The organism is Thalassobacillus hwangdonensis, from assembly GCF_042675915.1.
GTDB classification, from domain to species: domain Bacteria; phylum Bacillota; class Bacilli; order Bacillales; family Halobacillaceae; genus Thalassobacillus_A; species Thalassobacillus_A hwangdonensis.
Genome location: NZ_JBHTKL010000007.1, coordinates 1 through 50,792 on the forward strand (window position 1 = coordinate 1; position 50,792 = coordinate 50,792).

At 44.7% G+C, this 50,792-nt stretch carries 53 protein-coding genes and 2 tRNA genes; 51 read left to right on the top strand and 4 right to left on the bottom strand.

The annotated features are described in order from the left end of the window. Positions 1 to 127: 127 nt before the first annotated feature. Positions 128 to 313, bottom strand: a complete 186-nt coding sequence (locus ACFQ2J_RS18145; RefSeq protein WP_386064032.1) for a hypothetical protein — start codon at positions 311 to 313, stop codon at positions 128 to 130. Between the two features lie 249 nt (positions 314 to 562). Between ACFQ2J_RS18145 and ACFQ2J_RS18150 the strand changes: the two genes are divergently transcribed. The 11 genes from ACFQ2J_RS18150 (at position 563) to rsmI (ending at position 7,976) form a co-directional block, all read left to right on the top strand. Then, complete coding sequence (locus tag ACFQ2J_RS18150) at positions 563 to 745, top strand: sigma factor G inhibitor Gin (protein WP_386064035.1); 183 nt, start codon at positions 563 to 565, stop codon at positions 743 to 745. A gap of 145 nt (positions 746 to 890) precedes the next feature. Beyond that, positions 891 to 2,309, top strand: coding sequence for an aminotransferase class I/II-fold pyridoxal phosphate-dependent enzyme (locus tag ACFQ2J_RS18155; protein WP_386064038.1), 1,419 nt, complete (start codon positions 891 to 893; stop codon positions 2,307 to 2,309). Positions 2,310 to 2,338: 29 nt separating this feature from the next. After that, positions 2,339 to 2,977, top strand: coding sequence for a dTMP kinase (gene tmk / locus ACFQ2J_RS18160; RefSeq protein ID WP_386064040.1), 639 nt, complete (start codon positions 2,339 to 2,341; stop codon positions 2,975 to 2,977). 51 nt (positions 2,978 to 3,028) lie between these two features. Then, positions 3,029 to 3,358: a cyclic-di-AMP receptor gene (locus ACFQ2J_RS18165; protein WP_386064043.1), complete on the top strand. Its 330-nt coding sequence runs from the start codon at positions 3,029 to 3,031 to the stop codon at positions 3,356 to 3,358. 25 nt (positions 3,359 to 3,383) lie between these two features. Continuing rightward, positions 3,384 to 3,824 (top strand): YaaR family protein, encoded by a 441-nt coding sequence (locus ACFQ2J_RS18170; protein ID WP_386064046.1) that lies wholly within the window; start codon positions 3,384 to 3,386, stop codon positions 3,822 to 3,824. Positions 3,825 to 3,836: 12 nt separating this feature from the next. Further along, complete coding sequence (gene holB, locus ACFQ2J_RS18175) at positions 3,837 to 4,823, top strand: DNA polymerase III subunit delta' (protein ID WP_386064049.1); 987 nt, start codon at positions 3,837 to 3,839, stop codon at positions 4,821 to 4,823. A gap of 6 nt (positions 4,824 to 4,829) precedes the next feature. Next, on the top strand, positions 4,830 to 5,657 hold the full coding sequence (locus ACFQ2J_RS18180; protein ID WP_386064052.1) for a PSP1 domain-containing protein: 828 nt from the start codon (positions 4,830 to 4,832) through the stop codon (positions 5,655 to 5,657). Positions 5,658 to 5,672: 15 nt separating this feature from the next. After that, a complete protein-coding gene (gene yabA, locus ACFQ2J_RS18185; protein WP_386064055.1) occupies positions 5,673 to 6,026 on the top strand; it encodes a DNA replication initiation control protein YabA in 354 nt (117 codons plus the stop codon). A gap of 70 nt (positions 6,027 to 6,096) precedes the next feature. Beyond that, positions 6,097 to 6,843, top strand: a complete 747-nt coding sequence (locus tag ACFQ2J_RS18190; protein ID WP_386064058.1) for a tRNA1(Val) (adenine(37)-N6)-methyltransferase — start codon at positions 6,097 to 6,099, stop codon at positions 6,841 to 6,843. Next, entirely contained in the window at positions 6,830 to 7,129 is a 300-nt protein-coding gene (locus ACFQ2J_RS18195) for a GIY-YIG nuclease family protein (RefSeq protein ID WP_386064061.1), read from the top strand. The genes ACFQ2J_RS18190 and ACFQ2J_RS18195 overlap by 14 nt, the downstream gene beginning before the upstream one ends. Continuing rightward, a complete protein-coding gene (gene rsmI, locus ACFQ2J_RS18200) occupies positions 7,101 to 7,976 on the top strand; it encodes a 16S rRNA (cytidine(1402)-2'-O)-methyltransferase (RefSeq protein WP_386064064.1) in 876 nt (291 codons plus the stop codon). Before ACFQ2J_RS18195 ends, rsmI begins: the two co-directional genes overlap by 29 nt. Positions 7,977 to 8,083: 107 nt before the next feature. On the opposite strand, the gene ACFQ2J_RS18205 is transcribed toward rsmI, so the two are convergent. Further along, the gene (locus ACFQ2J_RS18205) at positions 8,084 to 8,359 is read right to left on the bottom strand and encodes an AbrB/MazE/SpoVT family DNA-binding domain-containing protein (protein WP_386064067.1); all 276 of its coding nucleotides are present in this window, start codon (positions 8,357 to 8,359) and stop codon (positions 8,084 to 8,086) included. A gap of 470 nt (positions 8,360 to 8,829) precedes the next feature. Between ACFQ2J_RS18205 and metG the strand changes: the two genes are divergently transcribed. The 25 genes from metG to ACFQ2J_RS18330 all read left to right on the top strand — a co-directional run bounded on the left by metG (position 8,830) and on the right by ACFQ2J_RS18330 (position 33,521). Then, the gene (gene metG, locus ACFQ2J_RS18210) at positions 8,830 to 10,782 is read left to right on the top strand and encodes a methionine--tRNA ligase (protein WP_386064069.1); all 1,953 of its coding nucleotides are present in this window, start codon (positions 8,830 to 8,832) and stop codon (positions 10,780 to 10,782) included. Between the two features lie 74 nt (positions 10,783 to 10,856). After that, a complete protein-coding gene (locus ACFQ2J_RS18215; RefSeq protein ID WP_386064072.1) occupies positions 10,857 to 11,627 on the top strand; it encodes a TatD family hydrolase in 771 nt (256 codons plus the stop codon). 347 nt (positions 11,628 to 11,974) lie between these two features. Beyond that, a complete protein-coding gene (locus ACFQ2J_RS18220; protein WP_386064075.1) occupies positions 11,975 to 13,210 on the top strand; it encodes a ubiquitin-like domain-containing protein in 1,236 nt (411 codons plus the stop codon). A gap of 114 nt (positions 13,211 to 13,324) precedes the next feature. Beyond that, a complete protein-coding gene (rnmV, locus tag ACFQ2J_RS18225; RefSeq protein ID WP_386064078.1) occupies positions 13,325 to 13,882 on the top strand; it encodes a ribonuclease M5 in 558 nt (185 codons plus the stop codon). Then, entirely contained in the window at positions 13,875 to 14,750 is an 876-nt protein-coding gene (rsmA, locus tag ACFQ2J_RS18230; protein ID WP_386064081.1) for a 16S rRNA (adenine(1518)-N(6)/adenine(1519)-N(6))-dimethyltransferase RsmA, read from the top strand. The genes rnmV and rsmA overlap by 8 nt, the downstream gene beginning before the upstream one ends. Before the next feature lie 464 nt (positions 14,751 to 15,214). Further along, positions 15,215 to 16,117 carry a sporulation peptidase YabG gene (gene yabG, locus ACFQ2J_RS18235; RefSeq protein WP_386064084.1) on the top strand — a complete coding sequence of 301 codons (903 nt, stop codon included), beginning with the start codon at positions 15,215 to 15,217 and terminating at the stop codon, positions 16,115 to 16,117. A gap of 231 nt (positions 16,118 to 16,348) precedes the next feature. Then, entirely contained in the window at positions 16,349 to 16,612 is a 264-nt protein-coding gene (veg, locus tag ACFQ2J_RS18240) for a biofilm formation stimulator Veg (protein ID WP_386064087.1), read from the top strand. A gap of 156 nt (positions 16,613 to 16,768) precedes the next feature. Continuing rightward, entirely contained in the window at positions 16,769 to 16,948 is a 180-nt protein-coding gene (locus tag ACFQ2J_RS18245) for a small, acid-soluble spore protein, alpha/beta type (protein ID WP_386064173.1), read from the top strand. A 73-nt stretch (positions 16,949 to 17,021) separates the two neighbouring features. Continuing rightward, on the top strand, positions 17,022 to 17,891 hold the full coding sequence (gene ispE / locus ACFQ2J_RS18250) for a 4-(cytidine 5'-diphospho)-2-C-methyl-D-erythritol kinase (protein WP_386064090.1): 870 nt from the start codon (positions 17,022 to 17,024) through the stop codon (positions 17,889 to 17,891). Between the two features lie 55 nt (positions 17,892 to 17,946). Next, positions 17,947 to 18,771: a pur operon repressor gene (gene purR / locus ACFQ2J_RS18255; RefSeq protein ID WP_386064093.1), complete on the top strand. Its 825-nt coding sequence runs from the start codon at positions 17,947 to 17,949 to the stop codon at positions 18,769 to 18,771. Positions 18,772 to 18,946: 175 nt separating this feature from the next. Then, positions 18,947 to 19,237, top strand: a complete 291-nt coding sequence (gene spoVG / locus ACFQ2J_RS18260) for a septation regulator SpoVG (protein ID WP_386064096.1) — start codon at positions 18,947 to 18,949, stop codon at positions 19,235 to 19,237. Positions 19,238 to 19,518: 281 nt separating this feature from the next. After that, on the top strand, positions 19,519 to 20,898 hold the full coding sequence (gene glmU, locus ACFQ2J_RS18265; protein WP_386064099.1) for a bifunctional UDP-N-acetylglucosamine diphosphorylase/glucosamine-1-phosphate N-acetyltransferase GlmU: 1,380 nt from the start codon (positions 19,519 to 19,521) through the stop codon (positions 20,896 to 20,898). Positions 20,899 to 20,914: 16 nt separating this feature from the next. Then, a complete protein-coding gene (locus ACFQ2J_RS18270) occupies positions 20,915 to 21,868 on the top strand; it encodes a ribose-phosphate diphosphokinase (protein ID WP_386064102.1) in 954 nt (317 codons plus the stop codon). 88 nt (positions 21,869 to 21,956) lie between these two features. Beyond that, entirely contained in the window at positions 21,957 to 22,610 is a 654-nt protein-coding gene (locus tag ACFQ2J_RS18275; RefSeq protein ID WP_386064105.1) for a 50S ribosomal protein L25/general stress protein Ctc, read from the top strand. A 207-nt stretch (positions 22,611 to 22,817) separates the two neighbouring features. After that, positions 22,818 to 23,381 carry an aminoacyl-tRNA hydrolase gene (gene pth / locus ACFQ2J_RS18280; RefSeq protein WP_386064107.1) on the top strand — a complete coding sequence of 188 codons (564 nt, stop codon included), beginning with the start codon at positions 22,818 to 22,820 and terminating at the stop codon, positions 23,379 to 23,381. 111 nt (positions 23,382 to 23,492) lie between these two features. Then, on the top strand, positions 23,493 to 23,723 hold the full coding sequence (locus ACFQ2J_RS18285; RefSeq protein WP_386064110.1) for an anti-sigma-F factor Fin: 231 nt from the start codon (positions 23,493 to 23,495) through the stop codon (positions 23,721 to 23,723). Between the two features lie 65 nt (positions 23,724 to 23,788). Then, on the top strand, positions 23,789 to 27,331 hold the full coding sequence (gene mfd, locus ACFQ2J_RS18290) for a transcription-repair coupling factor (RefSeq protein WP_386064113.1): 3,543 nt from the start codon (positions 23,789 to 23,791) through the stop codon (positions 27,329 to 27,331). A 171-nt stretch (positions 27,332 to 27,502) separates the two neighbouring features. Next, positions 27,503 to 28,039, top strand: a complete 537-nt coding sequence (gene spoVT / locus ACFQ2J_RS18295) for a stage V sporulation protein T (RefSeq protein WP_386064115.1) — start codon at positions 27,503 to 27,505, stop codon at positions 28,037 to 28,039. A gap of 151 nt (positions 28,040 to 28,190) precedes the next feature. After that, positions 28,191 to 29,786 carry a putative polysaccharide biosynthesis protein gene (locus ACFQ2J_RS18300; protein WP_386064118.1) on the top strand — a complete coding sequence of 532 codons (1,596 nt, stop codon included), beginning with the start codon at positions 28,191 to 28,193 and terminating at the stop codon, positions 29,784 to 29,786. Then, positions 29,783 to 31,249, top strand: a complete 1,467-nt coding sequence (locus ACFQ2J_RS18305) for a bifunctional methyltransferase/pyrophosphohydrolase YabN (RefSeq protein ID WP_386064120.1) — start codon at positions 29,783 to 29,785, stop codon at positions 31,247 to 31,249. Before ACFQ2J_RS18300 ends, ACFQ2J_RS18305 begins: the two co-directional genes overlap by 4 nt. A 2-nt stretch (positions 31,250 to 31,251) precedes the next feature. Continuing rightward, complete coding sequence (locus ACFQ2J_RS18310; RefSeq protein WP_386064123.1) at positions 31,252 to 31,515, top strand: RNA-binding S4 domain-containing protein; 264 nt, start codon at positions 31,252 to 31,254, stop codon at positions 31,513 to 31,515. A gap of 266 nt (positions 31,516 to 31,781) precedes the next feature. After that, a complete protein-coding gene (gene yabP / locus ACFQ2J_RS18315) occupies positions 31,782 to 32,078 on the top strand; it encodes a sporulation protein YabP (protein ID WP_386064126.1) in 297 nt (98 codons plus the stop codon). Continuing rightward, complete coding sequence (gene yabQ / locus ACFQ2J_RS18320; protein ID WP_386064129.1) at positions 32,075 to 32,665, top strand: spore cortex biosynthesis protein YabQ; 591 nt, start codon at positions 32,075 to 32,077, stop codon at positions 32,663 to 32,665. Before yabP ends, yabQ begins: the two co-directional genes overlap by 4 nt. 11 nt (positions 32,666 to 32,676) lie before the next feature. Beyond that, positions 32,677 to 33,051, top strand: coding sequence for an FtsB family cell division protein (locus ACFQ2J_RS18325; RefSeq protein ID WP_386064131.1), 375 nt, complete (start codon positions 32,677 to 32,679; stop codon positions 33,049 to 33,051). Positions 33,052 to 33,125: 74 nt separating this feature from the next. Then, entirely contained in the window at positions 33,126 to 33,521 is a 396-nt protein-coding gene (locus ACFQ2J_RS18330) for a S1 domain-containing RNA-binding protein (protein WP_386064134.1), read from the top strand. 207 nt (positions 33,522 to 33,728) lie between these two features. Here ACFQ2J_RS18330 and ACFQ2J_RS18335 read toward each other — a convergent pair. Then, positions 33,729 to 33,800 (bottom strand) — tRNA-Glu (locus tag ACFQ2J_RS18335). 32 nt (positions 33,801 to 33,832) lie between these two features. Beyond that, positions 33,833 to 33,909, bottom strand: a tRNA-Met gene (locus ACFQ2J_RS18340). Between the two features lie 302 nt (positions 33,910 to 34,211). Here ACFQ2J_RS18340 and spoIIE point away from each other — a divergent pair. From spoIIE to lysS, 15 genes are all read left to right on the top strand, one after another. Next, positions 34,212 to 36,659: a stage II sporulation protein E gene (gene spoIIE / locus ACFQ2J_RS18345; protein ID WP_386064137.1), complete on the top strand. Its 2,448-nt coding sequence runs from the start codon at positions 34,212 to 34,214 to the stop codon at positions 36,657 to 36,659. A 76-nt stretch (positions 36,660 to 36,735) separates the two neighbouring features. Next, on the top strand, positions 36,736 to 37,473 hold the full coding sequence (locus ACFQ2J_RS18350) for a vWA domain-containing protein (protein ID WP_386064140.1): 738 nt from the start codon (positions 36,736 to 36,738) through the stop codon (positions 37,471 to 37,473). Further along, entirely contained in the window at positions 37,439 to 38,401 is a 963-nt protein-coding gene (locus ACFQ2J_RS18355; protein ID WP_386064142.1) for a protein kinase domain-containing protein, read from the top strand. The genes ACFQ2J_RS18350 and ACFQ2J_RS18355 overlap by 35 nt, the downstream gene beginning before the upstream one ends. Positions 38,402 to 38,487: 86 nt before the next feature. Further along, positions 38,488 to 39,882 carry a tRNA lysidine(34) synthetase TilS gene (gene tilS, locus ACFQ2J_RS18360; RefSeq protein ID WP_386064145.1) on the top strand — a complete coding sequence of 465 codons (1,395 nt, stop codon included), beginning with the start codon at positions 38,488 to 38,490 and terminating at the stop codon, positions 39,880 to 39,882. Between the two features lie 12 nt (positions 39,883 to 39,894). Beyond that, the gene (gene hpt / locus ACFQ2J_RS18365; protein WP_386064148.1) at positions 39,895 to 40,434 is read left to right on the top strand and encodes a hypoxanthine phosphoribosyltransferase; all 540 of its coding nucleotides are present in this window, start codon (positions 39,895 to 39,897) and stop codon (positions 40,432 to 40,434) included. 118 nt (positions 40,435 to 40,552) lie between these two features. After that, complete coding sequence (gene ftsH / locus ACFQ2J_RS18370) at positions 40,553 to 42,595, top strand: ATP-dependent zinc metalloprotease FtsH (RefSeq protein ID WP_386064151.1); 2,043 nt, start codon at positions 40,553 to 40,555, stop codon at positions 42,593 to 42,595. Between the two features lie 526 nt (positions 42,596 to 43,121). Further along, positions 43,122 to 43,913 (top strand): type III pantothenate kinase, encoded by a 792-nt coding sequence (locus ACFQ2J_RS18375; protein ID WP_386064154.1) that lies wholly within the window; start codon positions 43,122 to 43,124, stop codon positions 43,911 to 43,913. A gap of 6 nt (positions 43,914 to 43,919) precedes the next feature. After that, positions 43,920 to 44,804, top strand: a complete 885-nt coding sequence (hslO, locus tag ACFQ2J_RS18380; RefSeq protein WP_386064155.1) for an Hsp33 family molecular chaperone HslO — start codon at positions 43,920 to 43,922, stop codon at positions 44,802 to 44,804. Between the two features lie 17 nt (positions 44,805 to 44,821). Continuing rightward, the gene (locus ACFQ2J_RS18385) at positions 44,822 to 45,745 is read left to right on the top strand and encodes a peptidyl-prolyl cis-trans isomerase (RefSeq protein WP_386064157.1); all 924 of its coding nucleotides are present in this window, start codon (positions 44,822 to 44,824) and stop codon (positions 45,743 to 45,745) included. A gap of 132 nt (positions 45,746 to 45,877) precedes the next feature. Further along, positions 45,878 to 46,804 carry a cysteine synthase A gene (cysK, locus tag ACFQ2J_RS18390; RefSeq protein WP_386064159.1) on the top strand — a complete coding sequence of 309 codons (927 nt, stop codon included), beginning with the start codon at positions 45,878 to 45,880 and terminating at the stop codon, positions 46,802 to 46,804. A gap of 174 nt (positions 46,805 to 46,978) precedes the next feature. Further along, positions 46,979 to 47,743, top strand: coding sequence for a dihydropteroate synthase (gene folP, locus ACFQ2J_RS18395; RefSeq protein ID WP_386064175.1), 765 nt, complete (start codon positions 46,979 to 46,981; stop codon positions 47,741 to 47,743). 2 nt (positions 47,744 to 47,745) lie between these two features. Then, positions 47,746 to 48,108 (top strand): dihydroneopterin aldolase, encoded by a 363-nt coding sequence (folB, locus tag ACFQ2J_RS18400; RefSeq protein WP_386064161.1) that lies wholly within the window; start codon positions 47,746 to 47,748, stop codon positions 48,106 to 48,108. After that, on the top strand, positions 48,109 to 48,627 hold the full coding sequence (folK, locus tag ACFQ2J_RS18405; protein ID WP_386064164.1) for a 2-amino-4-hydroxy-6-hydroxymethyldihydropteridine diphosphokinase: 519 nt from the start codon (positions 48,109 to 48,111) through the stop codon (positions 48,625 to 48,627). It abuts the gene before it with no gap. After that, positions 48,591 to 48,824 carry a helix-turn-helix domain-containing protein gene (locus ACFQ2J_RS18410; protein ID WP_386064167.1) on the top strand — a complete coding sequence of 78 codons (234 nt, stop codon included), beginning with the start codon at positions 48,591 to 48,593 and terminating at the stop codon, positions 48,822 to 48,824. The genes folK and ACFQ2J_RS18410 overlap by 37 nt, the downstream gene beginning before the upstream one ends. A gap of 212 nt (positions 48,825 to 49,036) precedes the next feature. Next, positions 49,037 to 50,521, top strand: coding sequence for a lysine--tRNA ligase (lysS, locus tag ACFQ2J_RS18415; RefSeq protein WP_386064170.1), 1,485 nt, complete (start codon positions 49,037 to 49,039; stop codon positions 50,519 to 50,521). The last annotated feature ends 271 nt before the right edge of the window (positions 50,522 to 50,792 follow it).

Sequence of the window (50,792 nt, forward strand, 5' to 3'; positions counted from 1 at the left end):
ATGGTAGTCGGGTTTACCCCCGTGAGAGTAGGACACCGCTAGGCACAGATGAAACCCAGAAGCATTGCGCTTCTGGGTTTTTTTATCGTATGTAATATCTTTATCCGAGAATGAAAAGGATACATAATCATCTTTTCCGAGTGGAAACTCTCTTGTCATGAGCATATAAAACAAGTATAAAGGCAATACCCCAGATTACCGCTCTTAAGAGGAAGAATCTAAACTCATAAGGAAGTAAGCCGCCAATGAAGATCAGCATCAGACCAATTGCAAAAAACTTTTTATGTGATAAAGCTTTTATACGTTTCATCATGAGAATCGCCCCTTAATAGTTGTACAAGAAATTCTTTAAATGTAACAATGCGTGCTCTTCCAACTATGTTATCTTTCATTCCACTTTATACTATTTCATTCTTATGTTGAATAAATTTTTTTCCAAGCAACAGAAAGATCATCCGCTTCCTAGCATGAAAGGGAGTAGTATTTCCAGGCTATGATTTTATGAAAAAACATGTATAAGTTTAATAGATTTGGACATGCTATACCTATGGAGGTGAGGAACATGAAGAAAAAAAGCCGATGTGGGGTATGTAACGAAGTGAAAGATGACGGCATCCACATCTATCAACTGTATATCTGTGAGTCGTGTGAGAAAGAGATGCTTACGACTGACCCTGGAGATGCGAGATATCAATTTTTCATCGAAAAGCTGAAAACGATCAGCAAATCGGTGATTCATTCATAGATTGGAGACCTCGTCGAGTACAGGGTCTCTTTTTTATTTCTTTAAGAAAGTTTGGTCAATTGGTAGAGTGTCCGCTTCTTTCATTGCTAGTATGGGAGCTTTTCGATAAGATGAAATAGATTTCATGAAGAACGGAGATTTGAACATGGACCAAAATCAGACGCCATTATACGATGCATTACATACATTCAAAGAAAGAAAGCTGGATTCTTTTCATGTGCCTGGTCACAAGCATGGCCGGGTATTCCCACAAAAAGCGCAGAAGGATTTCCAATCCATTTTGCAATTGGACGTTACAGAAATTACGGGCATGGATGATCTGCATGCACCGGAAGGGATCATTGAGCGAAGTGAGGCACTCGCTTCGGCTTATTTTGGCAGTAATCGTACACATTTTCTGATCAATGGTACGACTGCTGGTAATCTTGCGATGATTCTTGCGGTCTGTTCCCCGGGTGACAGGGTACTGGTCCAACGAAACAGTCATAAATCCATCATGCATGGGCTTGAACTTGCCGGGGCTAAGCCCGTGTTTTTGGCACCAAAGTTTGAAGCCGACACGGGACGCTACAGTGGCATCGATGCTGTCGTTGTCGAGAGAGCACTCAACAGCTACCCGGATGTAAAAGCAGTGATTCTTACCCACCCGGATTACTTTGGAAGAGCATTTGACTTAACAAAAATAGTGAAGACCGCTCATTCAAAGGATGTACCTGTGCTTGTGGATGAGGCACATGGGGTTCATTTCCATCTTGGTTCGCCATTTCCAGCACCAGCATTGGAACAAGGTGCTGATGTCGTCGTACAGTCTGCCCATAAAATGGCACCTGCAATGACGATGGCTTCACTCTTACATATCCGCTCTGACTTAGTTGATCAGGAAAATCTGCAGCATTTTCTTCAGGTCGTGCAGTCCAGTAGTCCTTCGTACCCATTAATGGCCAGTTTGGATTTAGCGCGTCATTTCTTAGCAACCTTGTCGAAAGAAAAAATGCAAAGCGTCATGGAGCGTATAGTAGATATCAGGGAATGTTTGACAGTAAGCAAATTTTGGAAGGTAAATCCTATAACACCCAATGATGACCCTTTGAAAATCACCCTTGAGGCAAAGGAAGGGAAGACGGGATTCCAGCTCGCTGGTGCGCTGGAATCTGCGGGAATTTATCCTGAGCTGGCAACTACTAAGCAAGTGCTGCTTATTTTAGGGCTGGGGGATGTCATCGATGTGAAAAAGCTTGTTCAACAAGTAAAGCATGCAAATGATCAATTAAAAATATCCCCGATGCATGATACAATTAATGATAGTGTAACGTTTCCGGAATTGCAGGAATTGAAGTTGTCTTATATGGAGATGAAAGAGAAACAGGCTACGTTTGTTGAGTGGGACGAGGCGGTCGGCAGTGTTGCTGCGAAGGCTGTCGTTCCGTATCCACCGGGAATCCCGTTGATCTTGAAAGGGGAGGAAATCACCCCGTTCCATATTGAGCATGTCAAAGCATTACTACACCAGGGAGCGACGTTTCAAAATAATCGTATTCATAAAGGTATTTCAACTTTTCTATAGATGGCTACGTACATAAAGGAGAATGAGTTGTGAAAGGGTTATTCATTACATTCGAAGGCGGGGAAGGTGCTGGGAAGACATCGGTTCTTGCAGCACTCACCGAACGATTAAAGGAGGAAGGGTATGATGTCCTTCCTACAAGAGAGCCGGGCGGAATTGAAATTGCAGAAAAGATTCGTGAAATCATTCTGGATCGGAAACATACCGCTATGGACGGAAGAACTGAGGCACTATTGTATGCGGCTGCAAGAAGACAGCATTTAGTGGAGAAGGTGCTGCCGGCACTCGAAGCAGGAAAAATCGTACTATGCGATCGCTTCGTTGACAGCAGTCTCGCCTATCAAGGACATGCTCGAGGATTGGGGATGGAAGAAGTCCTTCAGATCAACGAGTTTGCAATCGAACAATGCATGCCGGATATGACATTGTTTTTTGATATCAAACCGGAACGAGGCTTGCAGCGAATTGCCTCAAATGATGCAAGAGAAAAAAATCGCCTGGATGTTGAAAAGTTGGATTTCCATCAAAAGGTGTATGAAGCATATCAGAAGCTGATTGTTCGTTACCCGGAACGGTTCCATGTAATCGATGCGGATCAATCGTTTGAAGCTGTTCAGGAAGAAGCAATGAAGCAGCTTTCTTCTTTTCTTATCGACAGAAATAAGTGATCCGGAATAATTTGGTATAATGAAAAAAAGACATACAGGAGGTATGGTCTTATGAAGATGATTGTTGCAGTAGTTCAGGATAAGGACAGCAACCGATTGACAGATGCTTTATCGGATAACAATTTCAAGACTACCAAGCTTGCGACAACTGGTGGGTTTCTCAAAGAAGGCAACACAACCTTCATGATCGGGTGTGAAGATCAGTATGTAGATGAAGCACTGGAGATCATTAAGAAAAATTGCAGCCAGCGGGAGCAGATGGTTGCTCCGATATCCCCGATGGGCGGAAATGCGGATTCTTATATCCCGAAACCTGTCAAAGTGGAAGTCGGTGGCGCTACTGTATTCGTGCTGCCGGTAGAATCATTTTTCCAATTCTAGTCCGTAACATAAAGGAGCATAAGTCATGAAGATCACACAGGATGTACGATCACAATTGGATGCTTCGCAGAAACAGAGTCCTGCCTTTACTAAAGGCAGGAAAGATTTCGATGCGCTCGTCCACTCCCAGAGTGAAAAGCTGCAGAAAGATCAGCTCAATCGTCTTGTGAAAGATATCAATGCGCAGGGGGACCGCCTTGCCAAATCAAGATCGTTTCAGGATTTGGCGAAATATAAGCGTCTGATCAAAGGGTTTCTCGAGGAGTCTGTTCAATACGGAATGAACTTGAAGCATTCCCACAGTTGGAATATGAATGGGCAGAACAGAAAGCTGACGATTGTGGAAAGTGTCGATGACAAGCTGAACGAACTGACGGAAACAGTGATGGATCAGGAAAAGAAATCGATCGATATTCTTGGGGTTATCGGAGAAATCAAAGGATTATTGATAAACTTATATACTTAAGGATGAAAGCCAGTGAATACATGGACGGATATGCAGGAGATCCAGCCATTGGTCAGCCAGATGCTGATCAACAGTTTGAAAAAAGACCGCATCTCCCATGCCTATCTTTTTCAAGGGGCGAAAGGGACGGGGAAAAGGGAGATCAGCAAGCACTTCGCAAAGAGTATCTTTTGTCCCAATCGAGAGGAAGCCGCACCTTGTCTGGAGTGCAGGGAATGCAGAAGGATCGATTCCGGAAATCATCCGGATGTGCATTGGGTGGAGCCGGATGGAGCGTCGATCAAAAAAGATCAGATTCTTCACCTTCAGAAAGAATTCACTTATACCGGAATGGAGTCGAACCGTAAAATCTATATCATTGACGATGCGGATAAAATGACAGTGAACGCATCCAATCGTCTATTGAAATTCCTTGAGGAACCTAGTAAACAGACGACTGCGATGCTGTTGACAGAAAACGGCCAATCCATGCTGGATACCATTCGCTCCCGCTGCCAATTGATGGCATTCCAGCCCTTGAACCCGGTCCATGTGGAGCGGAAATTGATAGCGGAAGGGTTGAGTGAGTCCAGCGCACGACTGTTTGCAAACATGACCAATAATCTTACGGAAGCTCTCGAAATGAGCGAGGATGATTGGTTTGCTAATGCACGAAAATTAGTGATACAATTAATTGAAGTGCTACAAAATAATCCAAGTGAAGCGCTTTTATTTATCAACCATAAGTGGATGCCTCATTTTAAAGAAAGAGTACAGCTCCAACAAGGGTTGGATCTACTGATTTTCTGGTTCAAGGACCTGATCAACTTCCATTTGGACAGGCAGGAAGCGCTCGTTTTCATTCAAGAAAAAGAGAGAATGGAGCAAGCGGCGATGAAATGGTCCCGTCAGAAAGCAGTAAAGCAGCTGTCTTTCCTACTTGAGGCGAAGCGTAAGATAAATCAGAATGTCCATCCTACTTTAGTGATGGAACAGCTCACACTTCATTTACAGGGGTGATCATGTTTGATTGAAGTGATCGGTGTCCGTTTTAAAAAAGCGGGTAAAATATATTACTTCGATCCCGGTCAATGGAACATGACGACAGACGACTATGTCATCGTCGAAACTGTCCGCGGGATCGAATTCGGTAAAGTCGTCATTGCGAACAAGCAAGTGGATGAAGAGGATATCGTACTTCCTCTGAAAAAAGTCATTCGAATCGCTGACGAAAAAGATAAGTTGAGTGTTGCAGAGAATAAAGATAATGCGGAAAAGGCATACCATATATGCGAAACGAAAATTGCCGAACATAAGCTGGATATGAAACTTGTGGAAGTTGAATATACATTCGATCGGAATAAAGTGATTTTTTACTTTACGGCTGATGGGCGTGTCGACTTCCGTAATCTCGTTAAGGATTTGGCATCTGTGTTCAAGACAAGGATTGAACTGAGGCAGATCGGCGTAAGGGATGAAGCGAAAATGCTTGGAGGCATCGGTCCTTGTGGAAGAATGCTGTGCTGCTCTACGTTCCTTGGTGATTTTGAACCAGTTTCCATCAAGATGGCCAAGGATCAGGATCTATCTCTGAACCCTGCCAAAATTTCCGGGTTATGCGGTCGCTTGATGTGCTGCTTGAAGTATGAGAATGACAACTATGAGTCTGCCAAACGTGAACTTCCTGATCTCGGTCAGCGGATTGTCACTACGATGGGGAAAGGGAAAGTTGTCGGTCTTAATATGCTAGAACGACTTGTTCAGATTGAATTCCCTGAGCAGGAGCGTACGCTAGAATATACGCTTCAGGATTTGATCGATGAAGGTGTCGTTTCAGCCCAAGCCACAGAATGATGGGGTGCAAGCAACGTGAACAAGAAAGATATTTTTGACCAAGTTTCACATTTGGAATCTCAGATTGGTGAGCTGTATCAGCAGCTTGGCGATCTGAAGAAGCACCTTGCCCACTTGTTGGAAGAGAACCAGCACCTGACGCTTGAGAATCATCATCTCAGAAAGCGGTTGGACCATGAAACATCGATGGAGAAAGCATCAGGGGATGAACGAGCTGGGAAAGGTGATGCACGGGAGCCGGCTGTCGGAGAAGGATATGATAACCTGGCAAGACTGTATGAAGAAGGATTTCATATCTGCAACCTGCATTTTGGCAGCCCACGAAAAGAAGACTGTCTTTTTTGCCTGTCTTTTCTTAACAAAAAGTAAACCTTCCAAAGCCTTTCCTCTACGGGAGAGGCTTTCTTTTTATAGTTGATCGAAAAAGGATGAGATGTAAATGATTGAATTGAAAGATGATGAGCGGATCGACGACTTGCTTGCCAAAGAGAACATGCGGATCATCCAGAGCCCGACAGCATTCGCTTTCTCCCTGGATGCGGTCATGCTCGCTCATTTTACTTATGTACCGATTAAACGGGGTAACATCCTCGATTTGTGTACCGGTAATGGTGTGATACCGTTACTGCTATCTACACGATCCCATGCATCCATCAGCGGGGTTGAAATCCAGCAGCGACTGTACGATATGGCGGAAAGGAATGTGGAGCTGAATGGACTGGAAAATCAGCTGCGAATGGTCCACGGCGATCTACGGGACATGCCGAAGCAACTTGGCAACGGCGCATTCGACTTAGTTACCTGCAACCCTCCATACTTTCCTACCCCCCAGAAACAAGAACAGAATATCAATGAACATGTAGCAATCGCACGTCACGAAATCTTTGGCAACTTGGAAGAAATCATTTTTGCCTGTAGTCGGCTCACCCGCTCCGGTGGAAAGATTTCGATGGTGCATCGTCCTGGAAGAATGGCGGACATCATCTATTTATTCCGGAAGTATCAAATCGAGCCGAAACGCATCCGGCTTGTGCACCCGAAAGAAGGCAAAGAAGCAAACATTCTTTTGATCGAAGGGACGCGTGATGGGAGAGCGGATCTGAAAGTGCTCCCTCCGTTATATACGTTCACTGCTGATAATGAGTATACGGATGAAATGCGGGAGATTTTATATGGTCGTGGATAAACAGCATTGTGTGTATATGCTGCGCTGTGGGGATGATAGCTTATATACGGGTTATACCAATGATCTAAGTAACCGACTGAAAAAACATCAGGAAGGTAAAGGGGCAAAGTACACCAGGGGCAGAGGGCCTGTCGTGCTCGAATGTTTCGAGGTATATGATACGAAGCAGGACGCAATGAAAAGGGAGTATGAAATCAAAACGTGGTCGCGGGGGAAAAAGGAACTGTGGATCGCGGAACAGAAAGCAGGGATGCAAGATGAAGATACAGAAAAGCTACGCAGGTGATACCGACTATGGCACCCTTTATATTGTTCCGACGCCGATCGGTAATCTTGAGGATATGACGTTCCGTGCGGTTCGTTTGCTGAAAGAAGCGGATGTGATTGCTGCGGAAGACACAAGGAATACGAAAAAGCTTCTCAACCATTTTGACATCCAAAACGAGCTCATCAGTTACCATGAACATAATAAGCAGGCACGGGAAGACGCATTGCTCAATCGGTTGGAAAAAGGAGAAAGTATTGCCGTCGTTAGCGATGCCGGTATGCCCGGTGTGTCTGATCCTGGTTTTGAGCTGGTAAAAGCTGCGGTCGGAAGAGATATTCCGGTGGTAGTACTGCCTGGTGCGAATGCAGCCCTGTGTGCATTGGTTGGTTCGGGATTGCAGACAGATACGTTCCACTTCCATGGATTTCTGCCTAGAAAGAAAAAGGAACGCGAAGCAGAACTGGTGGAATTGAAGAAAATCCGTTCCACGATCATCTTCTATGAATCTCCTCATCGCTTGAAGGAAATGCTGAAGGCTCTTCATGAAGTGTTCGGGGATAGATCCGTAGCGTTGTCACGTGAGTTGACGAAAAAGTATGAGGAATTCATTCGCGGCAGCATGACTGAAGTGAGAGAGTGGGCAGAAGAACAGGAAATCAGGGGGGAATTCTGTGTCATCGTTGAAGGTACGGAAGAAGATCAAGTTGATGATGTCCTATGGTGGAGTGCGCTTTCTGTAATCGATCACGTTACGCATTATATTGAATCGGAAGATATGTCCAGTAAAGATGCCATCAAAGCGGTAGCAACAGAACGTAAATTACCGAAAAGAGAAGTCTATCAGGCGTATCACATCAATGATTGATGTTTTGAAAACAAAAAGAAACACTGACTACCAGTCGTTAGTCAGTGTTTCATTCGTATTGGAGTGGCGTTTTATCTATTTATGCTCCAATTTGTTAAACCGCTCAATTATTTAATACTGCTTTGGATTTCTTTCATTAGAAGCTCTGCGCCTTCTTTGCTTAGAACCAGCTTGCCATTAGCCAGTGACAAATTGTCGTCAGATACTTCCCCAGTTACTTGACAAGTCATGTTAGGCTTGTACTTCTTAAGTACGATGCGGTCGTCATCCACGTAGATTTCCAGAGCATCCTTTTCGTTGATCCCCAATGTACGGCGCAATTCGATCGGAATTACGACACGGCCAAGCTCATCGACCTTTCTTACAATACCAGTTGATTTCATTTTTGTTTCTCCCCTCAAAAAAAAGTTAATCGCCAGATTTCGACATCTGTCACCTTATATAATACCAACGATTCCCAATCCTGTCAATTCATATGGATTTACAGAACATTAGGAACATTGTACCAGCCTGGGTATATTAGGTGTTGATATATAAGTATTTCAAGCGATTTTCCCACAAAAAGGAAAAAGGGTTGCAAGCGAATTGGTAAGAATTACATATCCGAATTATTTACATGTAAGTTTTTGGCTTGCAGTCAAATTCTTCGACATTCTTCGACTCCTTTATGGGGGTCATTTGTAAAATGATTTCAAACTCTGTAAATTTTTTGCCAAACCTGCACGGGTTTTCGTATATTTTCATGTTAGGATTGGAAATCATCTATATATATCGATACAATAGGAAGATACAGAAAAGTAGTCTTCACTGGAAGATGAAAGCCTTTGTCACATAGTAAGAGGAGGGAATTTCAATGCCGAAAGATAAAAATACATTCTATATAACTACACCGATTTATTACCCGAGTGGTAATTTGCATATTGGGCATGCGTACACGACTGTTGCAGGGGATGCAATGGCGCGATATAAACGCCTACGGGGATTCGATGTCATGTATTTGACTGGTACTGATGAACATGGTCAGAAAATCCAGCGCAAAGCAAAAGAACAGGACGTCACTCCACAGGAATATGTCGATAATATTGTAAGTGGAATCGAGGATCTATGGAAGAAGCTTGATATTTCTTATGATGACTTCATCCGTACGACTCAGGATCGCCATAAGACCGTCGTGAAAAAGATCTTTTCCTACCTGATGGAAAAGGGAGATATTTATCTTGATCAGTACGAAGGCTGGTATTGTACTCCGTGTGAGTCATTCTTCACGGAACGTCAGCTTGACGATGGGAAGTGCCCGGACTGTGGTGGCCCTGTTGAAAAGGTGAAAGAAGAATCCTATTTCTTCAAAATGAGCAAGTATGTCGATCAGCTGCTTGCGTTTTATGAAAGCAACCCTGAGTTCATCCAGCCGGAAAGTCGTAAAAATGAAATGATCAATAACTTCATCAAGCCGGGACTGGAAGATTTGGCTGTTTCCAGGACCACCTTCGACTGGGGTGTACAAGTACCTGGTAACGCTGAACACGTCATTTACGTATGGATTGACGCATTGAGCAACTATATTACTGCATTAGGCTTCGACAGTGATAATGATGAACGCTATCAGAAATTCTGGCCTGCCGATGTACAGCTTGTTGGGAAGGAAATCGTGCGTTTCCATACGATCTATTGGCCGATCATGCTGATGGCATTGGATCTTCCTTTGCCGAAGAAAGTCTTCGCACACGGATGGATTCTTATGAAAGACGGAAAAATGTCCAAATCGAAAGGGAACGTCGTCGATCCTGTCCAGTTGATTGACCGCTACGGACTGGACGCACTGCGTTATTATCTTCTACGTGAAGTACCGTTCGGTTCGGATGGGGTCTTTACACCTGAAGGCTTTGTCGAGCGTACCAATTATGATCTTGCCAACGATCTCGGAAATCTGTTGAACCGTACGGTAGCGATGATTTCCAAGTATTTCGATGGAAAGATCCCTGCCTTACAGCAAGGTGAAGATACATTCGATGAACAATTGGAAACGATGATGAAAGATACGAAAGGAAAAGTGGAAGATGCACTTGAGAACATGGAGTTCTCCGTTGCCCTTTCAACTTTATGGCAGTTCGTGAGCCGTACGAACAAATATATTGATGAAACCCAGCCTTGGGTACTTGCGAAAGATGAAAGCAAACAGGAGCGCCTCGGGAATGTGATGGCCCATCTGGCAGAATCTCTGCGTCAGATCGCCATCATGCTTCAGCCGTTCCTGACAAGGACCCCTGGTGAAATCTTCAACCAATTAGGTTTGGAAGATGATGCTTTACAATCCTGGGACAGCCTGGATAATATCGGTGCGATCGAAGCTGGAACAACGGTCAAGAAAGGCGACCCGATCTTCCCTCGTCTCGATGGAGATGTAGAAGTGCAGGCAATCAAAGAAATGATGAAAAAACCTGCTCCAGAAAAGAAAGAGCAACCGAAAAAAGAAGAAACGCAGGAAGTAACCATTGATGACTTCATGAAATTGGACTTCCGAGTGGCCGAAGTAGTGAAAGCAGAGCCTATGAAAAAAGCGGACAAGCTGCTTCTGATCCAACTGGACCTCGGTTATGAAAAACGTCAGGTTGTTTCAGGTATCGCTGAACATTACAAGCCTGAGGAACTTGTTGGCAAAAAGGTCATCTGTGTGACGAACCTTAAGCCTGTCAAACTACGTGGTGAGCTTTCTCAAGGCATGATTCTCGCAGGTGAAGATGAAAGTGGGAAACTTGCATTGGCATCTGTTGATCAGACACTTGATAACGGATCCCGAGTTAAATAAATCAGAAAAAGGGAAAGCTAATTTCAGCTTTTCCTTTTTCATGGAATCATTTTTAAATAAAGGTGGGACGCATTATGTTATTTGATACACACGTACACCTCAATGCGAGGCAGTTCAACGAAGACCGTGAAGAAGTCATCCGTCGGGCGAAAGAAACAGGGGTCGAGTATATGGTTGTCGTAGGGTTCGATCGGGAGACGATTCCTCTTGCAATCGAAATCGCTGAATCCCATAAAAACATTTATGCTGCGGTGGGGTGGCATCCAGTAGACGCAATCGATATGGAAGAATCAGACCTGGCATGGCTGGAAGAGTTATCCGCACATCCGAAAGTTGTTGCCTTAGGTGAGATGGGACTCGATTATCATTGGGATAAGTCACCAAAGGACGTTCAAAAGGAAGTATTCCGGAAACAAATTGCATTGGCAAAAAAGGTGAACATGCCGATCATTATTCATAATAGAGAAGCGACCAATGATATCGTAACAATATTGAAGGAAGAAAATGCTGCAGAGGTTGGTGGAATCATGCACTGTTACAGCGGTCCTGCTGACATCGCAAAGCAGTGTGTAGACATGAATTTCATGATTTCTCTCGGTGGGCCAGTAACATTCAAAAACGCCAAGGAACCGAAGGAAGTAGCAGCTGCAATCGACCTGGAGCATTTGCTGATCGAAACGGACTGCCCGTTTCTTGCGCCCCATCCGAATCGTGGCAAGCGGAATGAGCCGGCATACGTGAAACTTGTCGCTGAACAAATTGCAGAGCTCAAAGGGCTGTCCTATGAAGAAGTCACTGCAAAAACAACCGAAAATGCATTGAAATTTTTCGGAATTCGTAACTGAATTGTAATATTTGTATCATTTTCCAACCGCCTTCTTAAAAAAGGCGGTTTTTTTCTATTTTTATTGAACAAAACGATTTCATAACATAGGCCCAATTCCCCCGAAACTCATGGGGGTTTCTGTCACTTACTTGTCGTAATCGCATACATTAGGTATATATACCTATTATTTTAATTAAATGTATGAGAATTGTAACATGTCTGTTATTTTCTTTTGGACATTATCTGTGTATATTGGAAGAAGTTGACCGAGGCGTCTGGATTCCGTTTCCAAATCAGGGAATCGTTTGACACCCTTGATCACGATCTATATAATACAACGGTATTGTCTAAGGAGGGCCAGATGGTATGAATTTTTTATCAAAACTAGTACCAACATCCAAAAAGAAGTTGGCACTAACGATCATTAGTACCACTGTATTGATTGCCTTACTGAGTGTGATGACGTTTGAAGCTACGAAAGCTGAAGTCATGGTTAAAGCCAATGGTGAGACGACAACGTTGAGAACACATCAAGATACTGTTGGAGATGTACTTGCAAATTTGAATATAGATGTATCCGAACATGATGAATTATCACATAATCAATCTACTGAACTATCAAGTGGGATGGAAATTACATATCTCGCAGCAAAACCGGTGAATGTAGTGATCGATGATGAAACACATACGTATTATACAACGGTTGATACGGTAGGTGAACTTTTGGAGGAGAATGAAATCACGGTAAATGACCGTGATAAGCTGTCTGCTTCCAATGACGCACCTATTGAATCCGACATGACAGTGGAAATCAATAAAGCTTTCCAAGTCACAGTGGATGATGGTGGGAAAGAAAAGAAAGTATGGACGACATCCGGTACTGTCGAAGATCTTCTGAAAGCGGAGAAAATCGAACTGAGCAAGCTGGATGAATTGAAGCCAGCCAAGGCTGATGAACTTTCTGCTGATACACCGATCGTAATTACGCGCGTTGAAAAAGTGACGGACATCGTCGAGGAGAGTATCGACTACTCCGTTGTGAAAAAGAATGACAGTTCCCTGCTGAAAGGAAAAGAGAAAGTCGTTTCTGAAGGGGAAGAAGGTTTACTGACAAAAGAGTATGAAGTCACCTTGAAAAATGGAAAAGAAACCGATCGTAAATTGGTAAAAGAAGAAACGGTAAAAGAAAGCAAACAGCGGATTGTGGCTGTCGGTACGAAAAACCCGGCTCCACCGAAGCCGAAAACCGTTGCTACAACAAAAGCTTCGACGACAAGTTCAAGCAGTCCGTCACGTGGCAGCTCAAGCAGTTCCCAAACGCTTTACATGAGTGCTACTGCTTACACAGCAAGCTGTTCCGGGTGTTCTGGTATTACTAGTACTGGAATCAATCTGAATGCGAATCCGAATGCTAAAGTCATTGCTGTCGATCCGAACGTCATTCCTTTAGGTACGCGTGTTCACGTAGAAGGCTACGGCTATGCGGTAGCTGGCGACACAGGTGGTGCCATCAAAGGTAACAAAATCGACTTATTCTATCCTTCGAAAAGTAAGGCGCTAGGATTTGGGCGCAGAACCGTAAAAGTGACCATCTTGAAATAAAACGAATGGCAGAGGGGATTTCTCCTCTGCTTTTTTCTATGGTTACGTTTCACTGCCTGATTTATGGTATGCTGTTTTTATCAAATTCCATGGAAGTGATGGAGGACCTGAGACGTGAGAATCAAAGAAGTGATTGTGGTGGAAGGTAAAGATGATACTGCGAAGATCCACCAGGCGGTCAATGCAGATACTATTGAGACGAATGGTTCGGCTATAAATGCAGAGATTATTGAACGAATCAGACATGCGCAGCAGAAACGAGGCGTCATCATCTTTACGGATCCTGATTATCCGGGAGAACGAATCCGTCATATCGTTTCAAATGCTGTGGAAGGGTGTAAACACGCTTTCCTTCCAAAAGAGCAGGCGAGGGCGAAGCTGGATAAAGGGATTGGAATCGAGCATGCCACCCTTTCTGACATCCAGCAAGCGTTAGCCAATGTGTATGAACTTGACAAGGGTATAAAGAGTGATATAGAAAAGCAGGACTTGATTGACTTAGGTCTGTTGGGCGGTCCGGACTCGAGCAGGAAAAGAGAGTGGCTTGGGAAGCAGCTCAATATCGGAAAGACGAATGGGAAGCAACTGTTAAAACGACTCCACATGTTCCAAATCTCTTATAAAGAGCTGATGACGGCCATGGAGAGGTTACAGGAGGAAAATGATGAGTAAAGCAAAAGCGATAGCTACACCGACGCGTACGAAGGAAATACTTCAGAAATACGGGTTTTCATTCAAAAAGAGTTTAGGACAGAACTTTTTGATTGATGTGAATATATTGGAAAACATTGTACAGCACGCAGGAATTGATGACCAGTCCGGAGCGATTGAGATCGGTCCTGGTATCGGAGCATTGACAGAGCAGCTCGCCCGTCATGCCGATAGAGTGGTGGCTTTTGAAATTGACCAGCGGCTCGTCCCGATTCTTGATGATACGTTGGCTGCTTATGATAATGTGTCTGTCGTCAATCAGGATATCCTGAAAGCAGATGTCAGGAACGTCATTGAACAACACTTTGAGCATGGTCAGAGCCTGAAAGTGGTTGCCAACCTTCCATACTACATTACAACTCCAATACTGATGAAGCTGCTGATGGAGCGGTTGCCAGTTGAAAACATCACTGTAATGATTCAAAAAGAAGTGGCGGATCGGATGGCAGCTGAACCGAACACGAAAAGCTATGGTTCATTGTCGATTGCTGTCCAGTATTATACAGAGGCGAAGGTCGTGATGAACGTTCCTAAGACCGTTTTCATGCCACAGCCGAATGTCGATTCCTCCGTGCTCCAATTGAAGCTTAGAGATGAACCACCGGTCATCGTGGAGGACGAGGAGTTTTTCTTCGAAGTGGTACAGGCTACATTCGGACAGCGTAGAAAGACGTTGATGAACAACTTATCCCGTCATTTAAAAGGAAAGATAGACAAAGCTGAACTGCGGGCAAAGCTTGAAGCGGCAGGAATCGATCCTGGACGCAGAGGTGAATCTCTGTCGATGGAAGAGTTTGCTGCTTTGGCAAATGCTATATATGAAGCGTGAAGCTTTAAAAAAGTTATGTTGTACAATAAGACTCGAACAATTCCATGGAATTGTTGGAGTCTTTCTTTTGTTTAGCAATAGACGCTTCGTCAACATACTTCGCTTTCCGCGGGCACGGCCTCAGCCTCCTCGGAAAGCAAAAACCGCTTCCCTGTGGGGTCTTCGGACTCGTGCTGTTCCCGCTGGAGTCTACGTATGTTGACTGCGCTTCTTCTTTATCTATAAGTTTCGGCTCAGTCCAGTTCATACGGCACTACCCGGTCGCTTCCACACTTATTATCATCCAGCTGCAAGGGCTAAACGCTCGAGACATAAGCAGAACGCCACCGGGAGGTAAAACCGCCTCCCTGTGGCGTTCTGCTTATGCTTGTCGGGGGTGAACAAGGCACCTCCGCTTTTCTTTAGCACATCCTTCTTTTTTTTTCATAGGCTATGTTAGTGAGATGAGTGAGGTGGGTGCGTTTATGATTGTTAAAGGGGATTTGGTGACAAGGGCTTCTTATGGTCATGATCTTCTGTTTCGCGTGCAGTCGGTTACGGGGCAGCGGTCGCTACTCTTCGGAGAAGATTATCGGATCGAAGCGGATGCTCCATTGGAAGATCTGAAAAAAGTGACGACGGATGAATACCGGCGGCACAAACGGACGATCAAAAACCAGGAAGACTATTCTTACCGTCTCTTCAGACAGGATTATCAACTATTGAAAGAAAAACGTGATTATAAGTCGACCGATGGTTTTACCAATTCGAATAACTATTTTCAAATCCCTCCTCGGGTGCTGCATTTGGATGGTGACCAGCTCTTCCTGAAAAAGTGCGTATCCTTATATCAGCAGCTGGGGATTCAAGTGCATGGTACGTACATGAATGAAAAGGAAATGCCCCATCAGATCGGTCCATTATTAAAGAAAATTCAGCCTGAAGTGATTGTCATAACAGGGCATGATTCTTTTTCAAAAAACAAGGGTTCCATAAGGGATCTCCGCGCATATCGACATTCTAAATTTTTTGTCGATGCGGTTCGCGAAATACGTAATAATGTCCAGCATCTGGATCAACTAGTGGTATTCGCTGGAGCCTGTCAATCGCACTTTGAATCGTTGATTCGTGCTGGTGCGAACTATGCGAGTTCTCCAACAAGAATCAATATCCACGCATTGGACCCTGTGTATATTGTGGCCAGGATCGCATATACATCGTTTATGGAGAAGGTCGAAGTGAATGAAGTATTGAGGAATACACTGACAGGGGAGAATGGAATCGGAGGAGTAGAAACGAGAGGCTTGCTGCGGATCGGGATGCCATTTCATGAGCATGAGGAAGAGGAAGCGACAGAGGAAGAAGGTATCTCATATGGGGATGAATGAACCCGGATGAGATACCTTCTTCATCGTTCCTGCTCAACGTTATGAGTCCTTTGTCGTGTTTTCGCTGTAAAAAACATACATAAAATTTCCTGTTTTCGAGATAATAAGAAATAATTAAGAAATAACCGATTATTTCATTGACATTAATTTTGTCATATTGATATAATATAATATTTTGTTTGACAAAAATTCGGGCGTGTGGTAAAATTAAAAACAGTGAGGTGGAGTGTAGTGGCTAAAACGTTATTCGAGATCAAACAATCCCTTGAAGAGCAAATTGGCAAGCGTTTGACACTGACTGCAAATGGAGGTCGCCGTAAGACGATTCAGCGTTCAGGCATTCTGGCCGAAACGTATCCATCAGTCTTTATTGTAGAGCTTGACCAAGAAGAAAATGCGTTTGAGCGTGTATCATACAGCTATGCAGATGTACTTACAGAGACAGTTGAACTGAACTTCGAAGAAATGAACAAGATGGTACTAGGTGAGCAGTAAACTTCGGTTTACTGCTTTTTTTTATCAGAAGATATCATAGGTGGGTGTTCCAGTATCATGTAACCCTGACATTATTGTGTCAGGATGAGCGCCTGTGTATGCACCCATACTAAGCATGTCGTAGCTAAGTGATTTCGAAAGGAGCTGCACATGAGTATGAGCAGACGCAGAGGGATCATGTCCGACCAATTGAAAGAAGAAATTGCGAAAGAGCTTGGAATTTACGACACTGTCCAGAATGAAGGCTGGGGCGGGATCAAGTCCAGAGATGCTGGAAACATGGTGAAAATGGCCGTCCAGATGGCACAGCGACAGATGGAAAGGGACCACTCCTGACGGGGGTGCTCCCTTTTTTAGTTGGAGTTGTGGTACAATGCTTTCTATGAACAAGTTAAAGTAGGTGACTGGTATGAAATTGATGGAGAAGGCCCCTGCCAAAATCAACCTCTCCCTGGACGTGCTACATAAACGGGATGATGGGTTCCATGAAGTGGAAATGGTGATGACGACGGTAGACCTTGCAGATCGGATTGAGCTGGAATACCTGGATGAGGACCGAATCATCATCGAGTCTGAAAACAGGTTTGTCCCGAATGACGAACGGAACCTTGCATTTCGCGCAGCAAAATTGTTGAAGGATAAGTACGGGGTTTCAGCCGGGGTAAGGATTTTCATTGAAAAGAATATTCCCGTAGCTGCAGGACTGGCTGGAGGGAGCAGTGATGCAGCTGCTGTCCTGCGTGGTCTTAACCGCTTATGGGAGCTTGATATTGATACGTCTGAATTAGCGCTGCTCGGCTCGGAAATCGGTTCTGATGTTACCTTCTGTGTGCTGGGTGGCACGGGACTTGCAAAAGGCAGAGGAGAAAAGGTAACAGAATTACCTGCGCCCCCACCTTGTTGGGTGGTCCTGGCCAAGCCTTCGATCGGAGTATCCACAGCAACGGTTTATCAAAAACTGGATTTGGAAACGGCAGAGCATCCTCAAACCTCGGCCATGATCGATGCGCTTGAAAAAGGTGATTTTGACCAAGTCTGTCAGTCGGTCGGTAATGTACTGGAGTATGTCACGACAAGGCTTCACCCTCAAGTCAATCAAATCAAAGATCAAATGAGTCAGGCTGGAGCGGATGCCGTACTGATGAGTGGCAGTGGTCCGACTGTCTTCGCCCTCGCGCAGCAGGAAACGCGTGCGCAGCGGATATACAATAGCCTCAAAGGCTTTTGTGAAGAGGTTTATATCGTAAGAATGTTAGGAAATCGTCCAGACACTTGCTAAAAACCGTACAAATAACGTATAATTAATGAAAATATTCGGTTTTAGAGGTGTAATAATGAAGCGAAGTGAACGTTTAGTAGCGATGACGAACTACTTGCTCGATCATCCGCAAGAATTGGTGTCCCTCCCTCACTTTTCAAAAACGTATGATGCTGCCAAATCATCGATCAGTGAAGATCTTGGTATCATCAATCAGATGTTTCAACAGGAAGGTATCGGTTATTTACAGACAGTCTCCGGTGCTGCTGGTGGAGTGAAGTACATCCCGAAAGCATCGACTTCCTATAGCCAACTGTTCGTACAAGGACTATGTGAACGGCTGGAAGATCCGGAACGCTTATTGCCTGGCGGCTACCTGTTCATGAGTGATCTGCTCGGTGAGCCCGGAACTGTGAAAGATATTGGTCGCTTGTTCGCATCTGCCTTTACAGATAAAGAAGTCGATGTTGTGATGACGGTTGCAACGAAAGGCATTCCGCTTGCCTATGCGGTGGCGAATTATTTGAATGTACCAGTCGTCATTGCTCGCAGAGATCCAAAGGTAACGGAAGGTTCTACGGTTAGTATCAACTATGTTTCCGGTTCGACACGGAAGATCCAGACGATGGTACTTACTAAGCGCAGTCTCACAGAGGGTGCCAATGTACTGATCATTGATGATTTCATGAAAGCCGGTGGGACAATCAACGGTATGCGTAATCTGTTGACGGAGTTCAATGCGAATGTCGCAGGGATCGGTGTGCTGGCCGAAGCGGAAGATGAAGAGGAGGACAGGGTGGTTAATGATTACCTCTCCCTCGTCCAAATCATGAACGTGGATGATAGAAGCAGACAGATTGTCGTGAAACCCGGAAATCTTTTGAATGAGCTGACATCTTAATATTTTTAGGAATGAAAAGCAGAAAGCCTGTTCTGATGCAGAATGGCTTTCTGCTTTTGTTTATGGATTTGTTAAAATTTTTCAGATTTAAAAAAATTTTTGAAAAAATGAAGGAATTTTTACTGTTTTGTGGAATTATGTGTAATAAGTTCCTAGGACAAAGGTGGTGAAATTAATGGAAGTGACTGACGTAAGACTGCGACGCGTTAATACCGAAGGAAGAATGCGAGCAATTGCTTCTATTACTCTGGATCAAGAATTTGTGGTCCATGATATCCGCGTTATTGATGGTAACAATGGTCTTTTCGTAGCGATGCCAAGCAAACGGACTCCGGATGGAGAATTCCGTGATATCGCGCACCCGATCAATTCGAACACTCGTGGGAAAATTCAGGATGCAGTTCTTGAAGAATACCATCGTGTTGGAGAGACTGAGGTTGAATACGAAGAAGCCGGAGCATCATAATAGGATAGAGAGACATCAGGGGGTCTAACTTCAAAGAGGTTAGGCTTCTTTTTTATGGAAGTTTGCTGGTTACATTTACATAGTAGCATAAAGGCTCACCCCCAATCTCGAGATACGGAAGGGTGGGCTTTTTCGTATAGCGGGAAAATGCGTAAATCTTCTGGATTTCAGATCAGGTGAAATTAATAATCGGTTCCATTAAGACTATGGTGGGGTATTGTTGAAATGGGCGGAATTTTAAGATATGATTTTTAATGGATAATCAGGATGGAGGTTACTTCATGACAAATCGATTTGCAGTAGTGCTTGCCGCAGGTCAAGGCACACGGATGAAGTCAAAGCTTTACAAAGTTTTGCATCCCGTATGTGGAAAACCTATGGTTCAGCATGTTGTAGACCAATTGAATAAACTTGATTTAGAAGAATTGATTACTGTTGTAGGTTTTGGAGCGGAAAAAGTCCAGGACCAGTTAGGTGAAGACAGTCATTATGTCGTTCAGGAAGAGCAGCTGGGTACTGGGCATGCAGTACTGCAGGCGAAAGATATATTAGCACATAAAGAAGGAACAACAGTCGTGGTATGTGGAGACACTCCATTGTTGACTGGTGAAACGCTGCAGCAATTGCTCGATCACCATGATCGTAAGGGAGCTAAGGCTACTATCCTTACTGCCCACGCAGAGGATCCTTCAGGCTACGGACGTGTGGTTCGCAGCTCAGATGGACAAGTGGAGCGGATCGTCGAGCATAAAGATGCAGACGAGCAGGAGCGCGCAATAAAAGAAATCAATACAGGAACGTATTGCTTTGATAATGCATCGTTGTTCGCTGCTTTGGAGAATGTGTCGAATGACAATGTACAGGGTGAATATTACTTGCCGGATGTTATCGAAATTCTGAAAGCAGGCAATGAAACAATCGATGCTTATCAGACAGACACCTTTTCGGAGACATTGGGCGTCAATGATCGTGTAGCGCTTGCTCAGGCAGAAACTTTGATGAAGAAGCGCACGAATGAGCAGCATATGCGAAACGGCGTTTCTCTTATCGACCCGGAAAACACTTACATCAGTCCAGACGCTAAAATCGGTCAGGATGTCGTGATCAAGCCTGGGTGTGTGATCGAAGGGCAAACCGTTATCGAAAATGATGCCATCATTGGTCCTCATACGACGTTGACCAATTGTGAAGTTGGCGAAGCTGCTGTCATCCGACAGAGTGTCGCTTCAGATAGTAAAATCGGCAAACGTGTTCAAATCGGACCATTTGCACATATCCGTCCGAATTCTGATTTGGGTGATGAAGTGAAGATCGGCAATTTCGTAGAAGTGAAGAAAGCGACTTTCGGTGATGGAAGTAAAGCTTCTCACTTAAGTTATATCGGCGATGCTGAAGTAGGAACAGGTGTAAATATCGGCTGCGGCACGATCACCGTCAACTATGATGGACAGAATAAACACCTTACTACGATTGAAGATGATGCATTCATCGGATGCAACTCGAATCTGATTGCTCCTGTAAAAGTCGGTAAGGGTGCATACGTTGCTGCAGGCTCCACAATCAATGAGGATGTACCTGCTGAGGCGTTATCGATCGCAAGGTCCCGTCAAACGAACAAAGAAGGCTATGCTTCAAAAATAAAAAACATTAAAAAAGACTAATTGGAGGGTATTCCAAATGGCAAATGGATACAAAGATCCATCCTTGAAAGTTTTCTCACTCAATTCGAACCCTGTACTAGCAAAAGAAATCGCAGATAACATTGGTACAGAATTAGGGCAATGTACGGTTTCCAGGTTCAGCGATGGCGAAATTCAAATCAACATCGAAGAAAGTATCCGTGGCTGTGATGTGTATGTCGTTCAGTCCACGTGTGCTCCAGTCAACCAGCACATCATGGAACTTCTGATCATGATCGATGCTTTGAAACGCGCTTCTGCTCGTACCATCAATATCGTCATGCCTTATTACGGGTATGCACGCCAGGATAGAAAAGCAAGAGCGCGTGAGCCGATCACTGCTAAATTGCTTGCTAACCTGCTACAGACAGCTGGAGCGAGCCGTGTTCTGATGCTTGACTTGCATGCTCCGCAGATCCAAGGATTCTTTGACATCCCGATCGACCACTTAGTCGGAGTACCACTACTATCCGATTACTTTGAAGAGAAGCAGTTCGAAGATGTGGTTATCGTATCGCCGGACCACGGAGGCGTAACAAGGGCGAGAAAAATGGCCGATCGACTGAAAGCTCCGATTGCGATCATCGATAAACGTCGTCCGCGTCCAAATGTGGCTGAAGTAATGAACATCGTTGGTAATATTGAAGGGAAAACTGCGATTTTGATCGATGACATCATTGATACCGCTGGAACGATCACGCTTGCTGCAAATGCACTCGTCGAGAATGGTGCCAAGGAAGTGTATGCATGTTGTACGCATCCGGTACTTTCCGGTCCAGCCATCGATCGTATCGATAATTCCAAAATCAAGGAACTTGTCGTAACGAATACCATTCCACTCAGCGAAGATAAGAAGAGTGGGAAGATCACTGAGCTTTCTGTTGCTCCGTTGATCAGTGAAGCGATCATCCGCGTGCACGAACGCCAGTCGATCAGCATCCTGTTTGATTGATTCGTATAAGGAATTCAGGTTTAACACTCAGTAGGATAGGGAAACATTTAATATTAGATGGTTTTAATTTCTATGGAGGGTGATTAACTTGGCAATTAAACTTAAAGCAAATCAAAGAACAGATCTCAAACAATCGACTACCAGAGAACTGCGTCAACACGGTTCCGTGCCAGCAGTTGTGTACGGGAAAGAAAAAGAACCGGTGACGGTTTCAGTCAACAGTATCGAACTTCTTAAAACAGTTCGTGACGAAGGGAAAAACGCAATCATTTCCCTTAATATAGAAGGAAAGTCTTCGGTAGATGTCATGCTGCATGAATACCAGGTCGATCCATTGAAGGACGAGCTTGTACACGCTGATTTCTACATCGTGAACATGTCTGAAGAAATGGACGTAGAAGTTCCTGTAAGGCTGGAAGGAGAAGCAGTCGGCGTGAAAGATGGCGGTGTGCTTCAGCAGCCACTTTATGAACTGGCGATTCGTGCGAAGCCGAATGACATTCCGGAAGAAATTACAGTCGATGTAAGCGAATTGTCGATTGGTGACAGCGTGATGGTAAGTGATCTGAAAGAAGCGAAGAACTACGAAATTACTGAAGATCACAACACTACCATCGCATCTGTGACTCCACCGGAAGAAATGCCGGAGGAACCAGAAACTGAAGATGAAGATGCTGAGCCTGAAGTCATTAATGAAAAAGATGACGATGGTGAAGGTGATCAGGAAGAAGATAAAGAATAAAAGAGTGATTCGAGGGGCGTGACTAAACAGTTACGCCCCTTTTATACGTGTCTGCGATGGGGTTTGCTCGACCTTTTCTTCCTCGGGAATTTCGAACAGGCATAAGAGGCTTTCAGTTTTAGCAAAGAGATTACGCTTTGGTTCCAGACAAATCATTTTGCTATAATAGGTGTTATCAGAAATCGATCGAAAAGGAAGTTGAACAGAATGAAATGTATCGTTGGTTTAGGTAACCCGGGAAAGAAATATGAAAAAACAAGGCACAACGTTGGTTTTATGGTAATTGATGAGCTGGCGGACGCCAATAATTGGAATGTGACGCAGGAAAAATTCAAGAGTCTATATACGGTCGAGCATGTCCAAGGTGAAAAGGTGCTGCTGGTCAAACCGCAAACATACATGAATCTGTCCGGAGAAGCGATCCGGGCATTCGCTGATTATTATGATATTGACCTGGAAGATATTCTTGTCATCTATGATGATCTGGATTTACCTCCAGGAAAAATCAGACTGAGACAAAAGGGTGGGCACGGTGGCCATAATGGCATCCGTAACACGATCGACCAATTCGGTTCGAAAGACTTCAAGCGTCTACGCGTAGGAATTGGCAGGCCACAAGGCCGAATGGCAGTTGTCGACTATGTTCTGGGCACTTTCAATGAAGAAGAAAAGCCGGACGTCGAAGACAGCATCCAACAGGCTGTCAAAGCATGTGAAGCTTGGATGGATCAGCCTTTTCTTGAAGTAATGAACGTTTACAATCAGTCATGAGCTTTTATGCAATGCATCAGTATTGGTATGAAAGCATAAAAATGAGGTATTCGTATATTTGAAAACGGTGACGGTCAAACTAATCACAACGTTCAATTAGGAGGTTGTGTGATGGCTATCATCTATGTTTGTCGTCATTGTAGCAGGACGGTCGGTGAACTCGACCAGCGAACGGTTGATGAGACCATGCTTGGACTGGATCGATTGACAGAGCAGGAACGGATGGAAATGATCGATTTGAAACAGAATGGGGACTTGGAAGTGCAGACGATTTGTGACGATTGTCAGAATGCATATAACCTGAACCCCCAGTATCATGAAACAGACTTTTTAATTCAATAACATCATACACCCTTTGATGAAAGGCGATCCACGCTGGGGGAGTAGAGGTTGTGGAGGAATCGTTTATGCAAGGTATCAAGGATTATCTAAGCCCACAGGATGATATCCATTCCATACTGAAGGGCTTTTCTTCAGGTATGAAAGAACAGATGGTAGCTGGCCTATCAGGCTCTGCGCGGAGCCTTCTGGTTTCCATTTTGAATGAATCATTGGAGCGCCCTGTGTTGTTGGTGACGCACCAATTAGTTCAGGCACAGCAATTGTATGAGGATATGCAGGAGTTGACCGCGGAAGATAACGTCCATCTTTATCCGGTCAATGAGTTGATTGCTTCAGAAATCGCAATCGCCAGTCCGGAATTGAAAAGCCAGCGTATTGAGGCGTTAAGCAGATGGCTGAACCAATCCAATGGAATTCTGATTGCTCCGGTAGCAGCATTGAAGCGGATTCTGCCTCCGAAATCATATTGGCAGGATAATGTATTGGAATTCAAAGTAGGGGAAGACGTCGACCTTGATAACTATCTGCTTCGCCTCGTCGACATGGGATATGAGCGTGCGGGAATGGTTGCGACTCCGGGAGAATTCAGTGTGCGGGGCGGAATCATCGATATCTACCCGCTTACAGCTTCCTACCCTTATCGCATCGAGTTGTTTGATACCGAAGTGGATTCAATCCGAACATTCGATTCTGAATCTCAACGTTCGCAGGATAAATTGGACAGTGCTACAATCGAGCCTGCAACGGAACTGTTGTTGACAAGCGAAGATTATGTCAGAGCCTCTCAGCGTCTAGGAGAGGCCTTAAGCCATTCTCTGAAGAAGCTGAATCAAAATGCGGCGAAAGAGACATTAAGAGAAACAATCGAACACGACATTGATCTGCTGGACCAGCAGACGCGCTTTCAGGAAATGTATAAGTACGTGTCATACTACTATGATCAACCAGAAACACTTCTTGATTACCTTTCAAAAGATGGACTGGTCATCATGGACGAAGTGAGTCGGATCCAGGAGACAGCGAACAACCTCGATAAGGAAGAAGCGGAGTGGTACGGGAGTCTGCTTGAAACAAATAAGATGGTCAGGGACATGTCCATCTCCTATGATTGGCATGAGGTTTGGGGGCGTATGGAACAGCAACGTCTCTATTTGTCTGTGTTTTTACGCCACATTCCGAATACCAATCCTGAAAATGTCGTCAATATCTCCTGTCGTCAGATGCAGCAGTTCCATGGTCAGATGAATCTTTTGAAAAACGAAATGGAACGCTGGAATAAACAAAAGTTTTCAGTCGTGATCTTTGCACCGAGTGAGCGAAGAGCAGACAAGATTCAATCGGTGCTTGATGATTATGACATGGAAGCTGTAGTGCAAAAGGAGGAATTGAGCCTCCCTGTCAGTAAACCGGTAATCACAATCGGAAATCCTCGATCAGGATTCGAGATGCCGATGCATAAACTTGTGGTACTTACTGAAAACGAACTGTTCAAAAAGCGTACGAGCAAACCGAAGCGGAAGCAGAAGATTTCAAATGCAGAACGGATCAAGAATTATCAGGAATTGAAGGTCGGCGACTATGTCGTCCATGCGAATCACGGAATCGGTAAATACTTAGGTGTAGAGACGCTGGAAATGAATGGAGTCCACAAAGACTTCATGGTGGTCAAATATTCCGGTAACGACAAGTTGTTCGTACCCATTGATCAGATTGACCTCATTCAGAAATACGTAGGTTCAGAGGGGAAAGAACCGAAAGTATATAAACTTGGCGGAAGTGAATGGACGAAAGTGAAGCGGAAAGTCCAGTCTTCTGTTGAGGACATCGCGGACGATCTGATCAAGCTTTATGCTGAACGAGAAGCCTCAAGAGGCCATGCCTTCTCCGAAGACTCGGAGATGCAGCGGGAATTCGAAGCTTCGTTCCCATATCAGGAAACCGATGATCAGATCCGCTGTATCGAAGAAATCAAAGAAGATATGGAAAAAATACGGCCGATGGATCGGCTTCTTTGCGGTGATGTCGGTTACGGTAAGACAGAAGTGGCTATCCGGGCTGCGTTCAAAGCCGTATCAGAAGGGAAACAGGTCGCGATTCTTGTTCCGACGACAATACTTGCACAACAGCATTTTGAGACGATGCGGGAGCGATTCCAGGATTTTGCGATCAACATCGGGTTGATGAGCAGGTTCCGTACTAAGAAGCAGCAGCAGGAAACGACGGACCAGCTCCGTAAAGGACTCGTGGATATTGTGGTCGGAACGCACCGGATTCTTTCCAAGGATATCAAATTCAAGGACTTAGGACTGTTGATTGTCGATGAAGAGCAGCGCTTCGGTGTCAAGCATAAAGAGAAAATCAAACAGATGAAGGCGAATGTGGATGTACTGACATTGACCGCCACTCCGATTCCACGGACATTGCATATGTCGATGCTTGGTGTCCGTGATTTATCGGTCATTGAAACACCTCCAGAGAACCGCTTCCCAATCCAGACTTATGTACTGGAATACAACCCTGTCTTCATGAGAGAGGCGATCGAGCGGGAAATGGCAAGAGGGGGACAAGTCTTTTTCCTCTTCAACCGTGTAGAGAATATCGAGCGGATGGCAGAAGAAATTTCCGCACTCGTTCCTGAAGCTAGGGTGACGTTTGCGCATGGCCAGATGAACGAAACTCAGCTGGAGAATGTCATGTTCTCTTTCCTGGAAGGGGAATTCGATGTACTCGTCAGTACGACGATCATCGAAACCGGAGTAGATATTCCAAACGTCAATACTCTGATTGTGTATGATGCTGATAAAATGGGCCTTAGCCAGCTTTATCAGCTGCGTGGACGTGTAGGGCGCTCCAACCGCGTTGCATACGCTTATTTCACCTATCAAAAAGATAAGGTGCTGACGGAAGTTGCGGAGAAAAGACTGCAGGCAATCAAAGAATTCACCGAACTTGGATCAGGTTTCAAAATTGCGATGAGAGACCTTTCCATCCGCGGTGCTGGAAATCTGCTGGGCGCTCAGCAGCATGGCTTCATCGATTCGGTCGGGTTCGATATGTACTCTCAAATGCTCAAAGATGCAATCGAAGCAAGAAAGCAAGGCAAAGAGCCTGAAGCGATCCAGCCATTCCAAGTGGAGTTGGACCTGGATATCGATGCATACCTACCGGAATCTTATATTTCCGATGAAAAACAAAAGATCGATATGTATAAGCAGTTCCAGGCAATCGAGACGATGGAGGACATCCATGATTTAAGGGACGAGTTGATCGACCGATTCGGTGATTATCCCGAGGAGGTCGAGAATCTGTTCATGGTTGCGTCATTGAAATTCCATGCCAAGAAATCAAGGATCGAGTCGATTTCTGAACATAAAAAGAAAAAGTCGATCGAGCTGATCATGACAGCAGATGAAAGTCAGCAGATCGATGGAGCGAAGCTGTTTGAATTCGCCAACCGTTATGGAAGGATGATCAAGCTGGGAACAGAAGACCAGAAGCTGAAAGTGACCTTCCAGCTGGATAAAAAATCACATGTGAGAAGATACCACCTCGTGGAAGAATTCATTCAGCACCTTCCGGATATGAAAAGGAGTGCGGATTCAGCATAAAAATTAACAATTACTGCATGATGCAGGGAATAAAGTAACTTTTTTCGACAAAATCCAATCTGCGGATGAATAGGTTCATTTTGTTGATTCATACTAAGGTCATCACCAAACTGTTGAGCTAAACAGGCGAAACACTAAGGTCAATCATCACTGAAAGTGAGGCATCTTAGCATGAAAGCAACAGGAATAGTACGACGTATCGATGATTTAGGCAGGGTGGTCATTCCAAAAGAGATTCGCCGGACACTACGTATTCGTGAAGGAGATCCATTGGAAATTTTTGTGGATCGTGAAGGCGAGGTCATCTTAAAAAAATATTCTCCGATCAGCGAGCTTGGAGATTTTGCGAAAGAGTATGCCGATGCTTTATTCGACTCACTCGGTCAACCTGTCATGATTTGTGATAGGGATGAGTTTATTGCAGTAGCCGGGGGAACGAAAAAGAACTACATGAACAAAAATATCGGCCAGAAAATTGAACAAGCAATGGATGATCGATCTGCGCGAGTGGAGAAGAATGGTGGCGAAGTAGAGCTTGTAGAAGGAAACCCCGAAACGGTGTCCTCTTACCTCATCACCCCGATCATTGCACAAGGAGATCCAATTGGCTGCGTCGTCATGTACACGAAAGACGGGCCGGCACTTGGAGATGTTGAAGTCAAGTCTTTGGAGACAGCTGCAAGTTTCCTTGCACGCCAAATGGAATAGAAATAATCATTCATTACTATGAAAGCCGTGGGACAATGTCTTACGGCTTTTTCTTGTTCAGAAGTATCTTTTCAGAAGTTCACTGGTTGTTCGTTCCAGTAAGCCGTTAGTGATATAATGGTGGGTAATGAATGAAGGAAAGGCGAGCCTTATGAATGATTCAACCTCATCGAAACAACTATTCCAAGGAGCACTGATTCTTACCATCGCAGGCCTGCTCAGTAAAGTTCTTAGTGCTGGATATCGTGTACCCCTGCAGAATATCACAGGTGACCTTGGATTTTATATTTATCAGCAAGTGTATCCATTGCTTGGCATAATCATGGTGCTTTCACTTTACGGTTTTCCCGTTGCTGTTTCAAAAATTGTCGCAGAATATAATAATGATTCCAGGGATTTGTGTTGGCGGACGTTTTATATCCCTGTCGTATCTGTATTGCTTGTAGTATGTGTCGTTCTGTTTCTCTTGGTTTACATAGGAGCGGGGTCCATCGCCGGATGGATGGGGGATGAAGCCATTGAAGTCGGAATTCAATCGGCAGCGGTTGCTTTTCTACTGGTGCCTTTCACCTCATTGCTACGAGGTGTCTTCCAAGGGATGAACGATATGAGACCGACCGCTGTATCGCAGATCATTGAACAGTTGGTTCGCGTCGCCATCATAATCGCTGTAGCATTTATAGCCGTCGATCGTCAGGATATGTATCTGATCGGCCCTGGAGCGGCATTCGGAGCGGTGTTTGGCGGCCTGGCAGCTTTTGCTTATCTGGCTTTACTTTTCCATAAACGAAAACCATGGAATGATCAAACGGTCGAAGCGGCTTTAAGTATTGCGCAATATATCAAGACTGTATTCGTATATGGACTATTCATTTGCCTGAATTATATGTTATTGCTTCTTCTGCAATTAGCCGATGCGTTTACCTTAGTCCCTGGACTGGTGGATCACGGTTTGGAGCTCGAAGAGGCGAAAGTGACCAAAGGAATATTCGATCGGGGCCATCCATTGATTCAATTAGGAACGGTACTTGGGTCGTCGCTTGCTCTGGCGCTCATCCCAACGATTACGAAAAATCGAATGATGACTAAGCCGGATGCGTTTCGCTTTCATATCAGAACAGCGATAAAGTTGAGCCTAGGCATTTCGATCGGAGCAACTGTCGGATTAATATTACTCTTCCCTTATGTAAATGAGTTGCTGTTCCAGGATCAGGCCGGGACAAATGCATTGCGAATACTGATGCTGGTCATTCTTTTCAGTTCGTTGGCAATTACCGCCTCTTCCATTTTGCAAGGAATGGACTATATCTTCCATACTGCCTTGTTTGTGCTGGTTGGTGTAGGCATCAAATGGACAGGGAACTGGCTGCTTATTCCATATGCCGGAATACATGGTGCAGCACTCGCATCCGTCATTAGTGTCGGTGTCGTTCTGGTACTGAATCGCTGGTTGATCCGAAAGCGTGTCGTAAAAGGGATCCTGCCATGGCAGCTGTTCCTGAAAGTAGGCCTTGCTTTAACTGGAATGGGGCTTTTCGTACTGAGTGCCATATTCGTCGAGCAAACGTGGTTGGATATTGCTACACGAGTTCAGCTTGCTGCATATACACTGATGGTCTCAGGGCTCGGCGGTCTTATTTACTTGATCCTTTTGATTAAACTCCGCTGCTTTGGTAAAAAGGAGTTAGAACAATTCCCTTATGGAGAATATTTGATTACATTGTTGCCAAGGAGGACGAAACCGTGAATGCCATCCAAATCATCGGACTCGGCGCTGGAGATATGGATCAGCTGCCGTTAGGAATATATAGGAAATTGACGGGCAATAAAGCAAACGTCTATGTACGAACCGAAGATCATCCGGTCATCGAAGAATTGAAAAAAGAAGGTGTCACATTTACAGCTTTTGATGAAGTGTATGAAGCGCATGATCACTTTGAAGCTGTCTATGAAGATATAACAGCGAGGTTGATGGAAGCTGCGGCTGAAGGGGATATCCTCTATGCCGTGCCCGGTCATCCGATGCTAGCGGAACGTACCGTGCAACTGTTATTGCAAAAGGAAAAGGAAGGAAGCATATCTGTTCGTGTACTCGGTGGCAAGAGTTATCTCGACGATCTTTACACCGCACTTAAAATTGACCCAATCGAAGGGATGCAGTTCATCGACGGAACAGCCTTTGACCGGAATATGCTTCACTATACGAATCATATCATCTTCTGCCAGGTCTATGATGAAATGATCGCGTCAGATGTAAAGCTGCAATTGCTCGAGGATTTGCCGCCGGAGTATCCGGTCACAGTGGTTACTGCAGCAGGAAGTTCGGATGAAACGTTGACGACTGTACCATTGGAAGAGCTTGATCGTACAGTCGAACTCAATAATCTCACAAGTGTGTACATTCCGCCGGTCGAAAAAGAGGTGCTGAATCATCAGTTCTTCCGTCTGAGAGAAGTGATCAAGGCGTTGCGTGGACCTGATGGGTGCCCATGGGATAGAAAGCAGACACATGAGTCACTCCGTAAATATTTGATCGAAGAAGCATACGAGGTCATCGATGCGATCAATCGACAGGATGATGATGATCTTGCTGAAGAACTCGGTGATGTACTGTTGCAGGTCATGCTTCACAGTCAGATCGGAGAGGACGAAGGTTACTTTACAGTCGATGACGTCATCCGATCGATCACCGATAAAATGATCCGCAGACATCCGCACGTGTTTCAGGATGTCGATGTCGAATCGGCAGACGAGGTCGTGACGAATTGGGATGAGATCAAGAAGCAGGAGAAAGGGGAATCCCCTGAATCCCTGCTCGATGATATCCCGACAAGCTTCCCGGCATTGCTGCAGGCAGAAGAAATCCAGCGGAAAGCTGCAAAAGTCGGTTTCGACTGGAAAGAACCTGCACCGATTTGGGAGAAAGTGAAAGAAGAATGGCAGGAGTTCAATGAAGCCTTTCAGGAAGATGATCCTGCTAAAATGGAAAATGAACTTGGGGACCTGCTTTTTGCTATTGTAAACTTGGCACGCTATTATAAAATAAATGCAGAAACCGCGTTGAACGGTACGAATGAAAAATTTCGCACACGATTCAAGTATATCGAAGCAAGTGTCAAGCAAACAGGGAATACGTTGGAGAATTGCACGCTTGAAGAGCTCGACAGTTACTGGAATGAAGCTAAGAAACAATATAAAGGGGAGATATGACGATGCGCTTGGACAAATTTTTGAAAATATCCCGCTTGATCAAACGACGTACCTTAGCAAAAGAGGTTGCCGATCAAGGTCGGATCAACGTCAATGGTAATGAGGCGAAAGCTGCAACAAATCTGCAGGTCGGGGATGAATTGACGATTCAATTCGGACAGAAAATCCTGACGATCGAAGTGAAGGACTTAAGGGAAAATGTAAAGAAAGACGAAGCCACTACACTTTACTCCATCGTAAAAGAGGAGCAAGTGCAGCGGTCATAAAGAGGAGCCACCTTGCTGGGCGGGGTGGCTTTTTTACGTTCTGAGGTGCATGTCGCGACTGTACGAGTCCTTTGCGCACTTAATGTTATCCGGCTCCAAGGACTAGCCGCTCGTGACATAAGCATTCTCCTCATACCGTCAAAGATCAGACGGGATGAAGGAGCCTGCTTATGCATGTCGCGGCTGAACGAGTCCTTTGCGCACTTAATGTTCTATTTCTTTTTCTTTTTTCATAGGTTGTACTAAGTGAAGAGGAGGTAATTAGAATGGAGCATTATGAAAAAGATTTGCGTGCTGGCAATGCGGAACATCACGTAAAGATGAACAATAGACGGAACCTTGAAATATCTGGAGTGAAAGAGGTCGACAGCTTCGATAACGAAGAATTCCTTTTGCAGACATCGATGGGTTACCTCGTAATAAGGGGTCAGAATCTCCAAATGAAGAATCTGGATGTCGGACAAGGACTGGTTTCCATCAAGGGGAAAATCTACGAGCTGACTTATCTGGATGAGCAGCATGCGGAGAAAGCTAAAGGATTCTTTAGCAAGCTGTTCAAATGACGCTGACAACGCAATTCCTGACAATGCTTACGATGATAGGCGGAGGTATTTATCTCGGAGCAGCTGTAGATACAATGAAACGATTTGAAAAAAACTATCGCAAACACGTGCTGATGAACTATGTCATTGTCATCAGCTTTTGGCTTTTGCAGGTTCTGATTCTTTTTTATCTTTTATATCAGACAAACTATGGGGAATTGCGCCTGTATGTCTTTTTGGCAGTGCTTTGCGGGTTTGCGGCGTATAAAGGGCTCTTCCAGCAAAGTTACCGGAAGCTGCTCGAGCGGTTGATCCGTATTTCACTGTGGATTTCTACAATGATCAAAAAATGCTTCAGAACCTTCGTATTCAAGCCGATAATAGGATTGTGGAAGCTGCTGCAATCCATTGTAATATGGGTTTTAACAGTCTTGCTTGCGGGTATTCTACTGTTGTTACGTATTGTATGGTGGCCATTTCGCCTCATACTTGGACTTATTTGGAGACTCGTCCCACAAAATATTAAAAATTACTTATTCGCTGGAGCAGGATTTTACGATAAAATAAAGAATATAATAAAAAAATGGTGGAAAAAATTCCAGAAATAGGAGGCAAATAAATGGCAGATAAACGCGTAACCAGGCTGGATTCTACATATATGCAGCAATATGACGTTCACCAAGCGCGACAACGCAGAAAAAAGAAGCGCCTGTTTCGACGTCTGGCTTTATTTGCTTTAGTCATCACGATTGTATCAGCATGGATGATCAACTACCACTTTGATCAGAAGGCACTGTATGCCGAAAAGCAGGAAAAGCTGGAAGCCCTCGAAGAGGAAAAGCTTTCATTGGAGAATCAGGAGAAAACATTAAACGAAGAGATTCAGCTCCTCAATAATGAAGAATATGTGTTGCAAATAGCCAGAACGAACTATTTTTTCTCAAAAGAAGGCGAAATCATCTTCAAACTGCCGGATGATGACCCATCTTATTGACACACTTTTCATTCCTTCTATATAATAGTAAGGAATGATATTTATCGAATTTTTTAAGGAGGAGCATTTTTTTTATGTCAATCGAAGTAGGCAGCAAGCTGCAGGGTAAGGTAACTGGTATCACTAATTTTGGAGCGTTCGTGGAACTTCCGGGTGGGCAGACAGGTCTAGTCCATATTAGTGAGGTTGCCGATAACTACGTAAAAGATATTAATGATCACTTGAGCGAAGGCGATCAAGTAGAGGTAAAGGTCATTAATGTCGGCAAAGACGGTAAAATCGGCCTTTCCATTAAGAAAGCGAAAGAAAATTACGGCCGCCGTAATCAAAAGCCTCAACAAACTCGCAAACCGAGCGAATCATTTGAGCAGAAAATGAATCGTTTCCTTAAGGATAGTGAAGATCGTCTTTCATCCTTGAAGAAACACACCGAATCCAAACGTGGGGGACGGGGTGCTAAACGAGGCTAACTAGCTGCCTATGTAGAGTATAAAAAATGTTGTTATAGATACAAGCAGGTTCACCAGTAAACTGGGAACCTGCTTTTTTGATTATATGAGAAATATACGAAGGGTAGAATATATGAGGCGTAAATAGGGTGGCGAGTTTGATATTTTAGATAAAAAAAGCAGCATCCGCATGGGATGCTGCTTTTTTAGGACAAAGAATGTGTTGGATGACCCGTACGGGATTCGAACCCGTGTTACCGCCGTGAAAGGGCGGTGTCTTAACCGCTTGACCAACGGGCCTAAGTCTATCTTTATGTAAGAAAGAATAAAAATGGTAGCGGCGGAGGGGATCGAACCCCCGACCTCACGGGTATGAACCGTACGCTCTCGCCAGCTGAGCTACACCGCCATATTTCTCTCAAAGTCACAAAAAATATATTACAACATGATAGAGAAAGTGTCAACACTTTAATAAGTTTTAAGACTTATCTGTCAATTTTTGAAGAAGCCCAAAGCATAGGCTGTCAAAGGTATATCCCTCAACTCTCTATTTCTGAAGGTACAATTCTTGTATAAAAAAGCATGCAAATTTGTAGAAGATACCTTTGGAAGTCGGAAATGAGTCGAACTTTTTGTCACGGCTCTCCTCTTGTTTTGACAAATTAAATGATAGAGTTGTGATTTAATAGAGCGACAAGGAGGAGGTAGAACATGTGGGGGACGATGACGAAGAAAGGATTACACACGCTTGAATTAGAAAAAGGACGTTGGGTTCGGATTAAAAAGAAAGTGGATGCACGGGTCAGACACTTGTTTATCGACAAAGGATGGCTGTTGATGATCATTGCTTTACTTCTTGGTAGAGCAGTTATACTATCTTCCATCTCACCATTCGTTATCGCTTTGGTTGCTTCGGTCTGGTGGCTGCGCCGGGATCGGGTACCTGCTGTGGCTCTATTTGCGGTGATTGGGGCTGCGACGATGGGATGGGTGCAGGCGGTATTTGTATTCGGAGCGGTGATGGCCTTTTTATTACTTGGATTCATAGTACATACATGGGAACGCCATCAGCAGATCCTTCCGCTCCTGGCAATGGTCGCCTGTATGATCCCGCGTGCCATCGGTTTGACAATTATTGATGGGTGGGAACCCTACGAGGGTATCCTGATGGGAGTGGAAGGAATATTGAGTGCTTTGCTCGTCTTGATTTTCATGCAAAGTGTGCCGCTGATATCGCCTAAGCGGTACAAGTCTTCATTGAAGAATGAAGAAGTGGTATGCATGATCATCCTGCTTGCATCGGTATTGACGGGTACGATCGGCTGGCAGATCCAGGGTATTTCAATAGAGCAGATCTTTTCGAGGTACCTTGTACTATTCCTGGCCTATATAGGTGGGGCGGCGATCGGGTCTACCGTCGGTGTCGTTACCGGGCTGATCTTAAGTCTGGCAAATGTCGCGAATCTATACCAAATGAGTCTGCTGGCCTTCTCCGGATTGCTCGGTGGTTTGTTGAAGGAAGGGAAAAAGATCGGAGTCAGCCTCGGTCTGGTCATAGGGACGCTGCTCATTGGCATTTATGGAGGGACAGTCGCCTCATTGACTCCATCCCTGCTCGAAACAGGCGTGGCGATTTTCATTTTTCTTACGACGCCGGAAGGATGGATCCGCAAACTATCCCGTTATATTCCGGGGACGCAGGAGCATTCGAATGAACAAGAACAATACCTCCAGAAGGTCCGTGATGTCACTGCAGTGCGTGTTGAAAAGTTTTCAGATGTGTTCAAGGCATTATCCAAAAGCTTCACTCATTTCGAAAATCAGCTCGACCAGCCGGATGATCAAAAGGAAATGGATCACTTTCTTAGCCATGTAACCGAAAAGACGTGTCAGACATGCTTTAAAAAAGAGCGATGCTGGGCGAAACAATTCGATGAAACTTATGCATTGATGACAGATCTGAAGGACGATATTGAAACCACGAACGAGCCTTCCAGGCAAACTCGGAAAAATATCGATCAGTACTGTGTGAAGTCTCAGAAATTGGTGGATACCATGAAATACGAGATGTCTTTTTATCATGCCAATCAGCTGCTGAAACGGCAGGTGCTGGAGAGCAGACGGTTTGTTGCTGACCAGTTGAGGGGTGTGTCTGAGGTAATGGGGGATTTTGCGAGAGAGATCGTTAAAGAACGGGAGAATCATGAACAACAGGAGCAGGAAATTACGGAAGCACTGCAGACGTTGGGCCTGGAAATGGAGTCCCTCGATATCTATACTTTGGAGTCGGGAAAAATCGATATCGATATGGTGCTCTATTTGAACAACTACCACGGGGAAGGGCCGAAGCTGATTGCGCCGTTATTATCTGATATCCTGCAGGAAACCATCGTCGTCACTACAGAAGAAATTGCGCCTTTTCCACATGGAATGTGTCATCTGTCTTTTCAGTCCGCAAAAAAATATTACATTGAAAGCGGTGTCGCCCATGCGGCCAAGGACGGCGGGTTCATATCCGGTGACAGTTATACGACCATCGAGCTTGGGTCAGGCAAGTTCGCGCTTGCGATCAGTGACGGAATGGGCAATGGCCTACGAGCCCATGAAGAAAGTGTGGAAACGTTACGACTGCTTCAGCAGATTTTAGAATCAGGGATCCAGGAGCAGGTGGCGATTAAATCGATCAATTCGATTCTATCACTGCGCACACAGGACGAAATCTTCTCCACATTGGATCTGGCTGTGGTGGACCTGCATCATGCAACTGCTAAATTCATAAAGATCGGCAGTACACCGAGCTATATTAAGCGTGGCAATCAGATGCTTAAAATCGAATCCAGCAACCTGCCGATGGGGATCATCCAGGATGTGGATGTCGATATTGTCAGCGAGCAGTTGAAGGCAGGCGATCTGCTGATCATGATGAGTGACGGGATCCTGGAAGGTCCGAAGCACGTGGAAAATATAGAAATGTGGCTGAAACGTAAAATAAGGGAGCTGGAGACTAGTGACCCACAGGCGGTTGCTGATTTGATATTGGAAGAGGTCATCCGTACAAGATCCGGTTCCATCAATGATGACATGACCGTGCTTGTAGCAAGGCTAGATCACAATCTGCCTAAGTGGTCGGCAATTCCGCATGTAAAAAAGGAAGCATGAACATTAACTCTTGTTGAAGGGGTATAATCCTTTTCCTAATCGGCGAAGATGTTGATAAGAATAGGAGGAGGATCCAATGAAACAAGGAACCTTAAAGCAAATTCTATTATTGACGGATGGATGTTCGAATCAGGGAGAAGACCCGGTAGCGGTAGCGGCGTTGGCCCACAATCAAGGGATTACCGTGAATGTCATCGGCGTCCTGGATGATGATCAAAGTGAACAGCCGGAAGGATTGGAAGAAGTTGAAGCGATTGCTCTGTCTGGTGGAGGCGTCAGCCAAATCGTCTACCAGCAGGCATTGTCTCAGACCGTCCAGATGGTCACGAAGCAAGCAATGACACAGACACTTCAAGGAGTGGTGAATCAGGAGCTGAAACAAATTCTCGGCCCTAAGAAGACACTGGAAGAGCTTCCGCCTGATCAACGGGGAGAAATTATGGAAGTCGTAGAAGAACTCGGTGAAACCAGTAAGCTTGAAGTACTTGTGCTTGTAGACACAAGTGCCAGTATGACCCCTAAATTGGAAACGGTGAAGGATGCCTTGTTCGATCTCAGTCTAAGTCTTAACGCAAGGTCAGGAAGCAATAAGTTCAGCATCTACGCTTTCCCACACAAGAAAAAGCCGATTCATAAACTGATGGATTGGTCACCTGACCTTGAAGGCATTTCCAAGATCTTTCCGAAGCTTGCGAGCGGAGGAATTACTCCAACGGGGCCTGCATTGAAAGAAGCGATTTACCAGTTCAGTAAAAAAAGCTTGTTCAGGAGCAAGAGCCATGCAGATGAACCATACGAAGAAACAGGCGATTAATCTCCAACCGGGAACGCTCATTACCGGTAAATGGACGAAAAAAAGTTACCGGGTTCTGAACAAATTAGGTGAAGGCGCTTGTGGTGTCGTCTACTTATGTGAATATGAAAGTAAGAGAGTAGCTCTGAAAATCAGCCAGGACAGCTCCCGGATCACGACTGAAGTGAATGTATTGAAAACGTTCCAGAAGGTCCAAGGAAAACGCCTTGGGCCTTCTTTGATGGGTGTAGATGACTGGATCAGACCGAATGGTACAAGATTACACTTTTATGTAATGGAATATATTAAGGGCTATACGCTTAGCACGTTCCTGAGAGGGAAAGGGAAGGAATGGGTCGGAATTCTGATTCTGCAGATGCTGACGGATCTACATGATCTCCATCAGGCAGGTTGGGTGTTTGGTGATTTGAAGACGGATAATCTGCTCGTCAGCTACCCACCGGCAAGGATAAGGTGGATTGATGTAGGAGGTACAACCCAAAATGGAAGGGCTATTAAAGAATATACAGAATTCTATGACCGTGGATACTGGCAGATGGGTTCAAGAAAAGCAGAACCTTCCTATGACCTTTTCGCTGTGACGATGATCATGCTTGAAATCGGCCGCTCGGGTCGTTTTGAAAGAGGCACGAAGCCGCAGCAGACTTTACTGAAACAATTATCGCTCTCTCCTATATTGAAACCTTACGAGAAGACGATACGTAACGTATGGGAAGGGAGCATCCAGTCGAGTGCTGCCATGAAAAACGAGATTTCAGTTGTTTTGACTGCCCGGCAGAACGATACCCCTCAGCAACCAACCAGGAGAGCACGTCAACGGAGTAGTGGCGATCAAAAACAAGCAGGTGGTCATGCGGCGATGGAAATGGGATTCATTTCAGTGGTCGTCTGCTTCTTTTATTTCATCTATATCTGGATTGGGATGTAAGTCTCCTGTCTTTGCAGGGATTCGAATCTTAATGGTACGATGAGGGTGTACGTTACCGATTACAAACCATTGGAGTGAAGCCAAAGATGAAAGCTACCGTCGATTCTTTTATCGAATCCCAGCAATTTCTGCAGGAAAATTGCACTGTCCTTGTTGCTGTTTCAGGCGGGGCAGATTCAATGGCGCTACTCCATTACTTGAAAGAGTTGAAGAAAGAAAAGAATTTAACGTTGATTGCTTTATCCGTAGACCACGGATTGAGAGGGAATGAATCGTTAGAAGATCTGCAATTCGTACAATCGACCTGCCAAGAGTGGGGTATTGAATTTTCAGGGACGAGCGTCGATGTTACTTCCTATAAGAAAAAACACGGATGTGGTACCCAGCAAGCTGCTAGATCGTTGCGCTATGATTTTTTTGAACAACAGATGTCCCTATATGAAGCGGATGTGCTGGCACTTGCCCATCATGGTGACGATCAGGCGGAAACGCTGATCATGCGATTGATGAGGGTAACCAACCCAGCTGCATTCCAAGGCATTCCGTTAGAACGAGTCTTTGGAAAAGGGAGAATCATTAGGCCGCTGCTTTGTGTCGAGAAGCAGGCGATACTGGAATACTGCAAAATTAATCAGGTGCCATTTCGTGACGACCCATCCAATGCAGATCCTGTATATACGCGGAATTACATTCGACTGAACATTTTGCCCTTATTTAAGGAACAGAACCCGAAATTTCATCGTCATGCTCAGCTGCTGAGTCAGCGTGCAACAGAAGATGAAGCATTTTTGCACACACAAGCAAATTCCATGGTAGAAAATGTTGTGAAAAAGGGTATCGGTGGTAGAGAGGTTTCTTTTGAAATTAATGAGTTTTCAGGCTATCCAATAGCTTTACAAAGAAGAGCCTTTCATCTAATATTAAACTATCTTTATCGTAAGGCACCTAATGATCTTTCTTATATACATGAAGAGCAATTTTTCGACATTTTGAACCGGGAAATGGCGAATGCAAGATTGGATTTTCCAGAAGGGCTCCGTTTATACCGCTCCTATGGTACAGTGACGTTCAGGTTCGGACAAGCTGGGGAGCCATACACCTTCGAACTGTCACCTGGGGAAAGCATCACCCTCCCTGATGGCGGGGAAATCTCACTTTCCACCTCTTCCGATAATCAGAAGAGTGAAAGTGCGCATGCATTTGCTTGTGATATTGCTCACGTATCCTTGCCTTTGATCATCCGCACCCGTCAACCCGGGGACCGGATGAGCTGCAAAGGAATGGAGGGTTCCAAGAAAATCAAAGATATTTTCATCGACCAGAAGGTGCCTGCTGATAAGCGGGACACATGGCCGATTGTTACTGATCATACTGGTAGGATCCTGTGGTTGGTCGGCTTGAAAAAGAGTGAGGGGAAGCCCTCTGAAGTAGGTACAGGAGAATGGCTGCATGTACATTACAAAAACAACGAAACCCTGTAGGAGGAGCAAACTATGCATAACGAAATTGAGAAAATCTTGATTTCACAGGAAGAAATTCAAGAAAAATGCCAAGAGATAGGAGCGCAGCTTACAGAAGAGTACGATGGCCGATTCCCGTTGGTGATCGGGGTGCTGAAAGGTGCGATGCCTTTCATGGGGGATTTACTTAAGCGTGTAGAAACGCACCTGGAAATGGACTTCATGGATGTATCCAGCTATAACGGGGGTATGAAATCCACGGGTGAGGTTAAAATTGTAAAGGACCTGGACACGCAGGTCGAAGGCAGAGACCTTCTGATCATTGAAGACATCATTGACAGTGGTTTGACGTTGAGCTATCTTGTCGATCTATTCAAATACCGCAAAGCGAAATCGATCAGAATCGTTACACTGCTTGATAAGCCTACTGGTAGAAGTGCGAATATCAAAGCAGACATCATCGGCTTTGAAGTACCTGATGAATTCGTTGTCGGTTATGGTTTGGACTACGAAGAGAAATATCGTAACCTTCCTTATATCGGTGTATTGAAACCGGAAGTGTATGGCGGCTGATCGAGCCCATGAATGAATCACAGAATTGTCACATATGGTATAAGGGTAATTAGTTGTATTGGTACTTTTTAGATGATACTATTTTATTTAGTTTTTGTTGCTTGGGAGGAGGAAGGCGATGAACCGGATATTTCGTAACACAATATTTTATTTACTTATCTTCCTCGTAGTTATCGGCGTTGTCGGTCTATTCAGAGGATCAGGTGAACCTAGTACAACCTTGACAGTAAATGAATTTTACGAAAAATTGAATAATGGTGAAATCCATGAAATGCAAATGCAGCCTGTGAATGGGGTCATTGGCATTACTGGTAAACTGGGAAGTGAAGACGGAGAGACTTTCTCAACAAAAGTTACCAATAATGATGAAGTCGTCTCAAATATAGAAGAAACAGCGAGAGAACAGAGCATCTTGAATGTCGAAGAGGAAGAACAGCCAAGTGCTTGGGTTTCCTTCCTGACCACGATGATTCCGTTCATCATCATCTTCATATTGTTCTTCTTCTTGCTCAACCAGGCTCAGGGCGGCGGTAGCCGTGTCATGAACTTCGGTAAGAGTAAGGCGAAGCAATATACAGAAGAAAAGAAGAAAGTACGTTTCAAAGATGTCGCTGGTGCGGATGAAGAGAAGCAGGAGCTTGTGGAGGTCGTCGACTTCCTGAAAGATCCACGTAAATTCTCTGCAGTTGGTGCGCGTATTCCGAAAGGTGTCCTGCTTGTAGGGCCACCGGGTACAGGTAAAACATTGCTTGCACGTGCAGTAGCCGGAGAAGCTGGTGTTCCATTCTTCTCAATCAGTGGTTCCGACTTTGTTGAAATGTTCGTCGGTGTCGGTGCATCCCGTGTACGTGACTTATTTGAAAACGCAAAGAAAAACGCTCCGTGTATCATTTTCATTGATGAGATCGATGCCGTAGGTCGTCAACGTGGTGCAGGTCTTGGTGGTGGACACGATGAGCGTGAGCAGACATTGAACCAGTTGCTTGTCGAAATGGATGGATTCGGTGTGAACGAAGGAATCATCATCATCGCGGCAACCAACCGTCCGGATATTCTTGACCCTGCCTTGTTACGTCCTGGTCGTTTTGACCGTCAGATTACGGTCGATCGTCCTGATGTCAAAGGCCGTCAGGAAGTATTGGCTGTTCATGCCAAGAACAAGCCATTAAGTGACGATGTCGACTTGAAAACGATCGCTCTCCGTACTCCTGGCTTCTCAGGTGCGGATTTGGAAAACTTACTGAACGAAGCTGCCCTTGTAGCGGCACGTGCAGATAAGAAGAAAGTGGATATGGACGATGTCGATGAGGCGATTGACCGAGTGATTGCCGGGCCTGCTAAGAAGAGCAGAGTCATCTCAGATAAAGAGCGTAACATCGTTGCCTACCACGAAAGTGGACACACAATCATCGGTATGGTGCTTGATGAAGCAGACATGGTCCACAAAGTTACCATCGTCCCTCGCGGACAGGCAGGTGGCTATGCGGTCATGCTTCCGAAAGAAGACCGTTACTTCATGACCAAACCGGAATTGTTTGATAAGATTACAGGATTGCTTGGTGGACGTGTAGCTGAAGAGGTCATCTTTGGCGAAGTCAGCACAGGTGCTCACAATGACTTCCAACGTGCTACAAGCATTGCGCGTAAGATGGTTACCGAATATGGTATGAGTGATAAGCTTGGACCATTGCAATTCGGTTCCAACCAGAGCGGCCAGGTGTTCCTTGGACGTGACATCCAGAATGAACAGAATTACAGCGATCAGATCGCTTATGATATTGATAAAGAAGTTCAGAACTTCATCAATTTCTGCTATGAGCGGGCTAAAACGATTCTTACAGAGAATCGCGATAAACTCGAGCTGGTAGCGAAAACATTGCTGGAAGTAGAAACATTGGATGCGACACAGATCAAATCCTTGTTTGAAAAAGGACGCATGCCGACTGACGAAGAGTTGGAAAAGCTTGCGAATGAAAATGCTAAATCACGCAAAGAAGAGATGAAGAAAATTGACGGCGGGTCTGAAGATCCTTCTGATGTCCGGGTGAATATCCAGTCAAAAGAAGAAACCGACGAAGACTACGAACAGCCGAAAGAAACTTCACAAGAAGAAACAACCGATGATACAACTGACGATTCTGAGAAAAAGGATCGCGAATAAATTCATCAATATCGAAGCCATGCTGCCCCAAACGCAGCGTGGCTTCTTTTTGTTTGAAATTAATTATGGAGCCACCACTCTAAAAATGAAAGGGTGTGAGCGGAGACGGCTCGCTTTCCTGCCGGGATGACGGCAAGCCTCCTCGAGCTAACGCTCTGTGGGGTCTTACCAGTCAATCCATTGCCGCGGGAGTCTCATCGTCTCCGCTCACACCCGCTTAAGTTGAGATGATTGAAGTTTCAACTTTGATGAGTTTTTAACTTCATCAGCAGGAGAGGAGGGGCGTTACTCGCACATTCATAGGGGGGCGGGAAATGACGAGACTCCCGCGGGAGAAGGAGCTAGGCGAGATCCCGCAGGGCAACGCCCGAGGAAGCTTGCCAGTTCCCCCGCAGGAAAGCGAGTTATTTCCCGCCACCCCTGACTCACTACAACGCCCTTACATGATCTTCAAACAGAATCATTCCTTTTTTACACATTTGTGGTATCATGAAGTCGTCAAACGAATCGAAGTGGGGTTATTTTCATGATTTTCGTATTAGATGTCGGAAATACAAACACCGTACTGGGTGTTTTTGTTGAGGATACATTAAAATATCATTGGCGCATCAAAACCGATCGCCACAAAACAGAAGATGAATTCGGAATGCTCATCAAATCACTGCTCGAGCATGAAGACTTGTCTTTTTCTGATATTGACGGGATCATCATATCAACCGTAGTACCACCAATCACTTTTTCATTGGGAAGAATGGCGCATAAGTATTTCAATAAGACACCAATGATCATTGGTAGTGAAGAAGTGGAAGACGGGCTGGCGATGCAGTACCCGAACCCGAAAGAAATCGGTGCTGACCGGATCGTCAATGCTGTAGGTGCATTGGACAAGTTCGATGGGCCTCTGATCATCATCGATTTCGGTACGGCGACTACCTTCTGCTACATAAACGACCAGAAGGAGTATGTTGGAGGAGTCATCGCGCCAGGTATCAACGTTTCGATGGAGGCGCTGTATGCAAAGGCGGCGAAGCTCCCAAAAATTGAAATCAAGAACCCAGGTAACGTCATCGGCCAAAGTACTGTCGAAGCCATGCAGTCCGGAGTATTCTTCGGTTACGTAGGGCAGGTGGATGATGTCGTAAACCGTATGAAAGAAACCTCGGGAACGCATGCTAAAGTCATTGCAACTGGTGGTTTGGCAGCTCTAATTGCAGATGAGTCCAAAGCAATCGATGTTGTAGATCCTTATCTGACCTTGAAGGGTCTATATGTTATATATCAGAGAAATAAAGGGAAAAATGCATTTAAAGGAGATTGATGAACAATGTCAGATTATCTAGTTCGTGCAACCGCTTTTGATGGAATGGTCCGCGCCTACGCGATCCAGTCCACAGAAACAGTGGAAGAAGCACGCCGCCGACAGGATACGTGGGCAACGGCATCGGCAGCATTAGGACGGACGTTGACAATAGGCGCAATGATGGGCTATATGATGAAAGGCGAAGACAAGTTGACCCTTAAGGTAGAGGGGAATGGACCGCTTGGCGCAATCATTGTGGATGCAAATGCACATGGAAATGTCCGGGGATATGTGCAAAATCCACATGTCGACTTTGAATTGAATGATAAAGGAAAGCTTGATGTTGCACGTGCAGTCGGGACAGAAGGTAATTTAAGCGTAGTGAAAGATCTTGGGCTTAAGGATCATTTCACAGGGCAGGTCCCGATCGTATCAGGTGAAATCAGTGAAGATTTTACGTACTACTATGCTAACTCAGAGCAGGTCCCATCTGCAGTAGGTGCAGGGGTGCTTGTGAATACGGATCACTCCATCAAAGCTGCAGGAGGGTTCATCCTTCAGATGATGCCAGGAGCGGACGATGAAGCGATTACCGAAATTGAAAACAGATTAAGCACCATCCCTCCAATTTCAAGCCTGGTAGCCGATGGCAAAACTCCAGAGGAAATTCTGTTCGAACTTCTTGGTCAGGAAAATGTGAAGGTGCTGGATACGAACGAGGTAAGTTTCAAGTGCCGCTGTTCGAAGGAACGGGTCGAAGTTGCAATTGCAAGCTTAGGGGATGAAGAAGTCCAAGCGATGATCGATGAAGATCAGGGTGCAGAAGCGAAATGTCATTTTTGTAATGAAGTATATACATTCAATGTCGATGAATTGGAACAACTGAAAGCTGGGGATTCTCCTCAATAATTTCTCGGGGTGGTCAAGTGAATCGTAAGGTATTATGGGGACTTGTTTCCCTGTTAGTCATTACAAATTTGTTGACGTTATATTTCTGGTCCGGAGAACGTTCTACCTCTCCCAAATCTTCCAAGCTTCAGGACATGGAAGTTGTGGAAGCGTCAGATGAAGTCAATGAACCTGTAGCATTGATCAATGGTGAGGAAGTATCCTATGTCGATTGGGTTTCCTCTTTGAAGCAGACGTATGGCAAGAAGACGTTGGAAGATATGGTCAATAAACAGCTCGTTTTTCAATTGGCAGAAGAACATGACCTGACACTCGAACCGAAGCTTATCGATCGGGAGCTGCATTCCATGGAAACGATGCAGGGAGTATCGGGAAAAGAAGAGCTTGAACAAAAGCAGGAACAGTGGAGAAAAGATATCGAGTATCAGTTATATTTGGAAGAAATATTGACGCGTGATGTCGAAATCGCTGAAGAAGATATAAAAAAGTATTTCGAAAAGCATAAAGACGACTATACGTTCAGTAAAACCTATCAGCTGTCCCAGATTGTAGTCAATAATAAAAAGGAAGCTGACAAAGTCTATAAAGAACTTGAAGAAGGCAGTGATTTCTCTGTGCTTGCCAGGGAATATTCTGATGAAACAAGCTCGGGTGAATTCGGAGGCTACTTAGGGTATTACTCAGAGAACACCACTTTTCTTGATAATGCCTATTTTAATGCAGCTGAAAAGCTGGAAGAGGGACAATACAGTCAACCATTTGAGGCTCCTGGCGGGTACGTGGTCATCTACTTGCATCGAACCCTGCCTGAAGTAACGTTCACTTACGATGAATTGAAGGCACATATCCGGCGCGAACTGGCTTTGGGACACATCAGTGGTGTCGCTACAGCCGATATGCTCTGGGAACAAGCGGATATTGACTGGATTTATGGGGAATAGAAGGCTTAACGCCTTCTATTTTTTTCGTTGGATTAATAAGAATAACAGTGTGCGAAAAGTTTGACATTTCCAAAAGTAAAACGTAAATTATAATTAAATCCTATTAAATCACTAGGAATTAGGAGGGCTTTGATGAGAATAGCTGATAACATTAGTGAATTGGTCGGTAAGACCCCTGTTGTGAAACTGAACAGAAGTGCAGATGAAAACAGTGCGGATATTTATTTGAAACTGGAGTACATGAACCCGGGTAGTTCCGTAAAGGATCGTATTGCACTATCCATGATCGAAGCAGGAGAAAAAGAAGGACATTTGAAAGCTGGGGACACCATCGTAGAACCGACGAGTGGTAACACTGGTATTGGGCTTGCGATGATCGCTGCTGCAAAAGGATATAAGACGGTACTCGTCATGCCTGATACGATGAGTCAGGAACGTAGGAATCTGTTGCGTGCCTATGGTGCTGAGCTTGTTCTTACTCCTGGTAGTGAGGGGATGAAGGGCGCGATCAAGAAGGCGGCAGAGCTTCACGAGGAGCACGGCTACTTCATGCCTCAACAGTTCAATAATGAAGCAAACCCACTGATTCATGAAAAAACGACAGGACCGGAGATTGTCGAGCAGATGGGTGATCAGCTGGATGCTTTTATTTCCGGAATCGGCACGGGTGGTACAATCACTGGTGCAGGTAAGGTCTTGAAGAAGCATTATAAAGACATCAAAATCTATGCGGTAGAACCAGACGCTTCTCCTGTTCTTTCCGGAGGTCAGCCAGGCCCACATAAAATCCAGGGGATCGGTGCAGGATTCGTTCCTGGTATCCTTGATACGGGTGTATATGATGAAGTGATCCAGGTTTCGAATGAGGAAGCCTATGCATCAGCCAGGGAAGCCGCGCGCAAAGATGGTATTCTTGGTGGTGTATCTTCAGGTGCAGCGATCCATGCTGCGAAACAAGTGGCGAAAAAGCTTGGCAAAGGGAAAAAGGTGTTGGCGGTCCTTCCAAGTAACGGTGAAAGGTATTTGTCTACACCGCTATACCAATTCGACGAAGAATAACAAACGCTTAGAGAGTGATGTCATAATGGCATCGCTCTTTTTTGTGTAGAGACAATGAATCCAAACAACAGATAGTGTAAAATAGTGGAGAGTCGAAGTGCGGAGGTAATTGGATTGAGACATCTATTGCATACTGATAAAAAGACATACGAGTTGGATAAACAAACACTGATCATGGGAATTCTGAACGTCACTCCCGATTCCTTTTCCGATGGTGGCAAATATAATGATCTTGACCGGGCATTGGATCAGGCTAAGAAAATGGAGCGAGACGGTGCTCACATCATTGATATTGGTGGAGAGTCGACAAGGCCTGGTCATGAACCGGTATCAGAAGAGGAAGAGATTCGGCGCGTTGTTCCAATCATTGGATATCTGTCCAAAGAGCTGAACATTCCTATATCCATCGATACGTACAAAGCTGAAGTTGCACGGCAGGCAATCGAGGCAGGTGCTTCTATCATCAATGATGTGTGGGGAGCGAAGGAAGAGCCTGAAATAGCGGAAGTGGCGGCGGAATATGGAGTCCCGATCATCTTAATGCACAATCGAACAAACAAAGATTATGTAGCCTTGATTGATGATATGAAGGAAGATTTAAAAGAAAGCATCGCTATTGCAAAAGCTGCGTCTGTAAAGGATGAACATATTATTCTGGATCCAGGGGTAGGATTTGCGAAAACACCAGAAGATAATTTGGTCGTCATGCGTCACCTCGATGCATTCCAGGAACTTGGCTACCCCTTGTTACTTGGAACTTCAAGAAAGTCCTTTATAGGACAAGTCCTGGATCTGCCGACAGAAGAGAGGGTGGAAGGGACGGGTGCGACGGTCTGCCTGGGTATTAGTAAAGGTGCTCATATTGTAAGGGTTCATGACGTCAAACCGATAGCAAGAATGGCTAAAATGATGGATGCTATGCTTGGGAAAGGAGAATGAGAGTGGATAAAATTTATGTCACACAAATGGAATTCTACGGCTACCATGGGTTATTTCCAGAAGAAAATAAGTTAGGGCAACGCTTTTACGTTGACCTTGAATTGGATATTGATTTAAAAAAGGCCGGTCGTACAGATGATATGACAGAATCGGTAGACTATGGAGAAATCTATCAAGTAACTAAGTCTGTCGTAGAGGGAGAAGCGAAGAATCTGGTGGAAGCAGTAGCAGAAGACTTGGCTGCCAAATTGCTGGATACATTTGAAAAAGTGACTTTCTGCCGCGTCAAAGTAATCAAGCCGGACCCTCCAATTCCTGGCCATTATCAGTCCGTTGCCATCGAAATCTTCCGGGGACGTGACTGAATGAATCGCGCATATATTGCCTTAGGCTCCAACATTAATCCACGTGATGAATACTTGGAGGCGGGCATAAAAGAATTACAACACCATCCTGAAGTTTCCATCACAAAGCGCTCACGAATTTACGAGACTGCACCCGTGGGCTACACGGAGCAGAACGATTTTTTGAACATGGTGATCCAAGTCAAGACGTCTCTTCCGGCGTTGAACCTGCTTGATTTATGTCAATCGATTGAACATGAATTGGGGAGGAAACGGATGATCAAGTGGGGGCCACGGACCATCGACCTTGACATTCTAATGTACAATCAAGAACATATAGACACAGAGCGGTTAAAAATTCCCCACCCGTCCATGCACGAACGAGCATTTGTTATGGTTCCATTAGCGGAACTCGATCCAGAAGCATATATACCTGCAGTTGATACTACAGCTCAGGCAGTATTGAATACATTACCCAACCAAGAGATAGAAGGAGTTATTCCATGGCAGAAGAACAACAGCGATTGGGGAAGCGATTGAAAGGCTACCGTAAATTGAAAGGCATGACGCAAGTGGACTTATCCCGCGCAACGGATATATCTGTTTCTGTCATGGGTGAAATTGAACGTGGCGTAAGATTGCCTACTCCCGAAACCTTAGAGAAGATAGCAGAAGCTTTAGAAGTATCCATAGCTGAATTAACGATGAGAAAAGAAGAAAAAGTTATCAGCACTTAAACAGAAGATTGGAAGATGCGAAGATCCGTAACCCTATCGACGGGTACTTGAGTAAATGACGGAGACCTAGGATGAACGTTCGTCGTTGACACATTTCATCGGATTTTCTATACTAAGTCTAGTTATGCTGCCAGTAGACATGCTGGCAGTTTTTTAAATTAGTTCGGTAAGCAGACATATATAGCTTAAATTATAGAAATGGAGTGATACGAATGACGGAGGAATTGAATGATCTCATGAGGGTGCGTCGAGAGAAGCTTGACACATACCGTGAACAGGGGATGGATCCTTTCGGTGGAAAATTCGAACGAACAGATTATGCTGAGGATCTGAAGGAGAAATACGAGTCATTTACGAAAGAAGAGTTAGAGGAAAAAGCGATTGCGACTACGATTGCAGGGCGTATCATGACGAAGCGTGGAAAAGGGAAGGCTGGCTTCACCCACATCCAGGATTTGAGCGGACAAATTCAGCTATATGTACGTAAAGACCGCATCGGAGAAGAGGCGTATGAAATATTCAATACAGCGGACATCGGTGATATCGTCGGTGTAACAGGTGTTGTGTTCAAAACGAAAGTAGGGGAGCTCTCCGTTAAAGCGGATGAATTCCATATGCTTACGAAATCGTTGCGCCCATTACCGGAAAAATATCACGGACTGAAGGATGTTGAACAGCGGTATCGTCAACGTTACCTGGACCTGATCACCAATCCTGAGAGCCGTGACACCTTTGTAACTCGCAGCCGGATCATTCAATCTATGCGTCGTTACCTTGATGGACAGGGGTTTCTTGAAGTAGAAACACCAATGATGCACGGAATTCCGGGTGGAGCATCTGCGCGTCCGTTCATCACGCATCATAATGCTTTGGACATTCCATTATATATGCGTATTGCAATCGAACTTCATTTGAAGCGTCTGATTGTAGGTGGAATGGAAAAAGTATATGAAATCGGCCGTGTGTTCAGAAACGAAGGGGTTTCTACAAGACACAATCCTGAGTTCACTATGCTTGAACTTTATGAAGCGTACGCGGACTTCCACGATGTCATGAGCCTTACAGAACATCTTATAGCTCATATTGCAGAAGACGTGCTTGGAACAACAAAAGTCGCTTATGGCGATCATGAAGTTGACCTGACTCCTGAATGGACACGTCTCCACATGGTAGATGCCATCAAAGAATATACAGGCGTGGATTTCTGGAAACAGATGAGTGATGAAGAAGCAAAAGCTCTTGCAAAAGAACATGGGGTTGAAATCAAGTCCACGATGACGTTCGGTCATATCGTCAATGAATTCTTCGAGCAACACGTAGAAGAAAAGCTGATACAACCTACGTTTATTTATGGTCACCCTGTGGAAATCTCTCCACTAGCTAAAACAAACCCTGAAGATAGCCGTTTCACAGATCGTTTTGAGCTGTTCATCGTTGGACGTGAGCATGCGAATGCGTTCTCCGAATTGAACGATCCAATCGATCAACGTGAACGCTTTGAAGCACAATTGAAGGAAAGAGAAGAAGGGAACGATGAAGCGCATATGATGGACGATGATTTCATCGAAGCGCTTGAGTATGGTATGCCTCCTACAGGCGGACTCGGAATCGGTATCGACAGAGTGGTGATGCTGTTGACGAATTCACCATCCATCCGGGACGTACTGCTTTTCCCTCAGATGCGTAATCGTGACTGAAGTAGAAATGCCTATACAAAGACCTCGACATTTTTCTGTCGAGGTCTTTTTGTTTATAAAATGAGCCAAACTATCTGAAAAAACTTTTATTTCATTTACCTCTTGATTGAACTCCGAAACCGTGATAAATTATTAAACGTCGCATTAAACGAAACGCGACAGACAAACAACACAAACTAATAATCACAAAAAAGTTGTTGACTTTAAAACAACCGCATGATATATTAGTTAAGTCGCTGTTTTGAACAGCAGACAACAAATTGATCTTTGA

Bases quoted from the DNA above. Each gene is read 5' to 3' on its own strand.
- ACFQ2J_RS18145 (WP_386064032.1), bottom strand. From the start codon at position 313: ATGATGAAACGTATAAAAGCTTTATCACATAAAAAGTTTTTTGCAATT.
- ACFQ2J_RS18150 (WP_386064035.1), top strand. From the start codon at position 563: ATGAAGAAAAAAAGCCGATGTGGGGTATGTAACGAAGTGAAAGATGAC.
- ACFQ2J_RS18155 (WP_386064038.1), top strand. From the start codon at position 891: ATGGACCAAAATCAGACGCCATTATACGATGCATTACATACATTCAAA.
- ACFQ2J_RS18165 (WP_386064043.1), top strand. From the start codon at position 3,029: ATGAAGATGATTGTTGCAGTAGTTCAGGATAAGGACAGCAACCGATTG.
- ACFQ2J_RS18170 (WP_386064046.1), top strand. From the start codon at position 3,384: ATGAAGATCACACAGGATGTACGATCACAATTGGATGCTTCGCAGAAA.
- ACFQ2J_RS18190 (WP_386064058.1), top strand. From the start codon at position 6,097: ATGATTGAATTGAAAGATGATGAGCGGATCGACGACTTGCTTGCCAAA.
- ACFQ2J_RS18195 (WP_386064061.1), top strand. From the start codon at position 6,830: ATGGTCGTGGATAAACAGCATTGTGTGTATATGCTGCGCTGTGGGGAT.
- rsmI (WP_386064064.1), top strand. From the start codon at position 7,101: ATGAAGATACAGAAAAGCTACGCAGGTGATACCGACTATGGCACCCTT.
- ACFQ2J_RS18205 (WP_386064067.1), bottom strand. From the start codon at position 8,359: ATGAAATCAACTGGTATTGTAAGAAAGGTCGATGAGCTTGGCCGTGTC.
- metG (WP_386064069.1), top strand. From the start codon at position 8,830: ATGCCGAAAGATAAAAATACATTCTATATAACTACACCGATTTATTAC.
- ACFQ2J_RS18215 (WP_386064072.1), top strand. From the start codon at position 10,857: ATGTTATTTGATACACACGTACACCTCAATGCGAGGCAGTTCAACGAA.
- ACFQ2J_RS18220 (WP_386064075.1), top strand. From the start codon at position 11,975: ATGAATTTTTTATCAAAACTAGTACCAACATCCAAAAAGAAGTTGGCA.
- rsmA (WP_386064081.1), top strand. From the start codon at position 13,875: ATGAGTAAAGCAAAAGCGATAGCTACACCGACGCGTACGAAGGAAATA.
- yabG (WP_386064084.1), top strand. From the start codon at position 15,215: ATGATTGTTAAAGGGGATTTGGTGACAAGGGCTTCTTATGGTCATGAT.
- ACFQ2J_RS18245 (WP_386064173.1), top strand. From the start codon at position 16,769: ATGAGCAGACGCAGAGGGATCATGTCCGACCAATTGAAAGAAGAAATT.
- ispE (WP_386064090.1), top strand. From the start codon at position 17,022: ATGAAATTGATGGAGAAGGCCCCTGCCAAAATCAACCTCTCCCTGGAC.
- purR (WP_386064093.1), top strand. From the start codon at position 17,947: ATGAAGCGAAGTGAACGTTTAGTAGCGATGACGAACTACTTGCTCGAT.
- spoVG (WP_386064096.1), top strand. From the start codon at position 18,947: ATGGAAGTGACTGACGTAAGACTGCGACGCGTTAATACCGAAGGAAGA.
- glmU (WP_386064099.1), top strand. From the start codon at position 19,519: ATGACAAATCGATTTGCAGTAGTGCTTGCCGCAGGTCAAGGCACACGG.
- ACFQ2J_RS18270 (WP_386064102.1), top strand. From the start codon at position 20,915: ATGGCAAATGGATACAAAGATCCATCCTTGAAAGTTTTCTCACTCAAT.
- pth (WP_386064107.1), top strand. From the start codon at position 22,818: ATGAAATGTATCGTTGGTTTAGGTAACCCGGGAAAGAAATATGAAAAA.
- ACFQ2J_RS18285 (WP_386064110.1), top strand. From the start codon at position 23,493: ATGGCTATCATCTATGTTTGTCGTCATTGTAGCAGGACGGTCGGTGAA.
- mfd (WP_386064113.1), top strand. From the start codon at position 23,789: ATGCAAGGTATCAAGGATTATCTAAGCCCACAGGATGATATCCATTCC.
- spoVT (WP_386064115.1), top strand. From the start codon at position 27,503: ATGAAAGCAACAGGAATAGTACGACGTATCGATGATTTAGGCAGGGTG.
- ACFQ2J_RS18300 (WP_386064118.1), top strand. From the start codon at position 28,191: ATGAATGATTCAACCTCATCGAAACAACTATTCCAAGGAGCACTGATT.
- ACFQ2J_RS18310 (WP_386064123.1), top strand. From the start codon at position 31,252: ATGCGCTTGGACAAATTTTTGAAAATATCCCGCTTGATCAAACGACGT.
- yabP (WP_386064126.1), top strand. From the start codon at position 31,782: ATGGAGCATTATGAAAAAGATTTGCGTGCTGGCAATGCGGAACATCAC.
- yabQ (WP_386064129.1), top strand. From the start codon at position 32,075: ATGACGCTGACAACGCAATTCCTGACAATGCTTACGATGATAGGCGGA.
- ACFQ2J_RS18325 (WP_386064131.1), top strand. From the start codon at position 32,677: ATGGCAGATAAACGCGTAACCAGGCTGGATTCTACATATATGCAGCAA.
- ACFQ2J_RS18330 (WP_386064134.1), top strand. From the start codon at position 33,126: ATGTCAATCGAAGTAGGCAGCAAGCTGCAGGGTAAGGTAACTGGTATC.
- spoIIE (WP_386064137.1), top strand. From the start codon at position 34,212: ATGTGGGGGACGATGACGAAGAAAGGATTACACACGCTTGAATTAGAA.
- ACFQ2J_RS18350 (WP_386064140.1), top strand. From the start codon at position 36,736: ATGAAACAAGGAACCTTAAAGCAAATTCTATTATTGACGGATGGATGT.
- ACFQ2J_RS18355 (WP_386064142.1), top strand. From the start codon at position 37,439: ATGCAGATGAACCATACGAAGAAACAGGCGATTAATCTCCAACCGGGA.
- tilS (WP_386064145.1), top strand. From the start codon at position 38,488: ATGAAAGCTACCGTCGATTCTTTTATCGAATCCCAGCAATTTCTGCAG.
- hpt (WP_386064148.1), top strand. From the start codon at position 39,895: ATGCATAACGAAATTGAGAAAATCTTGATTTCACAGGAAGAAATTCAA.
- ftsH (WP_386064151.1), top strand. From the start codon at position 40,553: ATGAACCGGATATTTCGTAACACAATATTTTATTTACTTATCTTCCTC.
- ACFQ2J_RS18375 (WP_386064154.1), top strand. From the start codon at position 43,122: ATGATTTTCGTATTAGATGTCGGAAATACAAACACCGTACTGGGTGTT.
- hslO (WP_386064155.1), top strand. From the start codon at position 43,920: ATGTCAGATTATCTAGTTCGTGCAACCGCTTTTGATGGAATGGTCCGC.
- cysK (WP_386064159.1), top strand. From the start codon at position 45,878: ATGAGAATAGCTGATAACATTAGTGAATTGGTCGGTAAGACCCCTGTT.
- folP (WP_386064175.1), top strand. From the start codon at position 46,979: ATGGGAATTCTGAACGTCACTCCCGATTCCTTTTCCGATGGTGGCAAA.
- folK (WP_386064164.1), top strand. From the start codon at position 48,109: ATGAATCGCGCATATATTGCCTTAGGCTCCAACATTAATCCACGTGAT.
- ACFQ2J_RS18410 (WP_386064167.1), top strand. From the start codon at position 48,591: ATGGCAGAAGAACAACAGCGATTGGGGAAGCGATTGAAAGGCTACCGT.
- lysS (WP_386064170.1), top strand. From the start codon at position 49,037: ATGACGGAGGAATTGAATGATCTCATGAGGGTGCGTCGAGAGAAGCTT.